Here is a 54,924-nt window from a genome sequence, read left to right on the forward strand (position 1 = left end):
TCAGCCTGCGGGTTCTGTCCGTGACTCCAACGACTTACGCCGACGCCCGGGTGTCGGAACTGAAGGAGACTGCCATGCAACTGAAAGACCCCCAGCTGCTGCGCCAACAGGCCTATATCGATGGCCAGTGGCTGGACGCCGACAGCGGTCAGACCATTGCCGTGAACAACCCGGCGACTGGCGAGATCATCGGCCATGTTCCGAAGATGGGCCGTGCTGAAACCCGCCGCGCCATCGAGGCCGCCGAGAAGGCGTTGCCGGCCTGGCGTGCGCTCACCGCCAAGGAGCGTGCGAACAAGCTGCGTCGCTGGTTCGAGCTGCTGATGGAAAATCAGGACGACCTGGGTCGCCTGATGACCCTGGAGCAGGGCAAGCCGCTGGCCGAAGCCAAGGGCGAGATCGCCTATGCCGCCTCCTTTATCGAGTGGTTCGCCGAGGAAGCCAAGCGCGTCTACGGTGACGTGATCCCCGGCCACCAGCCGGACAAGCGCCTGATCGTGATCAAGCAGCCGATCGGCGTCACCGCAGCCATTACTCCGTGGAACTTCCCCGCCGCGATGATCACCCGCAAGGCCGGCCCGGCGCTGGCTGCCGGTTGCACCATGGTGATCAAGCCGGCTTCGCAAACCCCGTTCTCTGCCCTGGCCCTGGTCGAGCTGGCCGAGCGTGCCGGCATCCCTAAAGGTGTGCTGAGCGTGGTCACCGGCAGCGCCGGCGAAGTGGGTGGCGAGCTGACCAGCAACCCGATCGTGCGCAAGCTGTCCTTCACCGGCTCGACCGAAATTGGCCGCCAACTGATGGCCGAATGCGCCCAGGACATCAAGAAGGTGTCGCTGGAGTTGGGCGGCAACGCGCCGTTCATCGTCTTCGATGACGCTGACCTGGATGCTGCCGTGGAAGGTGCACTGATCTCCAAGTACCGCAACAACGGCCAGACCTGCGTCTGCGCCAACCGCATCTACGTGCAGGACGGCGTCTACGATGCCTTTGCCGAGAAACTGATCGCGGCAGTGGGCAAGCTGAAGATTGGCAACGGTCTGGAAGACGGTACCACCACCGGTCCGCTGATCGACGAGAAGGCCGTGGCCAAGGTTCAGGAGCACATCGAGGACGCCGTGGGCAAAGGCGCCAAGCTGGCCCTGGGCGGCAAGCCGCACGCCCTGGGTGGCACCTTCTTCGAGCCGACCATCCTGCTCGACGTACCGAAAACCGCCGCCGTTGCTAAAGAAGAGACCTTCGGCCCGCTGGCGCCGCTGTTCCGCTTCAGGGACGAGGCCGAAGTGGTCGCCATGGCCAACGATACCGAGTTCGGCCTGGCGTCCTACTTCTATGCCCGCGACCTGGGCCGCGTGTTCCGCGTGGCCGAAGCGCTGGAGTACGGCATGGTGGGTATCAACACCGGCCTGATCTCCAACGAAGTCGCGCCGTTCGGCGGCGTGAAGGCGTCCGGCCTGGGTCGTGAAGGTTCCAAGTATGGGATCGAGGACTACCTCGAGATCAAGTACATGTGCCTCGGTGGAATCTGATTCGGAAATCCGCTGATTTCCAAGACGGGGCAAGGTGCGAAAGAGCGTGCGGCGCCCCGGTTGTAAGCCGTAACCCTATTGAGTCCCTCGCGGGCTCGGTTCAGTCGATCATCGCATGCTGAACCGACCACCCGCCGGGGGCGACCATGAGGACACCATGAGCAAGACCAACGAATCCCTGCTGCAACGCCGTGCCGCCGCTGTTCCGCGCGGTGTTGGCCAGATCCACCCGATTGTCGCCGAGCGCGCCGAGAACGCCACTGTGTGGGACGTCGAAGGCCGCGAGTACATCGACTTCGCCGGCGGCATCGCCGTACTGAACACCGGCCACCTGCATCCGAAGGTGATCGCCGCTGTTCAGGAGCAACTGACCAAGCTGACCCACACCTGCTTCCAGGTGCTGGCCTACGAGCCCTACATCGAGCTGTGCGAAGAGATCGCCAAGCGCGTCCCGGGCGACTTCGCCAAGAAAACCCTGCTGGTCACCTCCGGCTCCGAAGCCGTGGAGAACGCGGTGAAGATCGCCCGTGCCGCCACCGGCCGCGCCGGCGTGATCGCCTTCACCGGCGCCTACCACGGTCGTACCATGATGACCCTGTCGCTGACCGGCAAGGTCGTACCGTATTCCGCCGGTATGGGCCTGATGCCCGCTGGTGTGTACCGCGCCCAGGCGCCGTGCCCGCTGCATGGCGTGAGTGAGGACGAGTCCATCGCCAGCATCGAGCGCGTGTTCAAGAACGACGCACAGCCGCAGGACATTGCCGCGATCATCATCGAACCGGTGCAGGGCGAGGGTGGTTTCTACGTCAACTCCCCGGCCTTCATGCAGCGCCTGCGTGCCCTGTGCGACCAGCACGGCATCCTCTTGATCGCTGACGAAGTGCAGACCGGCGCTGGCCGCACCGGTACCTTCTTCGCCACCGAGCAACTGGGCGTGGTGCCGGATCTGACCACCTTCGCCAAGTCCGTTGGCGGCGGCTTCCCGATCTCCGGCGTGTGCGGCAAGGCCGAGATCATGGACAAGATCGCCCCCGGTGGCCTGGGCGGCACCTATGCCGGCAGCCCGATCGCCTGCGCCGCGGCCCTGGCCGTACTCAAGGTGTTCGACGAAGAGAACCTGCTGGCGCGCTCCAACGCCGTCGGCGAGAAGCTCAAAGCCGGCCTGAACAAGATCGCCGAGAAGCACAAGGTGATCGGTGACGTACGTGGCCTGGGTTCGATGGTCGCCATCGAGCTGTTCGAGGGCGGTGACCACAGCAAGCCGGCTGCCGAGCTGGTCGGCAAGATCGTCGCCCGTGCTCGCGACAAGGGCTTGATCCTGCTGTCGTGCGGCACCTACTACAACGTCATCCGTTTCCTGATGCCTGTCACCATCCCTGACGCGCAACTGGAAAAAGGCATCGCCATCGTCGCCGAGTGCTTCGACGAGCTGGCCTGAGTCGTTCCTGCTGTACCTGCGCCCGTGGCTCACCAGGCCGGGCGCACCTGAGACCCGCCGCGTGCGGGTCTTTTTTTGCCTGCCGGCTGGGGTAGGGCGGGTGAAACCCGCCAGTTCCTTCAAGGCGGGTTGCACCCGCCCTACACGACGCGCGCTCCACTGCCGCTGGGCATGGGGTGCGCAGAAAAAGGCCCGCGCAAGGCGGGCCAAAGGGTGACAAGCAACAGGAGTTCGGGAACTTACTTGGGCTCGAAGATCACATACACCTTGCGGCAGGCTTCGAGCACTTCCCAGGTGCCGGAAAAGCCAGCAGGAATCACGAAACGGTCGCCGGCGCGTACGGTCTTGGCGTTGCCGTCGGCGTCACGCAGCACGGACACGCCCTGAAGAATCTCGCAGTATTCGTGCTCGGTGTAGTGCACCGTCCACTGGCCCACGGCGCCTTCCCAGATGCCACTGCTGAACTGGCCGCAGGGGCTGCTGTAGTGGTTGCGCACGCTTTGCTCCGGATCGCCCTTGAGCACTTTTTCCGGCGCTGGGCGATAGTGTTCGGCGGCCGTGCCAGCCTGGGCGAAGTCGACGATCTGTTCGATGTTCATCTGGCTGTTCCATGGTTTCGGTGGCGGCAACCGCGCGACCAGCAGGGCCTTCGCGGGAAAGTCGTGGCAGCAGTCTATGTTTTAAAAAACGCACATGACAAGGGCTTTTGCCGGTCCGTGTCAAAAATATTGAAAAGCCGCAGTCCCCTGGTTTAGTGTGTCAGCCAGGATCTGGCCAGCGATCTGGCCTTGCAGAATTATTGACAGTGCGCGCCCTCGCGGGCGCCGCTTCCACCCATTGAGAGGATGCCGGAATGACTAGCCTGACTCGTGCCGACTGGGAACAGCGTGCCAAGACCCTGACCATCGAAACCCGTGCGTTCGTACACGGCGAGTACCGCTCCGCCGAGTCTGGCGCTACCTTCGAATGCATCAGCCCGGTCGACGGCCGCCTGCTTGGCATGGTGGCCAGTTGTGACCAGGCTGACGCTGACGTGGCGGTCAAGGATGCCCGCGCTACGTTTGAATCCGGTGTGTGGTCGCGTCTGGCCCCGGCCAAGCGCAAGAAGGTGATGATCCGCTTCGCCGAGCTGATCGAAGAGCACGGTCAGGAGTTGGCCCTGTTGGAAACCCTCGACATGGGCAAGCCGATCAGCGACTCGCTGAGCATCGACGTCGGCAGCGCCGCCAACGCCATCCGCTGGAGCGGCGAGGCCATCGACAAGGTCTATGACGAGGTCGCGGCCACGCCTCACGACCAGCTCGGCCTGGTCACCCGCGAGCCGGTGGGTGTGGTCGCCGCCATCGTACCGTGGAACTTCCCGCTGCTGATGTCCTGCTGGAAGCTCGGTCCGGCGTTGGCCACCGGTAACTCGGTCATTCTCAAACCGTCCGAGAAGTCGCCGCTGACCGGTATCCGCATCGCCCAGTTGGCCATCGAGGCCGGCATTCCGGCGGGCGTGTTCAACGTGCTGCCAGGCTTCGGCCACACCGTTGGCAAGGCCCTTGCTCTGCACATGGACGTCGACACCCTGGTGTTCACCGGTTCGACCAAGATCGCCAAGCAGCTGATGATCTACGCTGGCGAGTCGAACATGAAGCGCGTCTGGCTGGAAGCAGGCGGCAAGAGCCCGAACATCGTCTTCGCTGACGCGCCGGACCTGCAGGCCGCTGCCGAAGCGGCTGCCAGCGCCATTGCCTTCAACCAGGGCGAGGTCTGCACCGCCGGTTCGCGCCTGCTGGTGGAGAACTCGATCAAGGACAAGTTCGTGCCCATGGTGGTCGAGGCGATCAAGGCCTGGAAACCGGGCAACCCGCTGGACCCGGCAACCAATGTCGGTGCGCTGGTCGACACCACCCAGATGAACCAGGTGCTGAACTACATCCAGGCCGGCCATGACGACGGCGCCAAGCTGGTGGCCGGCGGCAAGCGGGTGATGGAGGAGACCGGCGGCACCTATGTCGAACCGACCATCTTCGACGGGGTGAACAACGCCATGCGCATCGCCAAGGAAGAGATCTTCGGCCCGGTGCTGTCGGTGATCGGTTTCGATGACGAGGCCGATGCCGTGGCCATCGCCAACGACACCATCTATGGCCTGGCAGCAGGTATCTGGACCAGCAACCTGTCCCGCGCCCATCGCGTTGGCCGCGCCGTGCGTGCCGGCAGCGTGTGGATCAACCAGTACGATGGCGGTGACATGACCGCGCCGTTCGGTGGTTTCAAGCAGTCCGGCAACGGTCGCGACAAGTCGCTGCATGCCTTCGACAAGTACACCGAGATCAAGGCCACCTGGATCAAGCTGTAGCGGTACCGGGACGATCTCCTGGTCGTCGGCCGGGTAATCGGCTCCCCTCTCCCATTTATGGGAGAGGGGCTGGGGGAGAGGGCCGAGAACGCAGCGAAACTGCCGGCTATCTCGCTCCCGAAACCTACGGCCGGGTTCCCGAGGAGCCCGGCCGTTGTCTTTGCAGTGGCTTGTCTGCCAAGGAATTCACCAATGCGTTGGGGCACCTACTTCGCCGTCTGTGCGGCAGTCATCAGCATCGGCCTGGCGCTGGGCGTGACCATGCCGCTGGTGTCGTTGCGCCTGGAAAGCTGGGGCTATGATTCTTTTGCCATTGGTGTGATGGCGGCCACTCCTGCGGTTGGTGTGTTGCTCGGAGCTTCGCTGGCCGGGCGCCTGGCGGCACGTTTCGGCACCACCGTGCTGATGCAGATGTGTCTGTTGCTCGGTGCGCTGTCGGTGGCTGGCCTGGCGCTGGTGCAGAATTATGCAGTGTGGGTGGGGCTGCGGCTGTTCCTCGGCGTGGCGCTGACCGTGGTGTTCGTGCTCGGTGAAAGCTGGATTAACCAGCTCGCCGTGGAAAAGTGGCGCGGCCGTCTGGTGGCGTTGTACGGCACGGGTTATGCCCTCAGTCAGCTCAGCGGGCCGTTGCTGCTGACAGCGCTCGGCACGGCGACCGACCGGGGTTTCTGGACGGGCGTGTGTCTGCTGATCGGCGGTTCGCTGATCCTGCTCGGGCGCACCGGTGCACCCCAGGTGGATGCGCATAGCGCTTCTGGGCGCGGCCTGCTGGTGTTCTGCCGCAAGTTGCCGGCCATTGCCTGGGCGGTAATGCTGTTCGCCGCCTTCGAGGCGATGATGCTGACCCTGCTGCCGATCTACAGCCTGCGCCAGGGCTTCACCCAGGAGGTGGCGCTGGTCATGGTCAGCGTGGTGGTGATCGGCGATGCCGCGCTGCAACTGCCCATCGGCTGGCTGGCCGACCGCATGTCGCGGCAGACCTTGTTCCGCTGTTGTGGCGTGGTGTTGCTGCTGTCCAGCCTGGCGATACCGTTGCTCCTGCACACGCCGCTGATCTGGCCGCTGTTCGTTGCCTTCGGTGCCAGCGCCGGTGGTCTGTTCACCCTGTCGCTGATCATGATCGGCGAGCGTTACCGCGATGATGAACTGGTGCGTGCCAACGCCCACGTCGCTCAGCTGTGGGGCCTGGGTTGCCTGGTCGGGCCGCTGGCCACGGGCGCCGTCAGCCAGTGGCTGAGCGGCCATGCGTTGCCGCTGATGATGGCTACCGGTGCCTTGGTATTCATCATCCTGGCCAGTCAGCGCGGTGCCTTCAGCGAGATGCAGGCAGTGGGCGCGGCACGCTCCTGATGCCGCTGGCCAGTTAGAGCACTTCCTTCAGCCGGTGCCAGAGCATGCCCAGGGCCAGCAGCGGTGAGCGCAGGTGCTTGCCGCCGGGGAAGGTCATGTGCGGCACCTGGGCGAACAGATCGAAGCCACGGCTTGCCTGACCGGCGATGGCCTCGCCGAGCAGCTTGCCGGCCAGGTGCGTGGCATTGACGCCGTGGCCGGCATAAGCCTGGGCGTGGAACACGTTGGGCTGATCCTTGAGTCGGCCGATCTGCGGCAGGCGGTTGGCGCCGATGCCGATCATTCCGCCCCATTGATAGTCGATGCGCACATCGGCCAGTTGCGGGAATACCTTGAGCATCTTCGGCTTCATGTAGCCAGCGATATCGGCCGGATCACGCCCGGAATAGTGGCAGGCACCACCGAACAGCAGGCGGCGGTCGGCGGAGAGTCGGTAATAGTCGACTGTCACGCGCTGGTCGCACAGCGCCATATTCTGTGGAATCAGTTGCCGCGCCTGCTCTTCGGAGAGTTGTTCGGTAGCGATGATATAGCTGCCGGCCGGTAGTACCTTGCCGCTCAGGGTCGGGTTGAGGCCGTTGATGTAGGCATTGCAGGCCAGCACCAGGTACTTGGCGCGCACTTGGCCCTGGGCGGTGTGCACGCGCACCTCGTTGCCGTAGTCGATGCGTGTCACCGGTGAGTCTTCGAACAGCTGCACGCCGAGCGATTGGGCGGCAGCGGCTTCGCCGAGCGCCAGGTTGAGCGGGTGCAGGTGGCCCGAGCCCATGTCGATCATGGCGCCGTGATAGTTGTCGGAGCCGACCACTTCGTGGATGCGCTCCTTCGGCACCATGCGCAGTTCGTGACGATAGCCGAGGCTTTCCAGCTCTGCCTTGTCGGCGGCGAAGTCGTCCATATGCGCCGGCTTGTTGGCCAGGTCGCAGTAGCCCCAGGTCAGGTCGCAATCGATCTGAAACTGCGCAACGCGATCACGCACGATCTCCACCGCCTCCAGGCCCATCAGCTTGAACTGGCGCACGCCATCTTGGCCGACCACCGATTCGAACTGTTCGACATCATGGCCAACGCCGCGAATCAGTTGCCCGCCGTTGCGCCCGCTGGCGCCCCAGCCGATCTTGCGCGCCTCCAGCAGCGCCACCGACAGGCCTTTCTGGGCCAGCTCGATGGCGGTATTCAGGCCGCTGAAACCGCCACCGACGATGCACACGTCCACCTGCAGCTCACCGCCGAGGGGCGGGTAGGCCTGCTGGCGATTGACGCTGGCGGCGTAATAGGAAGCGGCATGTTGCGGGCTGTGGACGGGCTGGTGAACGCGGGCGTTCATGTGCGAAATCCTGATTTTGGTGTGTGGAAAATTCAACGCAGCATAAGCGCGTGATCCGTCCGGCGCCAAGAGGCCTGTGGAAAAAACACGCGGGACAGCAGAACGACGTCGTGCGCTACGTTCGGGGATCGGCGTGTAGCTAATCCGTCCCTCTGCGGGCAGGCGCCAGCATGGCGCGGTAAACTGTCTTCTTCGTTGCCAGGCGCCCGCGCATGAGCTGTACAGACCGCAAGATCGACCACCTGCGCCGCCAGATCCCGCGCTTCGACTGCGTGCCCGGCTGTCACGATTGCTGCGGGCCGGTCACTGCGTCGTCCGAGGAACTGGCACGCCTACCGGTCAAGAGCGACGCCGAACATGATGCAGCACTGGCCGAATACAACTGCGTGCACCTGGGGCCGAACGGTTGCGAGGTGTACGACCAGCGGCCGCTGATCTGCCGCCTGTTCGGCACGACACCGCGTCTGCCTTGCCCGCATGGTCGCGGGCCGGAGCAGCCGATCGAGCCGGCGGTGGAGCGCCAGGTGCACCGGCTGATCGCCACCACTCGCCAGCGACTCGTCTAGGCTCACGGCTCCCACGCTTTGCGGGGGAGCCCCTGTAGCGGCGCTCCGCGCCACGATTTGTCGTGTGCAGCAGGCTGGCGCAAAACGTCTGGCAGGGTGTGGGAACGATCAACCATCCCGTAGGAGCGTGCTCTGCTCGCGAACCAGGCCATGTAAAAGCTTCGCGAGCAGAGCTCGCTCCTGCAGATTCACTCCGGCACCGGCAGCGCCAGGCTTTCCTTTACCTCTTCCATGACGATATAGCTCTTCGACTCGCGCACGTGCGGCAGCTTGAGCAGGATGTCACCGAGCAGCCTGCGGTAGCTGGCCATCTCGTTGATGCGCGCTTTCACCAGATAGTCGTAGTCGCCGGAGACCAGATGGCACTCCAGCACATGCGGCAGCTTGAGTACGGCACGGCGAAACTCCTCGAAGGTGTCGCCGGACTTGTAGTCCAGGCTGATCTCGACGAACACCAGCAGGTTGGCCTTGAGGTGCTGCGGATTGAGGCGGGCGTGGTAGCCCATGACGATGCCTTCGCGCTCCAGGCGGCGTACGCGCTCGGTGCAGGGCGTGGTCGACAGCCCCACGCGCTCGCCCAGTTCGGTGAAGCTGATGCGCCCATCCTCCTGCAGGATGCGCAGGATGTTGCGGTCGATCTTGTCCAGTTCACGACGACTTTGGTGCTGGGTTCTCATGGGGAATTCGCCTCTGCAAAACGGCTTATTGCCAAGAATTCTCGCCAAATATAGCTGTGTATATGGTGAAAAGCACTGCGTCGCTCTTCCTATACTGCGGCCATCGACAACAATGGCCTGTAACGCACGCGCCTTGGGCGCGGCGGGGAGAAAAACATGCGTGTTCTGGTTCTCGGCAGCGGTGTGATTGGTACCGCCAGTGCTTACTACCTCGCCCGTCAGGGCTTCGAGGTGGTGGTGGTCGACCGCCAGGATGGCCCGGCTTTGGAAACCAGCTATGCCAATGCTGGCCAGGTTTCCCCCGGTTACGCTTCGCCCTGGGCCGCCCCGGGCGTGCCGCTGAAAGCGATCAAGTGGCTGCTGCAGAAGCATGCGCCGCTGGCGATCAAGGCCACCGGTGACGTCGACCAGTACCTGTGGATGGCGCAGATGCTGCGCAACTGCACTGCCAGCCGCTATGCGATCAACAAGGAGCGCATGGTGCGTCTGTCCGAGTACAGCCGCGACTGCCTCGACGAGCTGCGTGCCGAGACCGGCATCGCCTACGAAGGTCGCCAGCTCGGCACCACCCAGCTGTTCCGCACCCAGGCCCAGGTCGATGCCGCTGCCAAGGACATCGCCGTGCTGGAAGCCTCTGGCGTACCGTTCGAGCTGCTCGACCGCGATGGCATCGCCCGCGTCGAACCTGCCCTGGCTGGCGTCAAGCACAAGCTGGCCGGTGCCTTGCGCCTGCCCAACGACCAGACCGGCGACTGCCAGATGTTCACCACCAAGCTGGCGGACATGGCCAAGGCGCTTGGCGTCGAGTTCCGTTTCGGCCAGAACATCCAGCGCTTGGACGCCGTGGGCGACCGTATCAACGGTGTGTGGATCGACGGCAAGCTGGAAACCGCCGACCGCTACGTGCTTGCCCTCGGCAGCTACAGCCCGCAACTGCTCAAGCCGCTGGGCATTCGTGCTCCGGTTTACCCGCTCAAGGGCTACTCGCTGACCGTGCCGATCACCAACCCGGACATGGCACCGACCTCGACCATTCTCGATGAAACCTACAAGGTCGCCATCACCCGCTTCGACGGTCGCATCCGCGTTGGTGGCATGGCCGAGATCGCCGGTTTCGACCTGTCGCTCAATCCGCGTCGTCGCGAAACCCTGGAAATGATAACTGCCGACCTCTATCCGCAAGGCGGCGATCTGCAGCGCGCCGACTTCTGGACCGGTCTGCGCCCGGCCACGCCCGACGGCACCCCGATCGTCGGCGCCACCGCCTACCGCAATCTGTTCCTCAACACTGGCCACGGCACCCTGGGCTGGACCATGGCCTGCGGTTCCGGTCGCCTGCTCGCCGACCTGATGGCCAACAAGCGTCCGCAGATCAGCAGTGAGGGGCTGGATATTTCCCGTTACGGCTCCAGTGCCCGTCAGCCCGACCTGCAGCACACCGCCCCCGCCCACTGATCGGCCGGGGTGTTCGCCCCAGATCCCATCTGCCCGGTACTGGCCTGTCGGCCAGTGCCTGCGCGCAACCGCAACCTCGCCAGCTATGGAGGCTCGCTTTACCGACCAGGAGACGGCTTCTTCTGATTAAGACGAGCGGAGCACAGGATTGCCTGCCGCTCTTGTACTTATAAATCTAAGAAAGAGATGTAATGCAATGAACAAACAATCCATACAGATAGCCCTTGCCTACATGTCCGTAGTGATCGGTGGTGGCTTCGCTTCCGGCAATGAAATCCTGCAGTTTTTCACCCGTTTCGGCCTGATCGGTGTGGCCGGTACGCTGGTCAGCGCCCTGTTGTTTGCGTTTTTGGGGATGCAAGTTGCCCGTATGAGTTCGCAAATGCAGGCTACTTCGCACAAAGAGGTGCTTTACAAGTTGTTTGGCAAGACCATTGGCTTTGGCCTTGACGTGGTTTTGTCGTTCTTCCTCTATGGTGTGGGCGTGGTGATGCTTGCCGCTGCCGGTTCGACGCTGTTCCAGCAGTTTGGTTTACCGCCACTGCTCGGTGGTAGCCTGCTGGCGGTGCTTGCCATTGCTACGTTGTGTCTGAATGTCCGGGGCATCATCAATCTGATCAGTGTGGTGATGCCGTTTTTGCTCGGCATGGTGCTGCTGATTACCATTTATTCGATTTTCAGCTACAACGCCCCGCTGGACGTACTCAACGCGGTGGCCCAGGAAAACTCCAACCGTGCCGCCGATAACTGGATTGTGAGTGCACTGCTCTACGCTTCGTTCAACATCGCCGTGGGCCTGCCAATGCTGGTGGTAATCGGCGGTCTGACCCGCGATCATCGCGCCGCAGGCCTGGGTGGGGTCGTCGGTGGCTTGGGCCTGGGATTCCTGATTCTGGTGCTCAACATCGGCCTGTTCGCCAATATCAACCAGTTGCAAAACGTTGAACTGCCGACGTTGGCCCTGGCGGCCAACATTCACCCGGCACTGGCGGTGGCGATGTCTCTGTCGTTGATCTGTATGATTTACAGCACCGGTGTGGGTATGTTCTTCGCCTTCAGCGCCCGCTTTTCCAAGCCGGAAACCACGCGCTTCAAGTGGGTCAGTGCGGTGTCTGTAGTCATCGGTCTGGCACTGAGCCAGTTCGGTTTCACCAAGCTGGTGGGTACCGTCTATCCCCTGCTCGGCTACGTAGGTTTTGCCCTGATCCTGGCCATCGGCTTCAGCTGGATGCGCCGTCGCTCGGCTGTCAAGGCACAGAAGGCCGAGCTCAAGACCTATCCCTGATTTCACTCGGCACTGGCGGCGAAGGCCGGTGTCCATATTTCCAAGGAGCTTTTCATGTCCATTCAGCGTCTGCACGTTGCAAAGCGTTACAGCGAAGTGGTGATCCACAACGGCACCATCTACCTCGCCGGTCAGCTGGCCGATGATTTCGATGGTGATATCCACGAGCAGACCCGCCAGACCCTGGCCAACATCGACAAGATGCTGGCCGAGGGAGGCAGCGACAAGAGCAAGATCCTCTCGCTGACCATCTTCCTCAAGGACATGGCCGACTACGATGGCCTCAACGCCGAGTACGACGCCTGGGTCGCCGATGGCCATGCGCCGGCGCGGGCTTGTGTCGAGGCGCGGATGTACCGCCCCGACGTGCTGGTCGAAATGTGTGTGGTGGCTGCCGTCTGAGGCTGCCGCGGCATTGGCTGTTGCTGGTGCCGAACCGATTTTGTGTTGGCTTTTCGCCCGGCTCCCTGCCGGGTTTTTTTTGAACAGTGCCGCTAGCGGCCACCGAGTGACTGATTACAACCGAAGGAACACCTTGCCATGCGTCCTGCTCGTGCCCTGATCGATCTGCAAGCGCTTCGTCACAACTACCAACTGGCCCGCGAACTGAGCGGTGCCCGCGCCCTGGCAGTGGTCAAGGCCGATGCCTATGGGCACGGAGCGGTGCGTTGCGCGCAGGCACTCGAAGCCGACGCCGATGGTTTTGCCGTGGCCTGCATCGAAGAAGCGCTGGTGTTACGCGAGGCCGGCATCAGGGCGCCGATCCTGCTGCTCGAAGGCTTCTTCGAGGCCGACGAACTGGCGCTGATCGACCAGCATGACCTGTGGTGCGTTGCCCATGCGCAGTGGCAGATCGAGGCTATCGAACAGGCCCAACTGAGCAAGCCGCTGACCGTCTGGCTCAAGCTGGACAGCGGCATGCACCGTGTCGGCCTGCATCCGGCCGAGTACCAGGCCGCCTATCGGCGTCTGCTGGCCAGCGGCAAGGTCAGCAAGATCGTGCTGATGAGCCACTTCGCTCGCGCCGACGAGCCCGAGTGCGAGCGCACGAGTGAGCAACTGGCGGTGTTCCAGCAGGCTCGCGAAGGCCTCAGCGCCGAGGTCAGCTTGCGCAACTCGCCGGCCGTGCTTGGCTGGCCGCAGGTGCCCAGTGACTGGGTGCGTCCCGGCATCATGCTCTACGGCGCCACGCCGTTCGAGCAGGCTCAGGAGCAGGCCGCGCGTTTGCGCCCGGTGATGACCCTGGAGTCGAAGGTCATCAGCGTGCGTGAGCTACCGGCCGGCGAGCCAGTAGGGTATGGCGCACGTTTCGTGGCCGAGCGGCCGACCCGCGTCGGTGTCGTCGCCATGGGCTATGCTGACGGTTATCCGCGTCACGCTCCGACCGGTACGCCAGTGGTTGTGGACGGTCAGCTGACCCGCCTGATCGGTCGGGTGTCGATGGACATGCTCACTGTCGACCTGACCGATCTGCCACAAGCCGGTCTCGGCAGTCGTGTCGAGTTGTGGGGCACGCAGGTACTGGCCAGCGACGTGGCCATGGCGGCGGGCAGCATCCCCTACCAGATCTTCTGCAACCTGCGACGGGTGCCGCTGCTCTATCTCGGCAACTGAGCCCGGATCGGAAGGCCGCTTGCGCTGTGCACTCCACGGCGCGCCAATTGCTGACTCGAACGGCTCTAGCTCGAGGCTTTTCGAAAGAGCATGTGGGCCGTGTAGGCGAAGGGTGAACGCAAGTGTTGTAAATTCCGAACGCTATGCCATGATACGGACACTTTTCCGTCTCATATCCCAAGGGGGATTCCAGCATTGGACGTCGGCGTTCGACTGCAATCGATTCGTAAGCTCAAAGGCCTGTCCCAGCGTGAACTCGCCAAGCGTGCGGGCGTCACCAACAGCACCATTTCCATGATCGAGAAGAACAGCGTGAGCCCCTCGATCAGCTCGCTGAAAAAGGTGCTCGGCGGCATTCCCATGTCGCTGGTGGAGTTCTTCTCCCTCGACATGGAGCAGGAGAACCAGGTTCAGGTGGTCTACCGGGCCTCCGAGCTGACCGATATCTGCAGTGGCGCCATCACCATGAAGCTGATCGGCAAGGCTCATCCGAGCCGCGCCATTTCCTTCCTCGACGAAACCTACCCGGCTGGCGCCGATACCGGTGACGAAATGTACGCCCATGAGGGCGAGGAAGCCGGCATGCTGGTCGAAGGCAAACTGGAGCTGGCCGTGGGCAACGAGGTGTTCATCCTCGAGCCGGGTGATAGCTACTACTTCGAGAGCAGCAAACCGCACCGCTTCCGCAACCCGTTCGATGTGCCGGCGCGCTTGATCAGTGCCACGACGCCAGCGAACTTCTGATCAATAACCCTGCGACAATATGGGTTGTTTCGGTGGGCCGCGCTTGCCGTTATACTGACGCCCGCTCGCGAAACCGTGGCCGCGGGCGTGACTAGCCACGAAGAGGGTGTACCGTGAATCTGATGAAGAAAATGCTGGCAGTACCGGCTGCCGTATTGGCCCTGTGGGCAGTGACTGCTCAGGCCACGACCGATGAAGCTATCGCCGAGCGCCTCAAGCCTGTAGGCGACGTGTGCATCATGGGCGAAGAGTGCAAGGGCGTCGAAACCGTCGCTGCATCCGCCGGTGGTGGTGCACGTACCGCTGATGACATCATCGCCAAGCACTGCAATGCCTGCCATGGCTCTGGCGTTCTGGGCGCACCGAAGATCGGTGACACCGCTGCCTGGAAAGATCGCGCCGATCACCAGGGCGGCCTCGACGGCATCCTTGCCGCTGCCATCTCCGGTATCAACGCCATGCCGCCGAAAGGCACCTGCGCTGATTGCTCGGATGACGAACTGCGCGAAGCGATCAAGAAGATGTCCGGTCTGTAAGACCCGCCGCTTCCCTGAAAAAACCGCCCTGTGGGCGGTTTTTTCGTTTAGAGCCTGTTTACGATCTCGCGAGCTAGAGCCATACAAGGAAAAAACAGGCGAGGACGCGGAGTTTACGAGCTGTAAATGAGCAGTCCGAGCCTGTTTTTGACGCAGTAGGGCCGACGCGCAGCAGATCGTAAGCAGGTTCTTAGGGCGGTGGCATGCAACCATGCCGGTGGCTCAGTAGTCCAAGCAGCATTCGTCATGGATGTCGCGAGGAGCGCCAGATGCCGCACACCTGTACCCTCGAACAAGCCGTCGACCACGTGTTGAGCGAAATCGACGGGCCGATTCATCTGGGCCTGCCCCTCGGTCTGGGTAAACCCAATCGCTGGGTAAACGCGCTCTATGAACGCGTGCGCAATCTGCCCGAGCGGCAACTGACCATCTACACCGCGCTGTGTCTGGCACGTCCGCGTGCCGGCCAGGACTTGCAGCGACGCTTTCTCGAACCCTTCGTTGACCGGGTCTACGGCGATTATCCCGAGCTGGACTTTCTCGCCGACCTGCACGCCGGCAACCTGCCGGCCAACGTGCGCGTCGAGCAATTCTTCTTTCAGCCGGGCAGCCTGCTCGAATGCGAGCCGGCGCAGCAGGACTACATCAGTAGCAACTACAGCCATGTCGCCCGTGACCTCAATGCCAAGGGCCTGAATCTGGTCGCCCAGATGGTCGCCGTTGACCCAGCGCACCCCGGGCATTTCAGCCTGAGCTGCAATCCGGACATCACCCTCGATCTGCTGCCGCTGCTGGACAAGCGCCGCGAGGCTGGCGAAACCGTGCTCAGCGTCGCCCAGATCCACAATGACCTGCCTTACATGGCCGGTGATGCTCAGGTGTCGCGCGATACCTTCGATATCCATATCGGCGAGGACGAGCGCACCACGCTGTTCTCCACGCCGAACATGCCCGTGACCTTGCAGGATCATTGCATCGGCCTGTTCGCCAGCACCCTGGTGCGTGACGGCGGCACCCTGCAGATCGGCATCGGCGCGATGGGTGATGCCCTGGCGTCGGCACTGATGGCCAGGCAGGCCGACAATGCTCGCTACCGCGCGCTGCTACGGGCGCTCCGTGCTGATGATTGGGCGGATGAGATTGCCGCCTGTGGCGGTCTCGAACCGCTCGTTCATGGGCTGTATGGCTGCAGTGAAATGTTCGTCAACGGCTTGCTGGCATTGGCCGAGGCCGGCCTGCTGCGGCGCCGGGTTTACCCGGATCTGCGCCTGCAGCGTCTGGCCTGTAGTGGTGCGCTGGATGAACAGGGTCGGCCACACAGCGTTCAGGCGCTGGTCGACGCAGGGCTGCCAGCGACGTTGCAGTCGAGCGATCTGGCCTGGCTGCGCGAAAGCGGCCTGCTGCGCGGAGATATACGACTGGAGGCGGGCGAGCTGCAGTTGCTTGACGGTAGCCGCGTCGCCGCGGATCTCAGTGATCCCCAGACGCAGGCTCGCCTGCAGTCCTGTCTCGGCAGCGCGCAGGGCGGCGTGGTGCTTCACGGCGGTTTCTTTCTCGGCCCGGAAAGCTTCTACCGACGTTTGCGCGAGCTTGATGGTGCTGAACGGCAGCGCTTTGCCATGACCGGCATTCGCTATATCAACGAGCTGTACGGCGAAGAGGAGCTCAAGCGTCTGCAGCGCCGTGATGCGCGCTTCATCAATACGGCGTTCACCATGACCCTGCTCGGCGCGGGGGTGGCCGATCAACTCGAAGACGGCCGCGTACTCAGCGGCGTAGGCGGCCAGTACAACTTCGTCGCCCAGGCCCATGCGCTGGAGGATGCGCGCTCGATCCTGCTGCTGCGCAGCTGGCGTGAGTCGGGCGGCGAGGTGAATTCGAACATCGTCTGGGAGTACAGCCACGCCACCATCCCGAGGCACCTGCGCGACATCGTGGTAACCGAGTACGGCATCGCCGATCTGCGCGGCAAGACCGACGCCCAGGTCATCGAGGCGCTGCTCAAGGTCAGCGATTCGCGCTTTCAGAGCGAACTGATCGAGCAGGCGCAGCAGGTCGGCAAGCTGCCGGCGGATTTCCGGGTCGATGAGCGCTTCTGCAACAACCTGCCCGAGCGGCTGGAGGCTCTGCGTGCAGAACATTCGCAGCTGTTCGCCGAATACCCGCTAGGCAGCGATTTCAGCGCGGTGGAGCAGGACCTGGTGCGCGCGCTGAGCTGGCTCAAGAGCAAGCTGCGTCTGACCGAAGTACTGGCGCTGGGCAAGGCCACGCTCGATGCGCCGGAGCCGGTCGCCTATGCCGAGCATCTGCGACGCATGAGGCTGGAGGTGCCGGATGGGGCGCGTGAAGCCCTCTACCAGCGCTTGCTGCTGGCGGGCTTGCATGCAACCAGCGGGTCTTAATCGAGGAAGCGCACCTGGCCGTTTTCCAGCGCGGCAACACGGGCCAGGGATTCGACGCGGTAGCCTTCGCTCTCCAGCAGGTTGCGGCCGTCCTGGAAGGACTTCTCGATAACGATGCCGATACCGGCAATCTGCGCGCCGGCCTGCTGGATCAGGTCGATCAGCGCCTTGGCGGCGTGGCCGTTGGCGAGGAAGTCGTCGATTACCAGCACCTTGTCGGCAGCCGTCAGGTGACGCGCGGAAATGGCGATGGTGCTTTCGGTCTGCTTGGTGAAGGAGAACACCTTGGAGATCAGCAGGTCGTCCTTGAGCGTCAGCGACTGAAACTTGCGCGCGAAGATCACCGGAATGCCCAGCTCCAGGCCGGCCATCACTGCCGGGGCAATACCGGAGGCCTCGATGGTGACGATCTTGGTGATGCCCTGGCCGGCGAAACGCTGGGCGAACTCGTGGCCGATCTCCTGCATTAGGCGCGGATCGATCTGGTGGTTGAGAAAGGCGTCCACCTTGAGTACATGCTCGGACAGCACGATGCCTTCACTGCGAATCTTCTGTTTCAACGACTCCACGGTCGATCCTCTGGTTAAGCAGAAAAGCTGCGGATTTTCGCTCAAAATGACCTGCAATGTGTAGTGAAACCGCAGCCTGCCCGACAGTCGTGGGCAATTGACCGGTTAGACAGGTTGTTAGCCAGTGTCTGGAGCCCGGATGCAATCCGCGGGCTGCTCCGCTCAGGCGCTCTTGGTCAGGCGGCGCAGGATGTCCTTGGGAATGCCGCGCGTATCCAGCGGCAGCTTGTCCGGCGCGGGCTCCAGGCCCAGTTCGTAGAGCCAGTTGAGCGTGTACTCGCGCAGTTGCTTGAGTTCGTAGGCCTGCCACTGCTGACGAATCGCCGGAAAGGATTCGATCTCGAAGTCGAACGCGCGCAGTGGCTTACGGCCGGTCAACGCGGCGCTGAGCAGTGGGTGGGCGTGCAGATCGTCGAGGGTGAACAGAAAGGACTCGCGCATGGCCACGCGCTGGGGGAATGTCGAGGTTGGGTATCTGGGTGTAGCGATCCGGATTCAGTTCTACGTGCTGACGCTGCTCGCTGTGCTGATCTTCCGGCGACAGGCTCAGAACGCTACCGCTTTCCAGGTCCAGCCAGTTCTCCTGCTGTTCGCGGCCGTTGATCAACTGAGTCAGCGTGTCGAGGTCGAGAGTGAATGTGCGCATGGTGCCAACCCCCTGTGTCTGAACGATATCTTCCATCTGACAGGCAAATATGACGAGGGTGCCAGCCCACCGAATAAACCGACCATACACCAGTCAGCCATGGCCTCAGCGCTTGAGCATCGCCCGCATATTGGCCAGGGCGTCGTTGCCGCGTGCGGCCTTGACCTCCACGGGCGCCTCTTCCAGCCCTTCCCACACCAGGTCTTCCGGCGGTAGCTCGTCGAGGAAGCGGCTCGGCGAGCAGTCGATCACTTCGCCGTACTGCTTGCGCTTGGCGGCGAAGGTCAGCGCCAGGTTGCGCTTGGCGCGGGTGATGCCGACGTAGGCCAGGCGCCGCTCTTCCTCGATGGTGTCGGCCTCGATGCTGGAGCGGTGCGGGAGAATCTCTTCCTCGAAGCCGATGATGTACACCGACGGAAACTCTAGACCCTTGGAGGCGTGCATGGTCATCATCTGCACGCCTTCGGCGCCTTCTTCCTCTTCCTGCTGGCGCTCGAGCATGTCGCGCAGCACCAGCTTGCCGATGGCGTCTTCGATGGTCATGTCGCCGTCTTCGTCGCGCTCCAGGGTGCTCTTCAGCGCGTCGACGAGGAACCAGACGTTGCCCATGCGCGCGTCGGCCACCTTGTCGCTGGAGGCGTTCTGCCGTAGCCAGTTTTCGTAGTCGATGTCCATGACCATGCTGCGAATCGCAGCGATAGGATCGTTCTGCGCGCACTCCTGGCGCACCCGATCCATCCAGCGGGTGAAGCGTTGCAGGCGCTCGGTGAAGCGCGCATCGAGATGCTCGCTGAGGCCCATCTCGCCAGCCGCGGCGTACATGCTGATCTTGCGTTCGCTGGCGTAGTTGCCGAGTTTTTCCAGAGTGGCGGAGCCGATCTCGCGGCGCGGCACGTTGATCACGCGCAGGAAGGCGTTGTCGTCGTCCGGGTTGACCAGCAGGCGGAAGTAACTCATCAGGTCCTTCACCTCCTGGCGGGCGAAGAAACTGGTGCCGCCTGAGAGGCGATAGGGAATCTGGTGGTGCTGCAGCTTCAGCTCCATCAGCTTGGCCTGGTAGTTGCCGCGATAGAGGATGGCGAATTCGCTGTAGGGACGCTGGGTACGCAGATGCTCGGTGAGAATTTCCAGTGCCACGCGCTCGCACTCGGCGTCTTCGTTGCGAGTGCGGATCACGCGAATCTCGTCGCCCATGCCCATCTCGCTCCACAACTGCTTCTCGAACACGTGCGGGTTGTTGGCGATCAGCACGTTGGCGCATTTGAGGATACGGCTGGTGGAGCGGTAGTTCTGCTCCAGCATCACCACTTTCAGCGACGGATAATCCTCTTTCAGCAGCATCAGGTTTTCCGGGCGCGCGCCGCGCCAGGCATAGATCGACTGGTCGTCGTCGCCGACCACGGTGAATTGGTTGCGCATGCCTACCAGCAGCTTCACCAGCAGGTACTGGCTGGCGTTGGTGTCCTGGTATTCGTCGACCAGCAGGTAGCGGATGCGGTTCTGCCACTTTTCCAGGATGTCGGCGTGCTCCTGAAAGAGTTTGACCGGCAGCAGGATCAGGTCGTTGAAATCCACCGCGTTGTACGCCTTGAGCGTGCGCTGGTAGTGCAGGTAGACGATGGCGGCGGTCTGTTCCTTGGGATTGCGCGCCTTGGCCAGGGCTTCATCGGGCAGGATCAGGTCGTTCTTCCAACTGTCGATGAGGTTTTTCACCTCGTCGGCACCGTCGTCGCCGGAATACTCCTTCTGCATGATGTCGCTGAGCAGCGCCTTGATGTCGCCGTCGTCGAAAATCGAGAAGCCGGGCTTGTAGCCCAGGCGTGCGTATTCCTTGCGGATGATGTTCATGCCCAGATTGTGGAAAGTGGACACGGTCAGGCCGCGCGCCTCGCTGCCCTTGAGCAGGGTACCGACGCGTTCCTTCATCTCGCGCGCGGCCTTGTTGGTGAAGGTCATGGCGACGATGTGCTGGGCGCGGATGCCACAGTTCTGTACCAGGTGGGCGATCTTGCGCGTGATCACGCTGGTCTTGCCGGAACCGGCACCGGCGAGCACCAGAAGTGGGCCGCCGACGTAGTTCACGGCCTCTTGTTGCCGGGGGTTCAGTCGGGACATGGGATCGATCACAGAAAAATGGCCGCGCATTTTAACAGGCCTGATGACTTCTGCCGCGACCGTCCGGAACTGTGGCCTGGCGCACGGAACGGAAGCGCAGCGCGCTGGGTTATCCGAACGGATGCAGTACTCTGGTTCCACTTGCCGGTTTTTTGGCTATACCTCAGGATGTGCGTTCACTTTCACCCGGATGTGATTGATTAGACGTCGGTTAAGACGCGGTCAGGCGACATGATTCGCCATCATTCTTGATCATTGGGGGAGGTCGCTTGTCCACGCTCGTCGCACCCATGCGCCTGGTTCTGCTGGCAGATTCGCCAGGCTGGGCCGAATTGTTGCGCGAGCAATTGGGCGCCCTCGAGAGCCCTTCACCGCTGATCACCGCGCCTTCCTGGGAGGCGGCCAGCAGCCTGTTCGACGACCACGCAAGCGGTCTGTTGCTGGCCACTCCGGATAGACTTCCGCACAGCAATCAATGCCCGTTACCGATAGTGCTGCTGCTCGAGGACGAGCCCGCTGAAGAGCCGACCGGGGTCAGTGACTGGCTGGTGCGCAGCAGACTCAGCCTCGATGTGTTACGCCGCTGCCTGCGCTACGCGCGCGAGCAGGGCAACCTGCGTCACACCCTGCAGCGCCTGGCCGAGCAGGACCCCTTGACCGGTATCGCCAATCGCCAGGGCTTCCAGACCCTGCTCGCCGCGCGGCTGGGCGAGTGCAACGGTCGTGGCCTGGTGCTGGGGCATCTCGACCTGGACAACTTCCGTCACGCCAACGATGCCCTCGGCTACCAGGCTGGGGATCGCCTGATCCTGCAGGTGGTGGCGCGGCTCAAGAGCCTGCTGCAGCCTTGCGATCAGATTGCGCGTCTGGGCAGCGACGAATTCGCGCTGTTGCTGGATGTGCGCCGCGACCCACGGCGCGTCGAACGCCTGGCCGAGCGCGTCACCGAGGTGCTAGGTGAGCCCTATTGGGTGGACGGCGAGAGTCTGCTGATCGGCTGCAGCCTGGGCTTGGCGCCTGCCCGTGCGGGGGAGGGCGCCGACCCGCTGCTGTGGCATGCGCACACGGCCATGCAGCATGCCAAGCGTCAGCAGGGTTGCGTGTTTCATGTCTACGACGAGCGCCTCAACCGCAGCGCTCGCCACCAGGCCGATCTGGAAGGCGAGTTGCGCCGGGCGCTGCGCCGAGATGAACTGGAGCTGCATTACCAGCCGCGCCTGTGCCTGAAAAGCGGGCACATCGTCGGCCTGGAGGCGCTGGTGCGCTGGCAGCACAGCGAGCGTGGGCTGCTCTCGCCCAATGAATTCGTGCCGTTGGCCGAAGAAACCGGGCTGATCGTACCGCTCGGTTACTGGGTCATCTCCCGTGCCCTGCGCGACATGCAGTGGCTGCGTGGGCGCGGCCTGCCGGCACTGCATATGGCGGTCAACCTGTCGTTCCGCCAGTTTCAGGACAGCCAGTTGCTGCCGACCCTCAGCCGTTTGATCGAGGAGCGCGGGGTCGATGCGCAGTGGCTAGAGTTCGAGCTGACCGAAACCGCAGTGATGCGCCGTAGCGATCAGGTGCAGCAGACCATGCTGGCGCTGGGACGGCTCGGCGTGCGTTTTTCGCTGGACGACTTCGGCACCGGGTTTTCCTCCTTCGTCCACCTCAACAGCCTGCCGATCACCCTGCTGAAGATCGACAGGAGCTTCGTCGGCGGCATGGGCGAGCGTGCCGAGAACCGCCAACTGGTGCGGGCGATGATCAACCTAGCGCATAACCTCAATCTCGAAGTGGTGGCCGAAGGGGTGGAGAACATCGAGCAGCTCGACATGCTGCGTCAGTTCGGCTGCGATCAGGTGCAGGGCTACCTGATCAGCAAGGCCGTGCCGCTGGCCGAGCTGGCGCGTTTTTTGGTGTTCGGCGTGCGTCAGCCGCTGCTGAGCGGTACTCCGCCTTCGGCGTGAGGCGCCGCAGTTCTGTAGCCCGAATGTAATCCGGGGCGTGCGCGTGTAGCCGGCTTACGGCAGGCATGCCTCGCTCGCCAGCGCACTCGGCCGCTGCAGGCGCGCCGTCTTCCATTGGAAGCCCAGCACCAGACCGCTCGCCGTGACTGCCAGGCCGGCAGCCAGGCCCCACCAGACGCCCTGTGCGCCCCAGCCGAGGGCGAAGGCGAACAGCCAGACCAGCGGTGCGCCCACGCACCAGTAACCCGTCAGACCGATCAGCAGGGTGGTGCGGCCGTCGTTCAGCCCGCGGATCGCGCCCATGGCGATGCTCTGCAAACCATCGAACAACTCGAACCAGGCGGCAATCGCCAACAGGCCGACCGCGAGGGTGACGATATCGGCGAAAGCCGGGTCGTGACGGTCGAGGAACAGGCCGATGATCCACTCTGGCAGCAGCCAGAACAGCAGGGCGAACAGCAGCATCAGCGTGGCGCCCACGGCCATGCCCAGGTGCCCCGCCAGCCGCGACAGGTGCAGGCGGTCGGCGCCGTAGTGCAGGCCGACGCGGAAGGTCACGGCATAGGACAACCCTTGCGGCACGATGAATGCCAGCGCCACCGTTTGCATGGCGATCTGATGCGCCGCCAGCTGTACGCTGCCCAGCGCGCCCATGCACAGCGTGGCGAAGGTGAACAGTCCCTGTTCGGCGGCGTAGGTGCCGCCGATAGGCAGGCCCAGACGCAGCAGGGCGCGCATTTCCGCTCGCTGTGGGCGACCCATGCCGCGCCGCAGCTGGTAGCGGTTATAGGTTGGCGAGAGCAGGATGTACAGCGCCAATGCCAGCGCCATGGCGCTGCTGACCAGCGCTGTGGTCATGCCGATGCCGCTCAGGCCCAGGCTGGGCAGGCCGAACCAACCCTTGATCAGCGCGTAGTTGATGACGAAATTGGCGGCGGTACCGACGATGCTGATGGCCATGACCGGGCCGGGATGGCCAATGGCACTGGTGAAGCCGCGCAGCGCCATGAAGCACAGGTAGCCGGGCAGTGCCAGCGACAGCGGGCGCAGGAATGCCATGGCCTGGCTGGCCGCGTCAGGGTCCTGGCCCAGATGCGGCAGCAGCGGGCCTAGGCCATTGAGGCATAGCGCACTGACGGCACCCAGCAGGATGGCCAGCCACAGACCGTTGCGGATCAGGCGCGTGATGCCTGACGGGTCGCTCGCGCCGTGGCGAATGGCAATCAGGCTGCCCACCGCGGCGATCACCCCGGTGCAGAAAATCGAGAAAATGAAATAGCAGGTGGCGCCCAGCGCGCCACCGGCCAGTTGCTGCGGGCCGAGCATGGCCATCACCAGCGTGTCGGTGAAAATCATCAGCGCATGGGCCAGTTGGGCGGAGATCAGCGGGCCGGCCAGGCGCAGCAGCGCAGCCAACTCGTGGCCAAGGGAATTCTTCATGATGAGTAAAACTTCGGCAGGGTAAGCATCCCCAGACTGTCGGGGGATGAGCAATGACAGCTATTCTTTGGTTTGTAGCGAATGCCCACAAAAGGAAAATAGCCATGCCAGGCATGATCAAAACTTATGGATTGATGCGGTGACGCGTCGTCTTCCACCGCTTTACGCCCTGCGCGCCTTCGAGGCCGCCGCACGCCATGCCTCCTTTACCCGTGCCGCTGAAGAACTGGCCATCACCCAGAGCGCGGTAAGCCGGCACATCCGCACGCTGGAGGAGTACTTCGCTTGTCGTCTGTTCGAGCGTCGTGGCCGCAGCCTGCACCTGACCGATCCCGCCCGTGCTCTGTTGCCGGGGCTGAGCGACGGCTTCGATGCACTGGAGCGCGCCAGCGCTGCGTTGCGCGCCGATGATGAGGTGCTGCGCCTGAAGGCGCCGTCGACCCTGACCATGCGCTGGTTACTCGCGCGGCTGTCGCACTTTCGTCTGGCCAACCCGGACAGCGAGGTGCAACTCACCAGCGCCTGGATGGATGTGGACAAGGTCGACTTCCGCCACGAACCATTCGACTGTGCGGTGCTGTTGTCCGATGGCCAGTTCCCGGATGAGTGGGAAAGCGTGTTGTTGTTCGAGGAGTGGCTGATTCCGGTGTGCGCTGTCGGTGATTCTGACGCAGGCCCCTGGTCTCTGGCGCGGCTGCAGGCGGCGGAGCAGTTGCACCCGACGCCGGATCGCCGCGACTGGCGGCGCTGGTTGCAGGCCACGGGTCTGGATGAGCAGGTGCCGCTGAAGACCGGCCAGCTGTTCGACATGCTTGAACTGGGCATCGTCGCCGCCGCACGCGGCTATGGCGTGTCCATCGGTGATCTGCTGATGGTGGCCGAGGACGTGGGCGCAGGCCGTCTCGGGTTGCCCTGGCCAACCGCAGTGTTCAGTGGCGACAGCTACTATCTGGTGTGGCCACGCGGGCACCGTGCACAGGCGCGTTTGCAGCGGCTGCGCGACTACCTGTTGGCCGAAGTGGCGGCCATGCAGCTTCCTCCAGTGGAGAGAGTGCTTTAGCTGCCGATACAGGTTTTTGAGAGCAAATGATTGCCATTCGGCAGAACGCTGATTGACCAACCATACTGCACAGGTATCCTGCCGCGCCCTGGCTCGAGGTCGTATGACCACTCGGGTCAGCCAACCCCTGTTCCGTTCGGCCTGCCACTACTGAGTCAGGCCTTGAGAGGCCTGAATGACCCCTCCTCGTTCCCGTATCGCTCTGCAACTGGCCGCTATCCTGGCACTGGTGCTGGTGCTGCTGATCAGCTTCAGTACCCTGTTCGCCTTGCGCTCGCTCAACGAAGCCAACCTGGCCACCCGAGAGAAGCACCTGGGTAGCGAAGCCGGCCTGCTGGCCGACCAGCTCGAGACCTTCCATGGCAGTCTGCGCGACAGCACGCAGCGCCTGGCCGGCCTCTTCGAGCAGCGCTTCAGCAGTGGTTTGCAGGTGCGCAGCGACGAGCGTGTCGCGGTTGGTAGCCTGCAGACCCCCGCCCTCTATCTGGGTGCGACCCGGCTGAGCGCTTTCGCTGAGTCACCCCGCTGCCGGTCTGTACTGCAGCGCTTCAGCCAGGTGGGCGCGGCTGATCGGCTGCTCGCTCGCCAGGTCGGCCAGAGTGCGCGCGACCTTGAGTACGCGATGGGCCGCGCGCAGGGACAGCCCGAGACGTTCGCAGGCGTTTTCCAGCCACTGGCGATCCGCGTCGCTCAATGCGCAGTGTTGGCGCAGACCGGGTAGGTCGAGAAAGGCGTTGGCCACGCCCTGGCGTTGCAATTGCCGCTCACGTGCCTGCGCCACCTTGGCTGCTGCCTGCGCAGTGCTTTCGCCATCCTGCGGTGGTGCATTCAGGGCTGTGGTTTCGCGGGCGACCGTCACGTGCAGGTCGATGCGATCAAGGAGCGGGCCCGACAACTTGGCGCGGTAGCGCTGGATCTGCTCCGGGGTACAGCGACAGCGATTGCTCGGGTCGCCGAGGTAGCCGCAAGGGCAGGGATTCATGGCGGCGACGAGCTGAAAGCGGGCGGGAAAACGTACCTTGTCGCGGGCTCGGGCAATGACGATGTGGCCGCTTTCCAGCGGTTCGCGCAGCACTTCCAGCACTTTCCTGTCGAATTCCGGTAGCTCATCGAGGAACAGGATGCCCATATGAGCCAAGGTTATTTCGCCCGGCTGCGGGCGACTGCCGCCACCCACCAATGCCGGGCCGGAGGCGCTGTGGTGCGGGGTGCGAAAGGGTCTCTGCGGCCAGTGCTGCAGAGGCGTATGGCTGGCCACCGAATGGATCGCGGCGACCTGCAGCGCCTCGTTTTCGTCCAGCGCAGGTAGCAGGCCTGGCAGGCGGCTGGCCAGCAGGGTTTTGCCTGTGCCGGGTGGGCCGCTGAGCAACAGGTTGTGTGAGCCGGCGGCCGCCACCAGCAATGCCCGTTTGGCGGCCAACTGGCCCTGCACTTCGGCCAGATCCGGATAGGGCAGGCTCTGCCTGAGCAGGCCCTGGGCTGCGTAAGGTTCGAGAGGGGCGCTGCCGTTCAGGTGTGCGGCGATCTGCAATAGGTGCTCGACGGCGATTACCTTCAGCCCTGATGCCAGGCTGGCCTCTTCGGCATTGGCCTGTGGCACCAAGAGGGTGCGTCCGGCTGCGCGTGCGGCCAGGGCAGCCGGCAATACGCCTTGCACGGGACGCACCGCGCCTGATAGCGCCAGCTCGCCCAGGCATTCGTATTCATCCAGCGATTGAGCTGGTACCTGGCCGCTGGCCGCGAGAATCCCCAAGGCGATGGCGAGGTCGAAGCGACCACCGTCTTTTGGCAGATCTGCAGGCGCAAGATTCAAGGTGATGCGTTTGCTGGGGAACTCGAAGGCTGCATTGAGGATGGCGCTGCGTACGCGATCCTTGCTCTCCTTGACTGCGGTTTCCGGCAGACCCACCAGGGTCAGAGAGGGCAGGCCGTTGGCCAGGTGCGCCTCGACAGTGACGGCCGGTGCTTCTACACCGACCTGGGCGCGGCTGTGGACGATGGCTAGGGACATGATCGCTCCTTGATCAAGTGGGGTACAGCCGCTCCTACAACATAACCTCAGTCTGCGGCGGTGAGCTTGGCTTCCAGTTCCGCGACCTTGGCTTCCAACGCTTCAAGGCGAGCGCGGGTGCGGGCGAGAACCACCATCTGGCTGTCGAACTCTTCCCGGCTGACCAGATCGAGCTTGCTGAAGCCGCTCTGCAGCAGGGCCTTGAACTGCGCCTCCAGTTCGGCGCGCGGCAGTGGGCTGTTGCCACTGAACAAGCGCGAGGCGTGGCTACTGAGTGTGTCGAGCAAAGCTTTGGGCGGGAGCATGGGCAGGTTCCAGATACAGACGGCGGCAGTGTAGCACGCAGTCGCAGGCGCGGCGGTCGAGCGCGGGTTGCACGATTTTGAGCATTGCGGAATGTGCCGATGCACTGGATTGGTGCGATGCATTCGGTGCGAATGACCGCTCATCCCTGCTCGAAGCGGGTAAAGGCCTGAAAGATGGCGCTTTTACGTGAGCTGGCAAGCTTTCTGCTTAGACCCCATCGACGCATGCACCGATGCAGTTCCGGTGCGGCAGGCGAAGCGGGGGAGTGTTTCGTCGGGAGCGGTTGGTGGGTATCGGCCACGCCAGGCTGGAGCGGTCGGTGCATTACAAAAGCCAGACACTGCGCTTAGACTTGAGCCGGGTTCGCAATTCCTGGGGCAAGTCCACCTTAAACGGGAGAAAGTTTCATGAAGCTAGTCACTGCCATCATCAAGCCGTTCAAGCTCGACGACGTGCGCGAGTCGCTGTCGGAGATCGGCGTGCAGGGCATTACCGTCACCGAGGTCAAGGGCTTCGGCCGTCAGAAAGGCCATACCGAGTTGTATCGCGGTGCCGAGTACGTGGTCGACTTCCTGCCCAAGGTGAAGATCGACGTGGCCATTGCTGACGATCAACTGGATCGTGTGATCGAGGCCATCACCAAGGCTGCCAACACCGGCAAGATCGGCGACGGCAAAATTTTCGTAGTCAACCTGGAACAGGCGATTCGTATCCGTACCGGCGAAACCGATACCGACGCGATTTAACAAGCCTCCGAACCCCACGCCCCAGGAGTAAACCCATGACTCTGCGAACTTTCGCAGGGCTAGGAGCCCTTTTGTCCTCGAATTCTGGCCTTGCGCTGTTTTCGAGGGCGAATGCCGGAGCTGGCGATACCCTCGCGGCTCTGCTGTGCCAGACCCTCTTCAGGTCTCGCGCTTGGCCTAGTGATGGGAATGCCTGGTCGCCTCACGGCGCAGGGGTTCCGGTGATCCAGAACGAGCGTGGCAACGACCTGTAAAGCATGCGGAACGCGTCCGGCGCCAACCTGGACGTTTCAACCGAACAGCGCACAACAAAAGCGCCGGCAAGAGGTGAAAAATGGATAACACAGCATTGACTGCATTGCAGTACGGCTTCGATACCTTCTACTTTCTGATCTGTGGTGCCCTGGTAATGTGGATGGCAGCTGGCTTTGCCATGCTCGAATCCGGCCTGGTGCGTGCCAAGAACACCACCGAGATCCTGACCAAGAACGTGGCGCTTTATGCCACCGCCAGCGTGATGTACCTGCTGGTCGGTTACTACATCATGTACTCCAGCCCGGAAGGCGGCATCTTCCCTAGCCTGGGTTTCCTGATCGGTGACGAGAACACTGCCGAGGCCGTTCTGGCTGGTGGCGAGGATGCACCCTACTACTCGGCCCGTTCGGACTTCTTCTTCCAGATCGTGTTTGCCGCGACCTGCATGTCGATCGTTTCCGGCGCTGTCGCTGAACGCATGAAGCTGTGGGCCTTCCTGGCCTTCGCCGTGGTCATGACTGGCTTCATCTACCCGATCCAGGGTTTCTGGAAGTGGGGCGGTGGTTTCCTGGATGCAGCCGGTTACCTCGACTACGCCGGCTCCGGTATCGTGCACATGGCCGGTGCTTCGGCCGCTCTGGCGGGTGTGATCCTGCTCGGCGCTCGTAAGGGTAAATACGGTCCGAACGGTCAGGTCAACGCGATTCCGGGTGCTAACCTGCCGCTGGCTACCCTCGGTACCTTCATCCTGTGGATGGGCTGGTTCGGCTTCAACGGCGGCTCGCAGCTGAAGATGAGCACCATCGAAGACGCCAACGCCGTCGCCCAGGTGTTCACCAACACCAACATGGCTGCTGCCGGTGGTCTGATCGTTGCGCTGATCATTGCCCGTATCCTGTTCGGCAAGGCTGACTTGACCATGGCCCTGAACGGTGCCCTGGCTGGTCTGGTCGCCATCACCGCGGAGCCGCTGACTCCGAGCGCTCTGCAGGCCACCCTGATCGGTGGTGTAGGTGGTGCTCTGGTGGTCTTCTCGATCCTGGGTCTGGACAAGGTGAAGATCGACGACCCGGTTGGTGCCATCTCCGTACACGGTGTGGTTGGCATCTGGGGCATCCTGGCTGTCTGCCTGACCAACGACGAAGCTTCGCTGGGTGCTCAGCTGCTGGGTATCGTCAGCATCTTCGCCTGGGTCTTCATCGCCAGCCTGATCGTGTGGAGCATCATCAAGGCGGTGATCGGTCTGCGCGTCAGCGAAGAAGAGGAATACGAGGGTGTGGACATCGCCGAATGCGGCATGGAAGCCTACCCGGAGTTCACCGGCAAGAAATAAGCTTCGCTGGGAATGACAGGGGCGCCTTCGGGCGCCCTTTGTTTTTTCTGACAGCACGCTAGAATGCGCGCGCTGGAGCCATCGAGAGTGAGAGCGGCATGTGGCAGCAACGCATCATCAGCCTGCGTCCGCGCGAGCGCGGTTTTCATCTGGTGACCGAAGAAGTACTGGCAGCATTGCCGGAACTGGCCCAGGTGCGTGTTGGTCTGTTGCATTTGTGGCTGCAGCACACCTCGGCATCGCTGACGGTCAACGAGAACGCCGATCCTGCGGTTCGCCGCGATTTCGAGCGTTTCTTCAACCGCCTGGTGCCGCAGGGTGAGTCGGGCTACGAGCACGATTACGAAGGGCCGGATGATCTGCCGGCGCACTTCAAGGGCAGTTTGCTGGGCTTTCAGCTACAGCTGCCGATACAGCAGGGGCGGCTGGCGCTTGGAACCTGGCAAGGGATCTACCTCGGTGAGCATCGCGATCATGGCGGTGCTCGGCGAGTGGTGGCGACCTTGCATGGCGAGGCTATTTGAATTTTTTCGGTCGAGCGGTGCGCATCGCGCGACTGGGCTATAACTAACCTGCTTTTCGCAAGTCATGAGGTTGAACATGAGCGACGAAGACCTGGAACAAGACGATCTGGACGGGGCTGACGAGGACGATGGCGAGGGCCTGGCTGCTGCCGATGACGGCGACAGTGGCGACGATGAAGGCGATGGTGCAGTCGTAGCCAGCGGCAAGAAGAGCAAGGCCAAAGCCGTTGAAGTCGATGAGATGCCCAGCATCGAAGCCAAGCAAAAGGAGCGAGATGCCCTGGCCAGGGCCATGGAAGAGTTTCTCTCCCGTGGGGGCAAGGTGCAGGAGGTGGAGCCCAACGTGGTCGCCGACCCACCGAAGAAGCCCGACAGCAAATACGGCAGTCGTCCCATCTGAGGACGGCGTGCTGCAAGAACCCGCCCCTCGTGGCGGGTTTTTTGTGCCTATCATCCCGGGTTTCCCTGTTGGGCCGCCGCTGCGCGACGTCACAGATGGTGCTGTGGCGAGTAGGGTGCGCCGTGCGCACCGATCTTGTCGTGTATCAGGCGGTGCGCATTGCGCCCCCCTGTGGGCACTAGCGTGTCCAGCTACCCAGCAGCGCGGGCAACTCTGCCAGGCTGCTGATTTGTGCGTCTGGTGTGGTCTCGCCTTCCCAGGCTCGGCCCTGCGGGTTGAACCAGATCGCGCGCATGCCGGCTGCCTGAGCGCCAGCAATGTCATCGCTGGGGTGATCACCAATATGCACGGCGCGTTCGGCCGCTACGTCACCTGCGCGGCTGAGCGCTTCGCGGAAGGGTTTTGGATCGGGCTTGCCGATGCCCAGTTCTTCGGCGCACAGGGCGAACTGGAAGTAATCCGACAGGCCCAGGCGACGCACGTCGGCATTGCCATTGGTGATCACCCCGAGCATGAAGCGCTCGGCCAAGGACTCCAGTGTCGGGTGTACCTCGGTGAACAGTTGCACCTGATGGCGGGCGCTGAGAAACACCTGAAATCCCGCTTCGGCCAGCCCCTGTGCCTCGCTCAGGGGGTAGCCGGCGTCTTCCAGGGCGTGGAGCAGAATGCGCCGGCGCAATTCGCTGAGGCGATGCTTGAGCATCGGCTCGGCTTCCAGCAGGCGGCTGCGCACGGCCCATAGATGTTCGACCGGCACCGCGCCCAGGCGTGGCGCATGCAGTGCCAGCCAATTGCGCAGAGCGGCTTCGGCATCCTGCATCACCGGGGTGACGTCCCACAGGGTGTCGTCGAGGTCGAAGGTGATCAGTTCAATGCTCATTCGGAACCGCCTTTGCGCTTGGCGCGTGGATGGGCCTGGTCATAGACACTGGCCAGGTGCTGGAAATCCAGGTGGGTGTAGATCTGCGTGGTGGCGATATCGGCGTGGCCGAGCAGCTCTTGCACGGCGCGCAGATCCTGCGAAGACTCCAGCATATGGCTGGCGAAGCTGTGCCGCAGCATGTGTGGATGCAGGTGTTGACCCAGCTCGCGTACGCCGGCCTGGCGGACCCGCAACTGCACTGCACGCGGCCCGAGGCGGCGGCCCTGTTGACTGATGAATACCGCGCCGTCGCCAGGGTTGGCCAGTTTGCGCAGCGGCAGCCACTGCTCCAGCGCCTGGCGTGCCAGGCTGCCGACTGGCAGTTCGCGTACCTTGTTGCCCTTGCCGCGCACGCGCACCAGACCGGCGGGCAGGTCGAGGCCGTCGAGATCGAGCCCAACCAGTTCGGACAGGCGCAGGCCGGAGGAATAGAACAGCTCGAGCATGGCCTGGTCGCGGCGGGCGATGAAGTCGTCCTCGACTGCGCCGTCGAGCAGTTGCGCGCTGCGGTCGGCGTCCAAGGTGCGGGGCAAGCGGCGTTCGCGTTTTGGCGGGCTGAGGCCGGTGGCAGGATCGTGACGACACAGGCCTTCACGCAGCAGGTACTGATAGAGGCCGCGGGTGGCCGAGAGCAGGCGCGCCAGGCTACGGCTTGCCAGACCCTGCTGATGCAGGCTGGCGACCAGGCGGCGCAGGTTGCGTGTGTCCAGTCCGGCCCAGTCGCTCAGGCCTTCGGCTTCGCAGAATGTCCGCACCTTGTTGAGGTCGCGCCGATAGCCGTCGAGGGTATGCGCCGACACCTGGCGCTCGCGGCGCAGGTGTTCGATGTACGCGTCGAGGTGAGCTTCAAGTGTCACGTGCCGGCTTCCGAACGGGCCAATGGTGGATGAGCTTCGTCATCCACCCTATACGACCTAGCGTACCGAACGCAGCGGTGTGGAGAAACCGGGTACGACGCGTGCCAGTACTTCGGCGATATAGCTGAGGAACAAGGTGCCGAGCGAGCTTTTGTAGTGCTGTGGGTCGGCGCTTCCGATGGCCAGCACGCCATGCAGGCCCTGGTGGGTGAGGCTGACCACGGCGGCCGAGCCAACCTGCGCTGCGTCTTCCTTGCCGAAGAGGAATTCCAGCTCATGCGGGCGCAGCACGCCGCAGATGGTCTTGCCGCCGCTGAGCAGGCCGCCGACCTGTTGATGCGCTTCGGCCGAGCTGACCGAGCGACCGACCGGCAGCTTGTTGTCGCTGAACAGGATCAGACCGACGAAGGGCACCTGAAACTCGTGGCGCAGGCTGTCTTCGACCACGCCGACCACTTCTTCCAGGCTGCCGGCATCGAGTAGGTCGAGTACCAGGCGACGGGTCTTGTCGAACAGGCGATCATTGTCGCGCGCCACGTCCATCAGTTGACCGAGACGATGGCGCATCTCGATGTTGCGCTCACGCAGCAGCTTGACCTGGCGTTCGACCAGCGACACGGCATTGCCGGGCTGGTGCGGAATGCGCAGTTCGGCGATCAGTTCTTCATGGTCGATGAAGAACTCCGGGTGCAGGCGCAGATAGGCTGCGACCGTTTCCGAGTCGAGCGGTTTGGGCGAATCCTGCTGGTCGGTCATAGGCGAACCTGTCCTTCGTATACGCGGGCAGCGGGCCCGGTCATCATAACCGGCTGACCTTCGCCTGCCCATTCGATGGACAGTTTGCCGCCCGGCAGTTCCAGTTGCACGGGCGAATCCATCCAGCCCTGGCGAATCGCCGCGACCGCAGCGGCGCAGGCGCCGGTACCGCAGGCCAGGGTTTCCCCGGCGCCGCGTTCCCATACGCGCAGGCGTGCATGCTTGCGGTCGAGCACCTGCAGGAAGCCGACATTGACCCGCTGCGGGAAGCGCGGATGGTGTTCCAGCTTCGGCCCGAGCGTGTGCACCGGTGCGCTGTCGACATTGTCGACGCGTAAAACCGCATGCGGGTTGCCCATCGACAGCGCGGCGAGCTCGACGCTCTGGCCCTCGACGTCGACGCAATAAGTCAGCGCGGCCTGTTCGGCCTGGAACGGTACCTGCTCCGGCTGCAAGCGCGGTGCGCCCATGTTGACGCAGACCTGGCCGTCGTTCTGCACGCGCAGCTCGATGATGCCGCTCTTGGTCTCGACGCGAATGACCTTCTTGGTGGTCAGGCGTTTGTCCAGCACGAATCGGGCGAAGCAGCGCGCGCCATTGCCGCATTGCTCCACTTCCGAGCCGTCAGAGTTGAAGATGCGATAGCGGAAGTCGACGTCCGGGTGGCTCGGCGGCTCGACGATCAGCAGTTGGTCGAAGCCGACACCGACGTGGCGGTCGCCCCATTGCTTGGCATGTTTGGGCTGCACGTGGGCATGCTGACTGATCAGGTCGAGGACCATGAAGTCATTGCCCAGGCCGTGCATCTTGGTAAAGCGCAATAGCATGACGTCGCCCTCAGGCCGGCAGCAGGCTTTCGCCGGCATAGAGCTCTTGGACGGTCTCGCGACGACGTACTTCGTAAGCCTGCTCGCCATCCACCAGCACCTCGGCGGCGCGGCCGCGGGTGTTGTAGTTGGAGCTCATAACGAAGCCATAGGCACCCGCCGAGCGCACGGCCAGCAGGTCACCTTCGGCCAGCGCCAACTGACGATCCTTGGCCAGGAAGTCGCCAGTCTCGCAGATCGGCCCGACCAGGTCGTAGTTGCGCGCTTCGCCGTCACGCGGCTGTACCGGCGACACGTCCATCCACGCCTGATACAGCGCCGGGCGGATCAGGTCGTTCATCGCCGCATCGACGATGGCGAAGTCCTTGTGCTCGGTGTGCTTGAGGTATTCCACCTGGGTCAGCAACACGCCGGCGTTGGCGACGATGAAGCGGCCCGGCTCGAACACCAGTGACAGGTCGCGACCGGCCAGGCGCTTGCGCACGGCAGCGATGTAGTCGCCGGCCAGCGGCGGTTGCTCGTCGCGGTACTGCACGCCGAGGCCACCGCCCAGATCCAGGTGCTTGATGCTGATGCCGCGCGCGGCCAGCTTGTCGACCAGCAGCAGCAGGCGATCCAGGGCGTCGAGGAAGGGCTCGAGGGTGGTCAGCTGCGAGCCGATATGGCAGTCGACGCCGATCACGTCCAGGTTCGGCAGCTCGGCCGCGCGGGCATAGACCGCCTCAGCCTGCTCGATGTCGATGCCGAACTTGTTTTCCTTGAGGCCGGTGGAAATGTACGGGTGGGTGCCGGCGTCCACGTCCGGGTTGACTCGCAGCGAGACGGGCGCCTTGACGCCTAGTTCGGCAGCGACCTTCTGCAGGCGCTCCAGTTCGACGCTGGATTCGACGTTGAAGCAGTGCACGCCAACTTCCAGCGCGCGGCGCATGTCGTCGCGGCTTTTGCCGACGCCGGAGAAAACGATGCGGCTCGGTTCGCCACCGGCGGCCAGTACGCGCTCCAGCTCACCGCTGGAGACGATGTCGAAGCCGGCGCCCAGGCGCGCCAGCACGTTCAATACGCCGATGTTGGAGTTGGCCTTGACCGCGAAGCAGACCAGGTGTGGCATGCCGGCCAGAGCATCGGCATAGGCACGGTACTGCCCCTCGATGTGGGCGCGCGAGTAGACGTAGGTGGGCGTGCCGAAGCGCTGGGCCAGCGCGGACAAGGCGACGCCTTCCGCGAACAGCTCACCGTCGCGGTAGTTGAAGGCTTCCATGGTGCAGCTCCTGTCAGAGTTCGAAACGGTCTCGGCTGTTGCCGGCGTTGTCGTCGCCCGGCAGGTACAGCGGGCCTTTCTGACCGCAGCCGGCCAGCAGGCAAACGGCGGCGAGGAGCGCGAGGGTCAGTCGCTTCATGGGGCAGTCCTTGAAAATAAGCGTGAATTGCGCCGGAGTATACCGACCCCCTGCCACCTTGCCTATGCGCCCGGCGCCCGCCTGGCGGGGCGCCGGCTCGATTCGCGCGCATACGCCGAAGGCGTCCGTGCCTGCTTGGGTTAGCATGTGGCGAGTAACGAGGAGCCCCGATGGATAATCCCGCGATTCTGGCCGGCTCGGTCTCGGTCGCCTACCTGCAAGGCCTGATCGAGCACCTGCAGCGTCAGGGGGTAGCGCCCGACGCCTTGCTCGCCCATGCCCAACTGAGCCCTGAAGTCCTCAGTCAGCGCGATCAGCGCATCGCTGCCAGTGCCTATCTGACATTGCTGGGCGAGGGCGTGCGCCTGATCGGCGATCAGTACCTGGGTCTGCATCTTGGGGAGTCGGTACGGCCGGGCTATTACGGCGTGCTCGGCTACCTGATCATGAGTTGCGCCACCCTGGCTGACGCGCTGCACCGTCAGGCGCGCTACGCTTCGCTGGTTGGCAATCTAGGCCTGGTAGTGCTCGAAGACGAGCCTGCCCGGCCTGGTTGTGAACCGTTGGTTGCCCATAGCTGGCAGCCCTTGCTGGCTCAGCAGCAGCGGCAACTGAGCGAGGAGACCCTGGCCGGCTGGGTCAGTTTCGGGCGTTGGATCAGTGGCCTGGACATCGCGCCGACCGAAGTGCGCTTCCAGCATCCGGCGCCAGCGGATACCTCGGAGCACACGCGCATCTTTCGCTGCCCGGTGCTGTTCGATCAGCCCGATAATGCCCTGATCTTTCCCAAGCGCTTGCTCGCGGCGCCGCTGAACCAGGCCGACGCGCAGGTGCGTGGCATGCTCGATGCCTATGCCGATCGGCTGTTGGCCGAACTCAACCAGGGCAACAGCGTGCTCGATCGCGCGCGCCTGGAGCTGGCCCGCCAGTTGCCGGAGCAGGGGCCGGACCTGGAAGCCATCGCTGTCGCCCTGGCGTTGAGCCCGCGAACCTTGCAGCGACGTTTGCGTGAGGGTGGGCTGTCGTTCAGCCAACTGGTCGACGAGACACGTCAGCAGCTGGTGCTGCATTACCTGCGTGACCCGGCTCTGGAGCTGGCGGAAATCGCCTTTCTGGTCGGTTTCGGTGAGTCCGGTTCTCTGGCACGTGCATTTCGTCGCTGGACGGGAACGAGTCCGGGCGAGTACCGTCGCCACCTTTGCGTCTAGGCCGCTACCCCGGCCGTGCGATTTCGCCTATTTTTTCTGCAGTTGCTGCATCTTGTGAGGACACCCCGATGAGCCTGAGCGAAGCCCGCTTTCACGACCTGGTCGATGCCACCCAGCAAGCGGTGGAGGACATTTTCGACGACAGTGGTCTGGACGTCGATCTGGAGAACAGCGCCGGTGTGCTGACGGTACGTTTCGACAATGGCAGCCAGCTGATCTTCAGCCGTCAGGAGCCGATTCGTCAGCTCTGGCTGGCGGCGCGCTCCGGTGGTTTCCATTTCGACTATGACGAGGCCGAGGGGCGCTGGATCTGTGACACCAGCGACGAGCAGTTGGGCGAGATGCTGGTGCGCATCACCCTTGAGCAATGCGGCACCGAGCTGGAGTTCGATGAGCTCTGAGTCCAACGTGGCTTCGCCGTGCCGACGTCAGTGTTGCCTTGATGAGTATGAACGGTGCCTCGGTTGCGGTCGTACCCTGCAGGAAATTCTCGACTGGGGCACGGCCGACAACGCGCGGCGACGCTTGATCTGCCAGGCCGCCGAGCAGCGCTTGCGCGAGCGCCGGCAGGGCCGTTGACCCGGCAGTCTTGTTTATTTATCCGGCTGTGTTAGGGTCGGCAGAACATTCAGCAAAACCCCGCCTTCGGGCGGGGTTTTGCTTTTTACGGTTTAGGCGAGGAGAGCGCCCGACATCATGAACAGCACACCAACCATCACCATTACCCGCCTCGATATGCAGCGTCTGGAGCGTCTGCTTGACAGCCTGGACGAGTTTGGCCCTGGCGCAGAAGCGCTACAGGCCGAGCTGGATCGTGCCGAAGTGGTGGGGCACGATGAGGTGCCGGCCGGTGTGGTAACCATGAACTCGCGCGTGCACTGCCGCGAGGAGAGCAGCGGCAAGGACTACCACCTGACCCTGGTCTACCCGGAGGATGCCGGTGGCGAAGGCAAGGTCAGCATCCTCGCGCCAGTCGGCAGTGCCCTGCTTGGCCTGTCCGTCGGCCAACACATCGACTGGCCGGCGCCGGGCGGCAAGCAGCTCAAGCTGACATTGCTGGAAGTCGAATATCAGCCGGAAGCAGCGGGCGAGTACGACCGCTGACCGGTTTTTATGCAGGTAGCCCGTACCCGGGCGAGTGCAACCCTCAGGGCTTCACTGCCGGCGGCGGATTACCGATAGCGCTGTGTCAGGCCTGCTGCAGTGCCGCATTCAGAGCATTCTCCAGCTCGCTCTTGTAGCGCAGGTAGTGCACGGTCTGCGCCCGCTGTCCGGCCAGTACGGCAGACAGGTCGAGGTCGGTGATGTAGCAGGGGTAGCGTTCGCCACCGGCACGCTGAACGATGATGTGCTGTGCCACGGCGCGGTACAGTTCGCGACCGTATTCCAGTTCGGAAAACTCGCGGTGGTTGCAGTACAGCGTGACATGACGTCGGCGACCGTCGCCTGGCTCGACGATGGCCTGCACGTCGTAGAACGGATGGCTGACCTGCGACTCGGGCGCCGATCTGCGCTCGAGGTGCTGAGCGCGTAGTGGCGCCGCCGGCAGCAGTTGGTAGTAGATAATTTCCAATGGCGGCTGATTGTCGGCGCCATCGAGCGGCAACATGGCATTGCGCCGATACAGCAGTGATTGCAGGAAACGGTGGATCGGCGTCAGCAGGCTCTGCTCATCGCGAAATGGCAGGCGCCGGCGCCAAAGTGCATTGCGTTCATCGAGCAGGGTCAGTTCCGCTTCGCCGCTGGTTTCGTGCAGGCGGTAGAACACCTGGATGCACTGTGGGCGACCCATGGGCAGGATCAGCGCGAGGTCGTCGCCATCGAGGGCATGGCGGTCCAGATGCAGAGGGCTGTAGAGCTCCTGCTCGGCGCCAAGGTGCTCCAGCAGTGCTGGCAGATCGCCCAGAGCGGCGTGGCTGACCTGGCCAGGTGTCAGCTGCAACACGTGATAATGCTGGCGTATCTGCACCAGATAGCGTGCCTGTTGGCCGTCGGCATAGGCTGCGAACAGGTCTCGCAGCAATTCGTCGACGCGTTCGGTAATCGGCTGCGCACGGTTACGGCAGTAGCAACGCACCTGGACCTGCGGCAGCGGGTGGCCGGGCGGCACGCTGTTGAGCAGGTCGCGCAGGCAGTCGAGCAGGGCATCGGCACCGTCGTAACGGCTGACCTGCAGTTCGTTCCAGCTGTTGAGCACCACCTGGTCGAGGGTCAGCACCAGGTTCTCGCGTACCCCGGAATAGCCCAGCGCGTCGGTGCGGTCGGTGGTCATGTGCACGTTCATCTGGCTGTGCTGCTTGAGCGGGTCGACGCCGACATTGACCAGCAACAGCACCTGGCTGGGAGCGCTGGTGCGCAGCAGGGCGGCTTCTTCAACCGCCTGCTGGGGCAATGGGAAGCTCTGCTGCAGGCTGCCGATCAGGTTGGACAGCTCGTATTCGGTGAGGTCGCTGGCGCCGGGGTGCAGCGACAGGCGCGTGCTGCTGTCGATCACGCCGTTGCGATGGCACCAGGCGAGCAGTTCGATCAGTTCACGCGAGCGCTTCAGTGGCGCGAAGTCGGCCCATTCCTGCGCGCCCAGGCTGCCGTTGAACAGCGCCCAGAGGCGTTCGTTCGGCGCTTCGGGGCTGGGGTACTGGACCAGGGTCAGGGTGTCTTCGGCCAGGTCTGGAGCGATGCCGGGGTTGATGAACTCCACCTTGCCGGCCTTGCGCTCGAATGCCGCATACAAGCGCCTGCCCAGCACATTCAGGTCGCGGTTGTTCAGCGAGCTGCCAGCCTGGGCGCTGCGGGCAAATTGCGAGAGAAAGCGGTAGCTGTACGTTAGCTCGTTGACCAGTACGCGGCGCTCGGCCGCTACCTGGCGCACCTTCCACTGGCTGCGACTGTCGAGCACGGATAGCTGGCGGCTCTGCCAGCCCCATTCCGCAGTCAGGCGCTCCAGCAGCAGGCGCTGCCAGCTCTTGGCGCGGCCGCGTGTTGGCGGGCGACTGATCTTCTTGTTGACCTTCAGGTACAGGCAGCGGCGAATCAGCTCCAGTCTTTCCTGATCGCCGCGCGCGCTCAGATATTCCTCCAGGCGACGGTAGACGACGATGTAGGGATCGAGCTCGTCGAGGTCCAGGCGGCCTTCGAACACTGCCCGCTTGAAGCGCAGTGCGAGGCATTCGACCTTGGGATGCTCGCTGGCGTAGACCTCGGTGAGCAACAGTTTGAGCACCGACTTGTAGGGCGACTCGATACCCTTGTACAGCTGCCACATGCCGGCGCCGATGAACTCTTCTGGCGGAATGTGCGCCAGGTTGCCGAGGTCGAGCACATCTTCGTCGCGCACGAAGCGCTTGCTCAGCAGGGTGCGGCAATAGTCGTGGTAGCGCGTTTCCTCGTAAACCGGCACCAGCCACCAGAGTGGCGTACGACCGCCGAGCCAGATGGCGGTGCGGTAGAACTCGTCGAGCAGCAGATAATGCTGGGTGGTGCCGCAGTCGTCGGAGGTCAGTTGCGCCTCACGTGCGCCCTGGGTGAAGCGCTGCGGGTCGACCAGAAAGACGTGCACCTCAGCGCCCAGGGTGGCGGCCCAGCTTTCCAGTTGATCGCACTTCTTGCGCAGGTCATGCAGTTCCTGCGCCGTGAGATTGGGCGAATGGCACAGCCACAGGTCCATATCGCTCTGTTCGGCCTGCGCCACGGTGCCCAGGCTGCCCATCAGAAACAGGCCATGCAGCGGCGCTGCGCCCTGGCCACGACGGGGCTTGTAGACGAAGGAGCGGGTCAGTCGCTGGACTTCAGCGAGGCTGGCATCATCCGGTTCGAAGCCGCTGAGGCCCGCCGGTGTACTGGCCGACACATAGCCAGGCAGCAGCGGGTGATTGACGTGCAGCAGCAGCGGCAACAGCTTGAGGACCAGTTGCTGGCGTGTGGACAGCGCTTCCATGGCCCGCTGCAGGCGGCCCTGATTGATCTGCAGAAAGCGCGCGCGCAGTTGCGTCAGCACCTTGCGGTCGATGCCGTCATCGATATCGGGGCGTATTTCCAGCGTGCGCGTCATGCTCGAACTCTACTGCAAATGCGGCAAGCCTATCAGCGGTGGGCTCGCCAGTGCAGTGCCTTTGACGCTATATCGCCCGCAGCGCCGCTCACTGAAGAGCGGCCGGCTAATGCCGAGTGGATAAGGTTACCAACGCAGTCTGTGGCAAGAGCCCCCGGGCGAGGTGCTCAAAGTGCGCGCCACTTTGACTCGCGGCGCGGCACCGGGTGACTGAGCGGCATTAGTCGGCGGGCGATTGGATTAAGCGGGAGTGGCCTGACGGGTCGAGAGAATGGTCAGCAGCGCTTGCGCGTGTTCGGCGGCATCGATGCCCAGGCTGGTCAGGTAGCCGCCGTCGGCTTGGCTCACCAGGCCTTTTTCGTGAAGGCGGGTGATGGCACCTTGCGCCTTGAATGAAGCGTTGTTGTGTACCTTGAGCCCTTCCAGATGGTTGTCCAAGTTGTACAGCGCGAGGATTTCCAACTCGTCGATCAGGTCAGCGTTGAATGACTTCATGGTGACTCCGTCTTGTTGTTATGGCGTTCCTGCAGTGTAGAACCATGCGCGGTGCTCTGCCCATCAATGAGTTGCCAGTTGGCGAGAATTCGCTGGTAGGTGCCGTCCTGCCTGATCTGCCGCATGCCTGCGTCGAAGTCGCGCAGCAATGCTGCGGCCTGTGGATGATGGCGGGAAAAGGTCAGGTAGAGCTGTGGGCGATGCACCCTGGTCAGCGCCTTGAACTGGCCAGCCAGCTTGGGGTTGTCACGCAGCAGTGCTTCGGTGGTGCCGCGAAAGGCGATAACGTAGTCCACGCGGTCGCGCTGCAGCATGAGAAAGCCATTCATATCGCGCCGCACCGCAATGCGCTGGATATCCGCATAGCTGTCGAAGTACTCGCCGTAGGTGTAGCCGATGGTGACTGCCACGCGCTTGCCACGGATGCTGTCGAGATCATCAATCAGCGCATCCCCTGCATGACCCCAGAGCAGGATGTCGTCGCTGAACAGCACCTCCTGCGGCAGCAGGAACTCCGCGCGGATGTGTGCGTCAGGTGTGGTGTTGAAGCAGCCTGCCAGACTGCCTGAACGCACCAGCTCCATGCAGCGCGAATAGGGGTAGGGCGCCAACTCGACGGACGTTTTGCTGGCGCTGAACGCTGCGCGGACGATGTCTGCCGACATGCCCTCGATCTTGTCATTACGCAGGGCTGTGTAGGGATACCAGTCATCCTCGGCACCAATGCGCGGCGTTTCGGCTCGCACGACGCTGGCTCCGCTCAAACAGAGGGCGCAGATCAGCAGGGCGATGAGTCTGGGCAGCGTACAGGCCATCGAAGGCGGTACCTTCTCGGTCGGGATTGATGGTGACAGTAGCAATCTGCCTGCCAGTCCGACCAGTGGCCTGAGTCAATCCATCTTCAGTTTTCTTCCGGCAGCTCCGGCAGGGCGCGCAACGCTTGCTCGTACCAGGCGCCATCGAAGGGGCGGTCCTCGCGCAGCATGGCATCGATTTCATGAGCCAGGACCAGTGCCATCAGCTCAAGAATCTCTTCGCGCTCGTAACCGACCAGCGTCAGCTTGTTGTATACCGCCTTGGCGGCTGCCGGTTCGCCGCTTTCCAGCTGATTCTCGATGGCCTGGATCAGGGTGGCCTCTGCGAAGCCTTCGTCTTCTTGGTCGTTGTTTTGGCTCATGTTCGATTCCTCATTGATTGTCGGCAGCGAAATCCAGCAAGGCCTGGTCGGTCAGGCGATAGCCGATCCATTCGCTTTGCGGGCGTGCACCGAAGGATTCATAGAAGTCGATGGCCGGAGTATTCCAGTCCAGCACTGACCACTCGAAGCGGCCGCAGTCGCGTGCGACTGCCAGTTGTGCCAGGTGGCGCAGCAGCGCTTTGCCAGCGCCCAGGCCCCGTGCTTCAGGGCTGACGTAGAGATCTTCCAGATAAAGACCGTGTTTGCCCAGCCAGGTGGAGTAGTTGAAGAAATACACCGCGTAACCGATGGGCTGGCCGTCGTTTTCGCAGATCAGGCCGTAGGCGGTGCTGCCCTCGGCGAACAGGCTATCGCGGATACCGGCGGCATCGGTCTTCACCTCGTGCTCGGCCTTTTCGTAGATGGCCAGGTCGGTGATGAAGCGCAGGATCAGCTCCGCGTCGTCAGGGGTGGCGGGGCGGATGTCTATAGGCATGGAAATGTCTCGTGGCAGCGTTTAGCTGTATGTGACGGTCAGCCACGTCAGGGGCAGGCCAACCAGGCAGATGAAGCCAAATGTGGCGACCCAGGCGCTACGTGCGCCCATCGGGTCGGCCACGCGCAGCGGCAGGCGCGGATAGCGCCCTAATGTCAGCAGTCGTAGTGCCAGCCAGCCGGTCGTGTAGAAGACGTAGCCGATGATGATTTCAAGCGCGATCTCGGCAAGTAGCGCCAAGCCGCGCGGCAGTAATTCAGGCATGGGAACTCCTTTTCCCTGTTTTCTCCAACGCGTCGTTTAGCGGCTAGCCAGCAGTTCGCGACCACGTACCACCGCAGCACGGACCTGATTCGGTGCGGTGCCGCCGATATGGTCGCGAGCGCCGACCGAGCCTTCCAGGGTCAGCACGGCGAATACATCGTCAGTGATCTGTTCGCTGAACTGGCGCAGTTCGTCCAGGCTCATCTCGGCCAGGTCCTTGCCGGTCTGCACGCCGTATTTCACCGCGTGCCCGACGATCTCGTGGCAGTCGCGGAAGGGCAGGCCCTTGCGTACCAGGTAATCGGCCAGGTCGGTGGCGGTGGAGAAACCGCGCAGTGCCGCTTCGCGCATGATTTCGCGCTTGGGCTTGATCGCAGGCACCATGTCGGCGAAGGCGCGCAGGCTGTCGCGCAGGGTGTCGGCGGCGTCGAACAGCGGTTCCTTGTCTTCCTGGTTGTCCTTGTTGTAGGCCAGCGGCTGGCCTTTCATCAGGGTCAGCAGGCCGGTCAGGGCACCGAATACGCGGCCGGTCTTGCCGCGCACCAGTTCGGGCACGTCTGGGTTCTTCTTCTGCGGCATGATCGAGGAGCCAGTGCAGAAACGATCCGGCAGGTCGATGAACTGGAACTGGGCGCTGGTCCACAGCACCAGCTCTTCGGAGAAGCGCGACAGGTGCATCATCGCCAGCGAGGCAGCGGCGCAGAATTCGATGGCGAAGTCGCGGTCGGAAACGCCGTCCAGCGAGTTGCCGCCAACAGCGTCGAAACCGAGCAGTTCGGCAGTGATCTCGCGGGCAATTGGGTAGGTGGTGCCGGCCAGTGCGGCTGAGCCCAGCGGCATGCGGTTGGTGCGTTTGCGGCAGTCGACCAGGCGCTCGTAGTCGCGCGCGAGCATCTCGAACCAGGCCAGCAGATGGTGGCCGAAGGTCACTGGCTGGGCGGTCTGCAGGTGGGTGAAGCCGGGCATGATGGTGTCCGCTTCGGCCTCGGCCAGACCCAGCAGGCCCTGCTGCAGGCGGGTGATCTCGGCCAGGATGACGTCGATCTCGTCGCGCAGCCACAGGCGGATGTCGGTGGCCACCTGGTCGTTACGCGAGCGGCCGGTGTGCAATTTTTTGCCGGTGACGCCGATGCGGTCGGTCAGGCGCGCCTCAATGTTCATGTGCACGTCTTCCAGATCGACGCGCCAGTCGAACTGGCCGGCTTCGATCTCGCCCTGGATCTGCTTGAGGCCGTCGATGATGGTGTCGCGCTCGGCATCGCTGAGTACGCCAACCTTGGCCAGCATAGTGGCGTGGGCGATGGAACCCATGATGTCGTGGCGGTACAGGCGTTTGTCGAATTCCACCGAGGCGGTGAAGCGGGCGACGAAGGCGTCGACAGGCTCGCTGAAGCGGCCGCCCCAGGATTGGTTGGTTTTTTCGCTGCTCATGATTTGGGCTCGGAATCGGGCGGGCCAGGTTGGCGGCCAGCATGGCGGACAAAGTGCGTCGATAATAACAGGGTCGGCAGGCGTTTCGACGTGTCGAGTTAGCCGTCAGGCAGGACGCAGTGGTGTCGGCTGCTTCACAAATCTGTCGCGAAGGTGGCATTTCGGTGCTTTATTTTGTCCGGCTGGAGCCGTCTGGCTTGCCGGCTAGCAGGGCGACACGGAAACTGCGTCGATGCATACAAAATCGCTTGCCAAGAACAAACGTATCGACGACTTCTTCGTCCCGGAACTGTGCCAGCCGGAAGCCCTGCTGAGCATGGTGCTGCTGGCTGAGCTGCTGGTACTGGTGCTGGTGCTCGCCGAACCGATGACGCCGGGTTTCGACTGGGTGCGCCTGGCCCTGACCTCATTGTTCGTGCAGTGGATTGTGCTGCTGTCGGCTGCAGTGCTATGTCGATTACGGCCCTTGCTGGCGCGCCTGCCCCCGGCGCTGGCTGGCGGCCTGTGCTGTGTGCTGGTGGTGCTGCTGACTCTGGGTTGTACGGCGGTGGCCGACTATTACGAGCTGGGCGGGCCGCTGCCACGCAGTGGTGAAGTGAATCTTTATCTGCGCCATGCGTTGATCAGCCTGATCATGTCCGCACTGCTGCTACGCTATTTTTATCTGCAGAGCCAATGGCGTCGGCAGGAGCAGGCCGAGTTGCGTGCCCGTATAGAGTCGTTGCAGGCGCGGATTCGCCCGCATTTTCTGTTCAATAGCCTCAACAGCATTGCCAGCCTGGTCACGCTCGATCCGTACAAGGCCGAGCAGGCGGTGCTGGATCTGTCGGATCTGTTTCGCGCCAGCCTGGCCAAGCCCGGCACGCTGGTGCCGTGGAAGGAGGAACTGGAACTGGCGAAACGATATCTATCGATCGAGCACTATCGGCTCGGCGAGCGACTACAGTTGCAGTGGGAGGTCGAAGGTGTGCCGGAGGATCTGCCGATTCCCCAGCTGACCCTGCAACCTCTGTTGGAGAATGCGCTGATCTATGGCATCGCGCCGCGTATCGAAGGCGGCCTGGTGCGGGTCGAGGCGGATTACCAGGATGGTGTGTTCAGCTTGTGTGTCAGCAATCCGTATGAAGAGCGGGGCGAGCAGCATCCATCACGGGGTACGCAGCAAGCGCTGAGCAATATCGATGCGCGCCTGGCGGCACTTTTTGGGCCGAAGGCGAGTCTCAGCGTGGAGCGCCGTGACGGCCGTCACTACAGCTGTCTACGCTATCCTTGTGCGAGACTCACGCAGGAAGCCAGAGCAATATGAATGTCCTGATCGTCGATGACGAACCCCTTGCCCGCGAGCGCCTCAGCCGTATGGTCGGTGAGCTCGAGGGTTACCGGGTCCTGGAGCCCGCCGCCAGCAATGGCGAGGAAGCCCTGACCCTGATTGATAGTCTGAAGCCGGATGTGGTCCTGCTGGATATCCGCATGCCCGGTCTAGACGGCCTGCAAGTCGCTGCCAAATTGTGCGAGCGCGAAGCGCCGCCAGCGGTGATTTTTTGCACGGCTCATGACGAGTTCGCTCTCGAGGCCTTCCAGGTCAGTGCAGTGGGCTACCTGGTCAAGCCTGTGCGCCCTGAGAGTCTGAGCGAAGCGCTGAAGAAGGCCGAGCGGCCCAATCGGGTGCAACTGGCCGCGCTGACTCGTCCCGCTGCGGAGACTGGCGGTGGTCCGCGTACTCATATCAGTGCGCGAACCCGCAAGGGCATCGAGCTGATCCCGCTGGATCACGTGGTCTACTTCATCGCCGACCACAAGTACGTCACTCTGCGTCATGAGGGTGGCGAGGTCTTGCTGGATGAGCCGCTGAAGGCGCTGGAAGACGAGTTCGGTGATCGCTTCGTGCGCATCCACCGCAATGCACTGGTGGCGCGTGAGCGTATCGAGCGTCTGCAGCGCACCCCGCTCGGACACTTCCAACTGTTCCTCAAGGGGCTCGACGGTGACTCGCTGGTGGTCAGCCGCCGCCATGTGGCCGGTGTACGCAAGATGATGCAGTCGCTGTAGCGGGTCGCCGGCTGCGGCCTATGGCCGCCTCCTTCCGCCGGCGCCGGGCGAGCCTGTTATGATTTGCGGCAATCGGTTTTCTGGAATTGCCTCATGTCCCGCGAAATTCGCATCGCCACCCGTAAGAGCGCCCTGGCCCTGTGGCAGGCCGAATATGTCAAAGCCCGTCTGGAGCAGGCCCATCCGGGCCTCAAGGTCAGCCTGGTGCCCATGGTCAGCCGCGGCGACAAGCTGCTCGACGCGCCGCTGGCGAAAATTGGTGGCAAGGGCCTGTTCGTCAAGGAACTGGAAACCGCACTGCTGGAGAACGAAGCCGACATCGCCGTGCACTCGATGAAGGACGTGCCGATGGACTTTCCCGAAGGGCTGGGCCTGTACTGCATCTGCGAGCGTGAAGACCCGCGCGACGCCTTCGTTTCCAATACCTACTCCAGCCTTGATGCACTGCCCGAGGGCAGCGTGGTCGGCACTTCCAGTCTGCGCCGTCAGGCGCAACTGCTGGCGCGTCGGCCGGACCTGAAAATCCAGTTCCTGCGTGGCAACGTCAATACCCGGCTGGCCAAGCTCGATGCCGGCGAATACGACGCCATCATTCTCGCCGCCGCCGGCCTGATTCGCCTGGGCTTCGAAGATCGCATCCGCAGTTCGATCAGCGCCGAGGACAGCCTGCCGGCCGGCGGCCAGGGCGCCGTGGGTATCGAGTGCCGCAGCGCCGACAGTGACGTGCATGCTTTGCTGGCACCGTTGCATCACCGTGAAACCGCGCTGCGCGTTACTGCCGAGCGTGCGCTGAACAAACATCTCAATGGCGGCTGCCAGGTTCCCATCGCCTGCTATGCCCTGCTCGAAGATGACCAGCTATGGCTACGCGGTCTGGTCGGCCAGCCTGACGGCGGCCTGTTGCTGCGCGCCGAAGAACGTGCTGCCAGTGGTGATGCTGAAGCACTGGGGGTGCGTGTCGCCGAGGCGCTGCTGGCGCAAGGGGCCGATGCCATTCTCCAGGCCGTTTACGGTGAGGCCGGTCACTCTTGACTGCATGGCGCTTGCTGCTGACCCGTCCAGCCGAGGATTGTGCAGCGCTGGCGCAGACCTTGGGTGCGCAGGGCGTGTACAGTCACTGCATGCCGCTGCTGGCCATCGAAGCGCTGGATGAGACGCCCGAGCAGCGCGAGGTCTTCGCCACATTACAACGCTACTCTGCGGTGATCGTGGTCAGTAAACCGGCGGCTCGCATGGGGTTGCGGCTCTTGGCTCAATATACGGCGCAGACGCCTGACCTGCCTTGGTTCAGCGTCGGCGCTGCCACCGCGGCTGTGCTCGCCGAACAGGGCTTGCGCGTGCACTTTCCTGATTCGGCCGATGACAGCGAAGCGCTGCTCGCTCTGCCTGCGCTACACCAGGCGATTGCCACGGCATCTACGCCGCGTGTTCTGATTCTGCGTGGCGAAGGTGGCCGAGAATTCCTTGCCGAAAGCTTGCGCGGCCAAGGCGTGACGGTCGACTATCTGCCACTGTATCGCCGTGTACTGCCGCAGTACGCGCCGGGTGAGCTCGGCCAGTGCGTGCGAGCGGAACGCCTGAACGGCCTGGTTGTCAGCAGTGGGCAGGGTTTCGAACATCTGCTGCAACTGGCTGGCGATGACTGGCCAGCGTTGGCTCGGCTACCCTTGTTCGTACCCAGCCCGCGCGTTGCCGAGCAGGCGCGCAATGCGGGCGCGGAAATCGTTGTGGACTGTCGCGGCGCCAGCGCCGCGGCCTTGCAGGCAGCGCTGGAGCAGTTTCCGGCTGCCGCCCTCTAAAAGGACGGATACGTGAGCGAAGCATCCACCCCGAACACGCCAGAAGATAAACCGGCCAGCGAAGCCGTGAAACCCACACCTGCACCGCCACCGGTGAAGGCACCACGCAGTGGCGGTGGCAGCGGCCTTGCCGCATTCGCCCTGCTGATTGGCCTGGCTGGCGCCGGTGCTGGCGGCTGGAGCCTGTGGCAACTGCATGCAATGCAGAGCAGGGACCTGCAGCAGGCCGAAGACCTGCAGCGCACCCGTGACGACAGTGCGAAGAAAGTGGATGAGCTGGCCCAACGCCTCGACTCGCGTCTGTCAGCCCTGCCCAGTGCGGCCGAGCTGGACGAGCGCCGTCGCCTGCTGGCCAATCTGCAGAGCGATCAGCAGCGTCTGAGCCAGCGCCTGGAAAGCGTGCTCGATGGTAGCCGCCAGGATTGGCGCCTGGACGAGGCCGAACACCTGCTGCGCTTGGCCACCTTGAGATTATCTGCGCTGCAGGACGTCGCCAGCGCTGAAGCGCTGGTACTGGCCGCCGATGAAATCCTCCGCGAGCAGGATGACCCTGCCGCCTTCGCCGCCCGCGAGCAACTCAGCCGTAGCCTGGAAGCGCTGCGCACCACGGCGCGCCCGGATCGCGTCGGCCTGTTCCTGCAACTGGGCGCCTTGCGTGAGCAGGCAGCAACCCTCAATCCCCTGGCGCCGACCTTCGAAGGGCAGGGCGATGTGCTTTCCGATCTGGCAGCCGAAGGCGATGGCAGTGCCTGGTGGGGCGAGTGGGTGAAGAAGCTTTCGGAGTACTTCCGTATCGAATTCGATGCCGATCGCAACGTGCGTCCGCTGCTGTCCGGGCAAAGCCTGTCGCAGGTGCGCCTGAGTCTGTCGCTGGCGCTGGAGCAGGCACAGTGGGCCGCGCTGCATGGCCAGGCCGGTGTCTACCAGCAGTCATTGAAGCAGGCCGAGGAAATCCTCGACGCCCACTTCAATCTGGACAATCCGGACAGTCGCGCCCTGCGCCAGCGCTTCAAGGAACTGGCCGATGCCAGCATCGAGGTCAAGGTGCCGGACCTGAGCGACTCGCTCGATGCACTGCAGGCGTACCTGCAACGTAAACAAGCGCAACGTCGGCAGGGGGCCGCCACGGCCGAGGAGGCGCAATGAGACGCCTGATCTGGCTTTTGCTACTGCTGGCCGTCGCAGTCGGGTTGTATCTGCTCAGCCTGGCTATCGAGGCCGACCGCGGCTATGTGTTGTTCGCGTATAAGGGTTTCCGTTACCAGTCCGGCCTGTGGGCATTCCTTGGTCTGCTGGTGGTCGTCGTGGTGTTGTACTACCTGATCAAGTGGACGTTGCGTCTGTTGCTCAGCTCGACGCGACTGGCCAACCCGTGGTCGCGTCTGCACCGCAATCGTCGCGTGCGCCTGGCGTCCGAACAGGGCATGCAGGACCTGGCCGAAGGCCGCTGGGCGCGCGCGCAGCGTCAGTTGACCCGCGCCGCCGAAGCCGACAGCCGACCGTTGATGTATTACCTGGGCGCAGCACGGGCTGCCAACAAGCTTGGCCAACACGAGCAGAGCGATGCCCTGCTTGAGCGCGCACTGAGCAAGCAGCCCCAAGCTGAGCTGGCGATTGCCCTGACCCACGCTGAGCTGCAACGCAATCGTGGCGACAGTGAGGCTGCGTTAGAGACCCTGCAGGCGATGCGCGAGCGCCATCCGGGCCATCATCTGGTGTTGCGCCAGCTACAGCGCCTGTATTTGCAGCGTCAGGACTGGTCGGCACTGCTTGGCCTGCTGCCTGAGCTGCGCAAGGAAAAGGCCCTGCCTGCCGCCGAACTCGACGAGCTGGAGCGCGAGACCTGGCGCGGTCGTCTGGCCGATGCCGGGCAGCTAGGTCAGGGTGACGGTGAAGCCGCACTGCAGCCGCTGACCCAGGCCTGGCAACAGCTTTCTTCACCGCTGCGTCAGGAACCTGAGCTGATTGCCACCTACGTCGAGCAATTGCGTCGGCTGGGCGCACAGGAAGAGGCCGAAGAGGTTTTGCGTGGTGCGCTCAAGCGTGGTTACGACAGCCGTCTGGCGCGCTTCTATGGCGTGCTGCGTGGCGCCGATCCGGCGCGTCAGCTGCAAACCGCCGAACTCTGGCTCAAGCAGCATCCGCAGGACCCAGCCTTGCTCTTGACCCTGGGCCGTCTGTGCCTGCAGAACCAGCTGTGGGGCAAGGCGCGCGATTACTTCGAGACCAGTCTGAAGATCGAGCGCCATCCGGAAACCTGTGCCGAACTGGCGCGTCTGCTGGCGCAGTTGGGCGAGCTGGAACGCAGCAATCAGCTACTGCTGGAGAGTCTTGGCTTGCTGCATCAAGGCTTGCCTTCTCTGCCTCAACCAAAGGGCGTCAGCGCTTGAATGACTGCGGCCGAATGCCGCGGTAGGTTTGGTATGCGGACGGAGGGGCGTTCCAGCATGATGAACAGCCGACTCTGATTCACGGGGCGCCTTGAAAGGCGCCCTCGCTTTCCTCTACCGTACGGCCCTCGATTTCCCTCCCGGAGCCATCATGCACTTGGCCAGTCCGCGTCCCCTGTTTTTCCTGGCATTCATCGGCTGCGTATTGCTGATGGCGGCTGCGCTGTACCTGGAACACGTCGTTGGGCTGGAGCCCTGCCCGATGTGCGTGCTGCAACGCATCTGCGTGGTGCTGTTCGGCGTGGTCTGCCTGGTCGCTGCGATCCATGGGCCAGGCAGCGTAGGGCGCCGCGTTTACGCGGTACTGGCACTGCTGTTCGCCGGCGCTGGCGCCGCCACCGCCGGCCGGCAGATCTGGTTGCAGAGCGTGCCGGCCGATCAGCTTGAAGCCTGTCTGCCCAGCCTCGAGTTCATGATGGAAGCCCTGCCGATGCAGGACATCGTGCGCCTGGTGTTCCAGGGCAGCGCTGACTGTGCCGAGGTGAAGTGGACGCTGTTCGGTATGAGCATCCCCGAGTGGAGCCTGCTGGGTTTCATCGGCATGCTCGGGTTCTGCCTGTTCCAGCTGCTGCGTCGCGATTGAGAATGCGAATTGTACGAAGCCACGCGGGTCGTGGCTTCGGGATTAAACGGTCGTATGAAACTTTCTCACGGCGATGCCTTGATGGTGGGTGTCCACGAGCATAATCTGGCTCGCACGCACCGCCGGAAAAATGCCAATTTGCGGTTGCCTTCCCAAGGTCAAGCACCGATTGACAGAAAAACGTCTCGGGAGCGGACGTATAACAGGCATTATCGATAAGGGAAGCGAGGTTCATCATGCTTGAGAGTTGCCGGAACGCACAGGAACGTTGGGGTGGGGTTCACCAGTTGATCGATCGCTGGTTGGGTGAGCGCCGCGAACTTGTGCTGGCTTACACCGCCCTTACCAAGGCGCCGCAGGCGCCAGCAATCAACTGTGAGTCTCTGCAGGGTTTCTGCGAGTTGCTGGTGGATTACGTGTCTGCTGGTCACTTCGAGGTCTACGAGCAGTTGACCAACGAGGCCAAGGCCTTCAACGACCAACGTGGTCTGGAACTGGCCAAGCAGATCTACCCGCGTATCGAAGCCATTACCGCGGTCGCGCTGGCGTTCAACGACCACTGCGACAATGGCGACTGTCGCGACAGTACATCGCTGGTGGCGGAGCTCAATCATCTGGGGCAGTTACTGCACGAGCGCTTCGAACTGGAAGACTGCCTGATCGAAGTACTGCACAACTCTCATCAGGAACAGGCCGTCGAAGCGCTCTGAGCCCGTGTTGGCAATGGTCCGGAGCACTCCGGGCCGTGAGGCTGACGCCAGTCAGTTAAGCGTCGACGCACAAGTTTGTTGCGGCGGCGTCCCGCCGCGCATCAGGGCCGCGCGCAATCGAAAGCTTCGCCCCGGGGCGGGGTTCCTACGTAAGGCTGCTTGTCGAAAGGCCATCAGTCGGCTACGTCGAGCAGGCGTAGATCGAACACCAGTGGCGCATAGGGTGGTATCAGGTCACCCGCCCCTTCTTCTCCGTACGCCTGATCCGCTGGAATTACCAGGCGCCAATGAGCGCCTTTCGGCATTTGCAGCAAAGCGCTGCGCCAGCCGGCGATCAGGCTGTCCAGGCGAAACCACTGCGGCGTGCTGCTCTCATCGAAGACGCTGCCGTCGGCCAGTTCGCCGCGGTAAATCACCTGCACTCGGCTGCGAGCGGTGGGCGTCGGGCCGCTGCCAGGGCTGAGCTCCGTCACCAGCACGCCATTGGCCAGCGTCCGCACGTTCGGGCGGCGCCCTTGCTCGGCGAGAAAGCGCTGCTCGGTTTCGATGGCTTTGGTGTGGCGCTGTGGCGAGGCTTCGATACGCGCTTCGTGTTCATCCAGCAGCTGCTCGATTCGACCTGCGTCGAGTCGCAAGGGCTTGCCCTCGTAGGCCTGGCGCAAGCCTTCGAGCAGCTCGCTCAGTGGCAGGTCAGGCACCTCTTCGTGCAGGCGCTCGCCAAGGCGTACGCCCAAGCTGTAGGCCAGATCCTGCTGGTGCTGGTCGGCCTGCACGCCCAGGCTGCAGCAGATAGCGAGGGCGGCGATTACGGCGCGGCTCATGACGGTGTCTCCCGATCAAGATACTTGGCAGGCTGTTGAGGTTTTGCTGCGCCGTAGCGTGCTCTGCAACAGCTAAAAGGTCTCGCCGATTATGCCAGCGCACTTCGGCATCTGCTCGGCTCGCCAAAAGGCCTATGGCGAGCCCTCGCGGCTGCGTCTAGTATGGGCGCGTTCACATCCGCCAGGAGGCGCGCCATGTCGGCCAAGAAGAAGTCCATCACTACCCCGTTGCACCTGCTGCATCAACTGTCTGCCAGCTTGCTCGAGCACCTGGAAAATGCCTGCTCGCAAGCGCTGATCGACGCAGAGAAACTGCTCGCCAAGCTGGAGAAGCAGCGCGGCAAGGCGCAGGAAAAACTGCACAAGGCTCGCAGCAAGCTGCAGGACGCAGCTGTTGCCGGCAAGGCCAAGGCGCAAGCCAAGGCCAAGGACGCAGTCGCCGAGTTGGAGGAGTTGCTCGACGCACTCAAGGCCAGCCAGAGCGAAACCCGCACCTATATCGCCCAGCTCAAGCGTGATGCTCAGGAAAGCCTGAAGCTGGCCCAGGGCGTAGGCAAAGTGAAGGAAGCTGCCGGCAAGGCGTTGGATGTGCGTGAGGCCAAGGCCGCTGCTCCGGCCGCCAAGCCGAGCGCGGCGAAAAAGCCTGCTGCAGCGAAAGCACCCGTGAAGAAGGCCCCGGCCAAACCGGTTGCTGCCAAACCGGCGAGTAAAGCCGTCGCCAAGCCAGTAGCGAAACCGGCAGCAGCCAGCAAGCCTGCGGCCAGCAAGGCCGTTGCGGCAAAACCCGCTGCACCGAAAGCTGCCGCCAAGCCCGCTGCCGCAAAAGCACCGGCCAAGCCCGCAGCAGCCAGTAAACCTGCTGCAAAGCCGGCTGCCAAGGCCACGCCTGCAAAACCCGCGAGCAAACCGGTCAGCAAGCCGGCTGCGGTGAAGAAACCAGTCGCTGCCAAGGCGCCGGCGAAGAAGGCTCCGGCCAAGCCAGCAGTTGCCAAGCCAGTCGCCGCGCCGGTTGCTCCGGCAGCCCCTGCTGCTCCTGCGACCACCAATGGAGCCACCGCCCCGGTTACTCCGAGCGCTTCCTAAGGATGATCAACGGCGCCGCGTAGCACCTGCAGCGCGGCGCTGTTCCCTCCGGCCAGGCTAGTCAACCAATCGTTTTCGCCTGCCTCGTTTGGCCAGTTCTCGGCCAGCGCCTGCAAACGATCGAGCAATACCCGCTCGGCCTGCAGTTCCAGTTTTTTGACCTGCTCACGCAAGACTGCCAGTTCCGCATCCTGGCTTGCGTTTGCGCGCCAGTCCTGGCGTACATGACGCAAAGGCGCGATCACCTTGCGTTGCCAGGGGGCAGCCGCTTGCTGCAGTGCTTGCAGGCGCTCATCCAGGCAGCGCACACCGCGCCGCTGTAACCAGGCACCGGTCAGCAGCAGGCAAACGTCACTACCTGTGTCCTGCAACTCCAGGCAGGCCTGTTCCACGCCTGCTCTGGCGTAGAGTTCGAGGGCGAAATTCCACAGATCCTGCACGCGGCCTCCGGGGCGATTTGGTAGACTCCGCCGCCATTATGATCCGACTCCAGAACCTCACTCTACAGCGTGGCCCGCAGCGTCTTCTTGAAGGCGCCGAGCTGACCCTGCACGCCGGCCACAAGGCCGGTCTGATCGGTGCCAATGGCGCCGGCAAATCCAGCCTGTTCGCCCTGTTGCGCGGTGAGCTGACACCTGATGCCGGCGATTGCCTGCTGCCCGGTGATTGGCGTATCGCCCATATGCGCCAGGAGGTCGACACCCTCGATCGGCTGGCGGTGGATTACGTGCTCGACGGCGATCACAACCTGCGCCGCGTGCAGGCCGAACTGGCCGCTGCCGAGCAGAGTCATGATGGCGCCGCCATCGCCCGCCTGCACAGTGAGCTGGACAGCGCCGATGGCTATACCGCCGATGCCCGCGCACGCAAATTGCTGGCCGGCCTGGGCTTTGAGAACGCGCAGATGGATCGCCGCGTCGGTGACTTCTC

The 54,924-nt window shown here is 63.3% G+C and carries 57 protein-coding genes and 1 pseudogene (1 of these 58 only partly in view); 33 read left to right on the forward strand and 25 right to left on the reverse strand.

All coding sequences use genetic code 11. The features are described 5' to 3' along the window. The first annotated feature begins 74 nt into the window (after positions 1-74). The gene (gabD, locus tag ACNFCJ_RS00805) at positions 75-1,526 is read left to right on the forward strand and encodes an NADP-dependent succinate-semialdehyde dehydrogenase (RefSeq protein ID WP_416769225.1); all 1,452 of its coding nucleotides are present in this window, start codon (positions 75-77) and stop codon (positions 1,524-1,526) included. A gap of 157 nt (positions 1,527-1,683) precedes the next feature. Next, positions 1,684-2,964 (forward strand): 4-aminobutyrate--2-oxoglutarate transaminase, encoded by a 1,281-nt coding sequence (gene gabT, locus ACNFCJ_RS00810; RefSeq protein ID WP_416769227.1) that lies wholly within the window; start codon positions 1,684-1,686, stop codon positions 2,962-2,964. A gap of 239 nt (positions 2,965-3,203) precedes the next feature. Here the strand turns inward: gabT and ACNFCJ_RS00815 are convergent, their stop codons facing one another. Continuing rightward, on the reverse strand, positions 3,204-3,563 hold the full coding sequence (locus ACNFCJ_RS00815; protein ID WP_074860342.1) for a cupin domain-containing protein: 360 nt from the start codon (positions 3,561-3,563) through the stop codon (positions 3,204-3,206). Between the two features lie 254 nt (positions 3,564-3,817). On the opposite strand from ACNFCJ_RS00815, the gene ACNFCJ_RS00820 reads away from it, so the two are divergent. Then, complete coding sequence (locus ACNFCJ_RS00820; RefSeq protein ID WP_416769229.1) at positions 3,818-5,311, forward strand: aldehyde dehydrogenase; 1,494 nt, start codon at positions 3,818-3,820, stop codon at positions 5,309-5,311. Between the two features lie 192 nt (positions 5,312-5,503). Then, positions 5,504-6,661, forward strand: a complete 1,158-nt coding sequence (locus ACNFCJ_RS00825; RefSeq protein ID WP_416769231.1) for an MFS transporter — start codon at positions 5,504-5,506, stop codon at positions 6,659-6,661. A gap of 13 nt (positions 6,662-6,674) precedes the next feature. Here ACNFCJ_RS00825 and ACNFCJ_RS00830 read toward each other — a convergent pair whose 3' ends face one another. Beyond that, positions 6,675-7,988: an NAD(P)/FAD-dependent oxidoreductase gene (locus ACNFCJ_RS00830; RefSeq protein WP_416769233.1), complete on the reverse strand. Its 1,314-nt coding sequence runs from the start codon at positions 7,986-7,988 to the stop codon at positions 6,675-6,677. Between the two features lie 212 nt (positions 7,989-8,200). On the opposite strand from ACNFCJ_RS00830, the gene ACNFCJ_RS00835 reads away from it, so the two are divergent. Continuing rightward, a complete protein-coding gene (locus ACNFCJ_RS00835; RefSeq protein WP_013713450.1) occupies positions 8,201-8,554 on the forward strand; it encodes a YkgJ family cysteine cluster protein in 354 nt (117 codons plus the stop codon). A gap of 188 nt (positions 8,555-8,742) precedes the next feature. Here the strand turns inward: ACNFCJ_RS00835 and ACNFCJ_RS00840 are convergent, their stop codons facing one another. Beyond that, entirely contained in the window at positions 8,743-9,231 is a 489-nt protein-coding gene (locus ACNFCJ_RS00840) for an Lrp/AsnC ligand binding domain-containing protein (protein WP_416769234.1), read from the reverse strand. Between the two features lie 156 nt (positions 9,232-9,387). Between ACNFCJ_RS00840 and dadA the strand changes: the two genes are divergently transcribed. The 7 genes from dadA (at position 9,388) to ACNFCJ_RS00875 (ending at position 17,267) form a co-directional block, all read left to right on the forward strand. Further along, the gene (gene dadA, locus ACNFCJ_RS00845; protein WP_416769235.1) at positions 9,388-10,686 is read left to right on the forward strand and encodes a D-amino acid dehydrogenase; all 1,299 of its coding nucleotides are present in this window, start codon (positions 9,388-9,390) and stop codon (positions 10,684-10,686) included. Positions 10,687-10,834: 148 nt separating this feature from the next. After that, positions 10,835-11,971: a hypothetical protein gene (locus ACNFCJ_RS00850; protein ID WP_416769236.1), complete on the forward strand. Its 1,137-nt coding sequence runs from the start codon at positions 10,835-10,837 to the stop codon at positions 11,969-11,971. A gap of 54 nt (positions 11,972-12,025) precedes the next feature. Further along, positions 12,026-12,373 (forward strand): RidA family protein, encoded by a 348-nt coding sequence (locus ACNFCJ_RS00855; RefSeq protein WP_416769238.1) that lies wholly within the window; start codon positions 12,026-12,028, stop codon positions 12,371-12,373. Between the two features lie 138 nt (positions 12,374-12,511). Continuing rightward, the gene (gene alr / locus ACNFCJ_RS00860; RefSeq protein WP_416769239.1) at positions 12,512-13,585 is read left to right on the forward strand and encodes an alanine racemase; all 1,074 of its coding nucleotides are present in this window, start codon (positions 12,512-12,514) and stop codon (positions 13,583-13,585) included. 195 nt (positions 13,586-13,780) lie between these two features. After that, a complete protein-coding gene (locus ACNFCJ_RS00865; RefSeq protein WP_416769240.1) occupies positions 13,781-14,329 on the forward strand; it encodes a cupin domain-containing protein in 549 nt (182 codons plus the stop codon). Positions 14,330-14,442: 113 nt separating this feature from the next. After that, entirely contained in the window at positions 14,443-14,865 is a 423-nt protein-coding gene (locus tag ACNFCJ_RS00870; protein WP_099524757.1) for a c-type cytochrome, read from the forward strand. Positions 14,866-15,134: 269 nt separating this feature from the next. After that, positions 15,135-17,267, forward strand: a complete 2,133-nt coding sequence (locus ACNFCJ_RS00875; protein ID WP_416769241.1) for an acetyl-CoA hydrolase/transferase C-terminal domain-containing protein — start codon at positions 15,135-15,137, stop codon at positions 17,265-17,267. On the opposite strand, the gene ACNFCJ_RS00880 is transcribed toward ACNFCJ_RS00875, so the two are convergent. The 4 genes from ACNFCJ_RS00880 to rep form a co-directional block, all read right to left on the reverse strand. Further along, positions 17,264-17,836: a xanthine phosphoribosyltransferase gene (locus ACNFCJ_RS00880; RefSeq protein ID WP_099524753.1), complete on the reverse strand. Its 573-nt coding sequence runs from the start codon at positions 17,834-17,836 to the stop codon at positions 17,264-17,266. The genes ACNFCJ_RS00875 and ACNFCJ_RS00880 overlap by 4 nt on opposite strands. Positions 17,837-17,998: 162 nt before the next feature. Continuing rightward, positions 17,999-18,277 (reverse strand): UPF0158 family protein, encoded by a 279-nt coding sequence (locus ACNFCJ_RS00885; protein ID WP_416769242.1) that lies wholly within the window; start codon positions 18,275-18,277, stop codon positions 17,999-18,001. Beyond that, positions 18,201-18,482: a hypothetical protein gene (locus tag ACNFCJ_RS00890; protein WP_416769593.1), complete on the reverse strand. Its 282-nt coding sequence runs from the start codon at positions 18,480-18,482 to the stop codon at positions 18,201-18,203. Before ACNFCJ_RS00890 ends, ACNFCJ_RS00885 begins: the two co-directional genes overlap by 77 nt. A 105-nt stretch (positions 18,483-18,587) precedes the next feature. After that, positions 18,588-20,597, reverse strand: a complete 2,010-nt coding sequence (gene rep, locus ACNFCJ_RS00895; protein WP_416769243.1) for a DNA helicase Rep — start codon at positions 20,595-20,597, stop codon at positions 18,588-18,590. Between the two features lie 290 nt (positions 20,598-20,887). On the opposite strand from rep, the gene ACNFCJ_RS00900 reads away from it, so the two are divergent. Next, complete coding sequence (locus ACNFCJ_RS00900; RefSeq protein ID WP_416769579.1) at positions 20,888-22,546, forward strand: putative bifunctional diguanylate cyclase/phosphodiesterase; 1,659 nt, start codon at positions 20,888-20,890, stop codon at positions 22,544-22,546. A 54-nt stretch (positions 22,547-22,600) separates the two neighbouring features. Here ACNFCJ_RS00900 and ACNFCJ_RS00905 read toward each other — a convergent pair whose 3' ends face one another. Then, the gene (locus ACNFCJ_RS00905) at positions 22,601-23,986 is read right to left on the reverse strand and encodes a NorM family multidrug efflux MATE transporter (protein ID WP_416769244.1); all 1,386 of its coding nucleotides are present in this window, start codon (positions 23,984-23,986) and stop codon (positions 22,601-22,603) included. 139 nt (positions 23,987-24,125) lie between these two features. Here ACNFCJ_RS00905 and ACNFCJ_RS00910 point away from each other — a divergent pair, with 139 nt between their 5' ends. Both ACNFCJ_RS00910 and ACNFCJ_RS00915 read left to right on the forward strand, forming a co-directional pair. After that, positions 24,126-25,046 (forward strand): LysR substrate-binding domain-containing protein, encoded by a 921-nt coding sequence (locus ACNFCJ_RS00910; RefSeq protein ID WP_416769245.1) that lies wholly within the window; start codon positions 24,126-24,128, stop codon positions 25,044-25,046. A 175-nt stretch (positions 25,047-25,221) separates the two neighbouring features. Continuing rightward, positions 25,222-25,551: pseudogene (locus ACNFCJ_RS00915) on the forward strand (Cache 3/Cache 2 fusion domain-containing protein); the annotation flags it as partial. 12 nt (positions 25,552-25,563) lie between these two features. Here the strand turns inward: ACNFCJ_RS00915 and ACNFCJ_RS00920 are convergent. Both ACNFCJ_RS00920 and ACNFCJ_RS00925 read right to left on the reverse strand, forming a co-directional pair. Beyond that, the gene (locus tag ACNFCJ_RS00920; RefSeq protein WP_416769246.1) at positions 25,564-27,057 is read right to left on the reverse strand and encodes a YifB family Mg chelatase-like AAA ATPase; all 1,494 of its coding nucleotides are present in this window, start codon (positions 27,055-27,057) and stop codon (positions 25,564-25,566) included. 47 nt (positions 27,058-27,104) lie between these two features. Continuing rightward, positions 27,105-27,362: an accessory factor UbiK family protein gene (locus ACNFCJ_RS00925; protein ID WP_416769247.1), complete on the reverse strand. Its 258-nt coding sequence runs from the start codon at positions 27,360-27,362 to the stop codon at positions 27,105-27,107. A gap of 408 nt (positions 27,363-27,770) precedes the next feature. Between ACNFCJ_RS00925 and glnK the strand changes: the two genes are divergently transcribed. The 4 genes from glnK (at position 27,771) to sutA (ending at position 30,621) form a co-directional block, all read left to right on the forward strand. Then, complete coding sequence (gene glnK / locus ACNFCJ_RS00930) at positions 27,771-28,109, forward strand: P-II family nitrogen regulator (protein WP_003096476.1); 339 nt, start codon at positions 27,771-27,773, stop codon at positions 28,107-28,109. Between the two features lie 334 nt (positions 28,110-28,443). Continuing rightward, on the forward strand, positions 28,444-29,697 hold the full coding sequence (locus ACNFCJ_RS00935; protein WP_106735050.1) for an ammonium transporter: 1,254 nt from the start codon (positions 28,444-28,446) through the stop codon (positions 29,695-29,697). 98 nt (positions 29,698-29,795) lie between these two features. Beyond that, the gene (locus ACNFCJ_RS00940; protein WP_416769249.1) at positions 29,796-30,221 is read left to right on the forward strand and encodes a secondary thiamine-phosphate synthase enzyme YjbQ; all 426 of its coding nucleotides are present in this window, start codon (positions 29,796-29,798) and stop codon (positions 30,219-30,221) included. Between the two features lie 76 nt (positions 30,222-30,297). Beyond that, positions 30,298-30,621, forward strand: a complete 324-nt coding sequence (gene sutA / locus ACNFCJ_RS00945) for a transcriptional regulator SutA (RefSeq protein ID WP_179575164.1) — start codon at positions 30,298-30,300, stop codon at positions 30,619-30,621. 178 nt (positions 30,622-30,799) lie between these two features. On the opposite strand, the gene ACNFCJ_RS00950 is transcribed toward sutA, so the two are convergent. Genes ACNFCJ_RS00950 through lptM form a run of 6 tightly spaced genes read right to left on the reverse strand, consistent with a single transcriptional unit; the run spans position 30,800 to position 35,380 of the window. Next, positions 30,800-31,501, reverse strand: a complete 702-nt coding sequence (locus tag ACNFCJ_RS00950) for an HAD family hydrolase (protein WP_416769251.1) — start codon at positions 31,499-31,501, stop codon at positions 30,800-30,802. Beyond that, positions 31,498-32,400 carry a tyrosine recombinase XerC gene (gene xerC / locus ACNFCJ_RS00955; RefSeq protein ID WP_416769253.1) on the reverse strand — a complete coding sequence of 301 codons (903 nt, stop codon included), beginning with the start codon at positions 32,398-32,400 and terminating at the stop codon, positions 31,498-31,500. Before xerC ends, ACNFCJ_RS00950 begins: the two co-directional genes overlap by 4 nt. 57 nt (positions 32,401-32,457) lie before the next feature. Then, positions 32,458-33,156, reverse strand: coding sequence for a DUF484 family protein (locus ACNFCJ_RS00960; protein WP_143507671.1), 699 nt, complete (start codon positions 33,154-33,156; stop codon positions 32,458-32,460). Next, complete coding sequence (dapF, locus tag ACNFCJ_RS00965) at positions 33,153-33,983, reverse strand: diaminopimelate epimerase (protein WP_179575168.1); 831 nt, start codon at positions 33,981-33,983, stop codon at positions 33,153-33,155. Before dapF ends, ACNFCJ_RS00960 begins: the two co-directional genes overlap by 4 nt. Before the next feature lie 10 nt (positions 33,984-33,993). Continuing rightward, a complete protein-coding gene (lysA, locus tag ACNFCJ_RS00970; RefSeq protein ID WP_416769255.1) occupies positions 33,994-35,241 on the reverse strand; it encodes a diaminopimelate decarboxylase in 1,248 nt (415 codons plus the stop codon). 13 nt (positions 35,242-35,254) lie between these two features. Beyond that, positions 35,255-35,380: an LPS translocon maturation chaperone LptM gene (gene lptM / locus ACNFCJ_RS00975; protein WP_017361215.1), complete on the reverse strand. Its 126-nt coding sequence runs from the start codon at positions 35,378-35,380 to the stop codon at positions 35,255-35,257. A gap of 170 nt (positions 35,381-35,550) precedes the next feature. Here lptM and ACNFCJ_RS00980 point away from each other — a divergent pair, with 170 nt between their 5' ends. The 4 genes from ACNFCJ_RS00980 to rnk all read left to right on the forward strand — a co-directional run bounded on the left by ACNFCJ_RS00980 (position 35,551) and on the right by rnk (position 37,692). Continuing rightward, positions 35,551-36,588, forward strand: coding sequence for an AraC family transcriptional regulator (locus ACNFCJ_RS00980; protein ID WP_416769257.1), 1,038 nt, complete (start codon positions 35,551-35,553; stop codon positions 36,586-36,588). Positions 36,589-36,656: 68 nt separating this feature from the next. Next, a complete protein-coding gene (gene cyaY / locus ACNFCJ_RS00985; RefSeq protein WP_003458550.1) occupies positions 36,657-36,989 on the forward strand; it encodes an iron donor protein CyaY in 333 nt (110 codons plus the stop codon). Next, complete coding sequence (locus ACNFCJ_RS00990) at positions 36,979-37,167, forward strand: DUF1289 domain-containing protein (protein ID WP_416769259.1); 189 nt, start codon at positions 36,979-36,981, stop codon at positions 37,165-37,167. The genes cyaY and ACNFCJ_RS00990 overlap by 11 nt, the downstream gene beginning before the upstream one ends. A gap of 117 nt (positions 37,168-37,284) precedes the next feature. Beyond that, positions 37,285-37,692, forward strand: a complete 408-nt coding sequence (rnk, locus tag ACNFCJ_RS00995) for a nucleoside diphosphate kinase regulator (protein WP_143507666.1) — start codon at positions 37,285-37,287, stop codon at positions 37,690-37,692. An 85-nt stretch (positions 37,693-37,777) separates the two neighbouring features. On the opposite strand, the gene ACNFCJ_RS01000 is transcribed toward rnk, so the two are convergent. From ACNFCJ_RS01000 to argH, 7 genes are all read right to left on the reverse strand, one after another. Next, positions 37,778-40,636 carry a class I adenylate cyclase gene (locus tag ACNFCJ_RS01000; protein ID WP_416769261.1) on the reverse strand — a complete coding sequence of 953 codons (2,859 nt, stop codon included), beginning with the start codon at positions 40,634-40,636 and terminating at the stop codon, positions 37,778-37,780. A gap of 240 nt (positions 40,637-40,876) precedes the next feature. Next, entirely contained in the window at positions 40,877-41,131 is a 255-nt protein-coding gene (locus ACNFCJ_RS01005) for a TIGR02647 family protein (protein WP_099524712.1), read from the reverse strand. Next, positions 41,128-41,877 carry a substrate-binding periplasmic protein gene (locus ACNFCJ_RS01010; RefSeq protein WP_416769263.1) on the reverse strand — a complete coding sequence of 250 codons (750 nt, stop codon included), beginning with the start codon at positions 41,875-41,877 and terminating at the stop codon, positions 41,128-41,130. Before ACNFCJ_RS01010 ends, ACNFCJ_RS01005 begins: the two co-directional genes overlap by 4 nt. 155 nt (positions 41,878-42,032) lie before the next feature. Next, complete coding sequence (locus tag ACNFCJ_RS01015; protein WP_179575179.1) at positions 42,033-42,308, reverse strand: hypothetical protein; 276 nt, start codon at positions 42,306-42,308, stop codon at positions 42,033-42,035. 10 nt (positions 42,309-42,318) lie between these two features. Beyond that, positions 42,319-42,804, reverse strand: coding sequence for a GNAT family N-acetyltransferase (locus tag ACNFCJ_RS01020; RefSeq protein WP_416769265.1), 486 nt, complete (start codon positions 42,802-42,804; stop codon positions 42,319-42,321). A gap of 21 nt (positions 42,805-42,825) precedes the next feature. Continuing rightward, positions 42,826-43,068 (reverse strand): hypothetical protein, encoded by a 243-nt coding sequence (locus ACNFCJ_RS01025; protein ID WP_416769267.1) that lies wholly within the window; start codon positions 43,066-43,068, stop codon positions 42,826-42,828. Positions 43,069-43,104: 36 nt separating this feature from the next. Then, positions 43,105-44,499 (reverse strand): argininosuccinate lyase, encoded by a 1,395-nt coding sequence (gene argH, locus ACNFCJ_RS01030; protein ID WP_416769269.1) that lies wholly within the window; start codon positions 44,497-44,499, stop codon positions 43,105-43,107. Positions 44,500-44,731: 232 nt separating this feature from the next. On the opposite strand from argH, the gene ACNFCJ_RS01035 reads away from it, so the two are divergent. The 8 genes from ACNFCJ_RS01035 to rsd all read left to right on the forward strand — a co-directional run bounded on the left by ACNFCJ_RS01035 (position 44,732) and on the right by rsd (position 52,090). After that, a complete protein-coding gene (locus ACNFCJ_RS01035; protein WP_256833905.1) occupies positions 44,732-45,805 on the forward strand; it encodes a sensor histidine kinase in 1,074 nt (357 codons plus the stop codon). Beyond that, positions 45,802-46,548: a LytR/AlgR family response regulator transcription factor gene (locus tag ACNFCJ_RS01040; RefSeq protein WP_099524679.1), complete on the forward strand. Its 747-nt coding sequence runs from the start codon at positions 45,802-45,804 to the stop codon at positions 46,546-46,548. Before ACNFCJ_RS01035 ends, ACNFCJ_RS01040 begins: the two co-directional genes overlap by 4 nt. 93 nt (positions 46,549-46,641) lie before the next feature. Continuing rightward, on the forward strand, positions 46,642-47,580 hold the full coding sequence (hemC, locus tag ACNFCJ_RS01045; RefSeq protein ID WP_179575184.1) for a hydroxymethylbilane synthase: 939 nt from the start codon (positions 46,642-46,644) through the stop codon (positions 47,578-47,580). Continuing rightward, complete coding sequence (locus ACNFCJ_RS01050) at positions 47,577-48,347, forward strand: uroporphyrinogen-III synthase (protein ID WP_416769272.1); 771 nt, start codon at positions 47,577-47,579, stop codon at positions 48,345-48,347. Before hemC ends, ACNFCJ_RS01050 begins: the two co-directional genes overlap by 4 nt. Before the next feature lie 12 nt (positions 48,348-48,359). Beyond that, the gene (locus ACNFCJ_RS01055; protein WP_416769274.1) at positions 48,360-49,493 is read left to right on the forward strand and encodes a uroporphyrinogen-III C-methyltransferase; all 1,134 of its coding nucleotides are present in this window, start codon (positions 48,360-48,362) and stop codon (positions 49,491-49,493) included. After that, complete coding sequence (locus ACNFCJ_RS01060) at positions 49,490-50,737, forward strand: heme biosynthesis HemY N-terminal domain-containing protein (RefSeq protein WP_416769276.1); 1,248 nt, start codon at positions 49,490-49,492, stop codon at positions 50,735-50,737. Before ACNFCJ_RS01055 ends, ACNFCJ_RS01060 begins: the two co-directional genes overlap by 4 nt. Before the next feature lie 151 nt (positions 50,738-50,888). After that, a complete protein-coding gene (locus ACNFCJ_RS01065) occupies positions 50,889-51,380 on the forward strand; it encodes a disulfide bond formation protein B (protein ID WP_416769277.1) in 492 nt (163 codons plus the stop codon). 236 nt (positions 51,381-51,616) lie between these two features. Beyond that, the gene (gene rsd, locus ACNFCJ_RS01070) at positions 51,617-52,090 is read left to right on the forward strand and encodes a sigma D regulator (protein WP_416769279.1); all 474 of its coding nucleotides are present in this window, start codon (positions 51,617-51,619) and stop codon (positions 52,088-52,090) included. A 173-nt stretch (positions 52,091-52,263) separates the two neighbouring features. Here rsd and ACNFCJ_RS01075 read toward each other — a convergent pair whose 3' ends face one another. Then, complete coding sequence (locus tag ACNFCJ_RS01075; RefSeq protein WP_416769281.1) at positions 52,264-52,911, reverse strand: FKBP-type peptidyl-prolyl cis-trans isomerase; 648 nt, start codon at positions 52,909-52,911, stop codon at positions 52,264-52,266. Positions 52,912-53,106: 195 nt separating this feature from the next. On the opposite strand from ACNFCJ_RS01075, the gene ACNFCJ_RS01080 reads away from it, so the two are divergent. Then, entirely contained in the window at positions 53,107-53,994 is an 888-nt protein-coding gene (locus ACNFCJ_RS01080) for an AlgP family protein (RefSeq protein WP_416769282.1), read from the forward strand. Here the strand turns inward: ACNFCJ_RS01080 and ACNFCJ_RS01085 are convergent. Then, positions 53,991-54,434, reverse strand: a complete 444-nt coding sequence (locus ACNFCJ_RS01085; RefSeq protein WP_125880818.1) for a TIGR02444 family protein — start codon at positions 54,432-54,434, stop codon at positions 53,991-53,993. The two genes, ACNFCJ_RS01080 and ACNFCJ_RS01085, sit on opposite strands and share 4 nt — an antisense overlap. A gap of 38 nt (positions 54,435-54,472) precedes the next feature. Here ACNFCJ_RS01085 and ACNFCJ_RS01090 point away from each other — a divergent pair, with 38 nt between their 5' ends. Further along, positions 54,473-54,924, forward strand: partial view of an ATP-binding cassette domain-containing protein gene (locus ACNFCJ_RS01090; protein WP_416769284.1) — the 5' portion only. The gene runs 1,462 nt beyond the window's last position; 452 of the gene's 1,914 nt are visible here — the first part of the coding sequence; it begins with the start codon at positions 54,473-54,475; its stop codon lies off the right edge, out of view.

The sequence above is a fragment of the Pseudomonas sp. NY15364 genome (assembly GCF_048068235.1).
Taxonomy (GTDB): domain Bacteria; phylum Pseudomonadota; class Gammaproteobacteria; order Pseudomonadales; family Pseudomonadaceae; genus Aquipseudomonas; species Aquipseudomonas mendocina_D.

Coding starts and splice junctions, on each gene's coding strand:
- gabD (WP_416769225.1), top strand. CDS start 75: ATGCAACTGAAAGACCCCCAGCTGCTGCGCCAACAGGCCTATATCGAT.
- gabT (WP_416769227.1), top strand. CDS start 1,684: ATGAGCAAGACCAACGAATCCCTGCTGCAACGCCGTGCCGCCGCTGTT.
- ACNFCJ_RS00815 (WP_074860342.1), bottom strand. CDS start 3,563: ATGAACATCGAACAGATCGTCGACTTCGCCCAGGCTGGCACGGCCGCC.
- ACNFCJ_RS00820 (WP_416769229.1), top strand. CDS start 3,818: ATGACTAGCCTGACTCGTGCCGACTGGGAACAGCGTGCCAAGACCCTG.
- ACNFCJ_RS00825 (WP_416769231.1), top strand. CDS start 5,504: ATGCGTTGGGGCACCTACTTCGCCGTCTGTGCGGCAGTCATCAGCATC.
- ACNFCJ_RS00830 (WP_416769233.1), bottom strand. CDS start 7,988: ATGAACGCCCGCGTTCACCAGCCCGTCCACAGCCCGCAACATGCCGCT.
- ACNFCJ_RS00835 (WP_013713450.1), top strand. CDS start 8,201: ATGAGCTGTACAGACCGCAAGATCGACCACCTGCGCCGCCAGATCCCG.
- ACNFCJ_RS00840 (WP_416769234.1), bottom strand. CDS start 9,231: ATGAGAACCCAGCACCAAAGTCGTCGTGAACTGGACAAGATCGACCGC.
- dadA (WP_416769235.1), top strand. CDS start 9,388: ATGCGTGTTCTGGTTCTCGGCAGCGGTGTGATTGGTACCGCCAGTGCT.
- ACNFCJ_RS00855 (WP_416769238.1), top strand. CDS start 12,026: ATGTCCATTCAGCGTCTGCACGTTGCAAAGCGTTACAGCGAAGTGGTG.
- alr (WP_416769239.1), top strand. CDS start 12,512: ATGCGTCCTGCTCGTGCCCTGATCGATCTGCAAGCGCTTCGTCACAAC.
- ACNFCJ_RS00875 (WP_416769241.1), top strand. CDS start 15,135: ATGCCGCACACCTGTACCCTCGAACAAGCCGTCGACCACGTGTTGAGC.
- ACNFCJ_RS00885 (WP_416769242.1), bottom strand. CDS start 18,277: ATGCGCGAGTCCTTTCTGTTCACCCTCGACGATCTGCACGCCCACCCA.
- ACNFCJ_RS00890 (WP_416769593.1), bottom strand. CDS start 18,482: ATGCGCACATTCACTCTCGACCTCGACACGCTGACTCAGTTGATCAAC.
- rep (WP_416769243.1), bottom strand. CDS start 20,597: ATGTCCCGACTGAACCCCCGGCAACAAGAGGCCGTGAACTACGTCGGC.
- ACNFCJ_RS00900 (WP_416769579.1), top strand. CDS start 20,888: ATGCGCCTGGTTCTGCTGGCAGATTCGCCAGGCTGGGCCGAATTGTTG.
- ACNFCJ_RS00905 (WP_416769244.1), bottom strand. CDS start 23,986: ATGAAGAATTCCCTTGGCCACGAGTTGGCTGCGCTGCTGCGCCTGGCC.
- ACNFCJ_RS00920 (WP_416769246.1), bottom strand. CDS start 27,057: ATGTCCCTAGCCATCGTCCACAGCCGCGCCCAGGTCGGTGTAGAAGCA.
- ACNFCJ_RS00925 (WP_416769247.1), bottom strand. CDS start 27,362: ATGCTCCCGCCCAAAGCTTTGCTCGACACACTCAGTAGCCACGCCTCG.
- glnK (WP_003096476.1), top strand. CDS start 27,771: ATGAAGCTAGTCACTGCCATCATCAAGCCGTTCAAGCTCGACGACGTG.
- ACNFCJ_RS00935 (WP_106735050.1), top strand. CDS start 28,444: ATGGATAACACAGCATTGACTGCATTGCAGTACGGCTTCGATACCTTC.
- ACNFCJ_RS00940 (WP_416769249.1), top strand. CDS start 29,796: ATGTGGCAGCAACGCATCATCAGCCTGCGTCCGCGCGAGCGCGGTTTT.
- sutA (WP_179575164.1), top strand. CDS start 30,298: ATGAGCGACGAAGACCTGGAACAAGACGATCTGGACGGGGCTGACGAG.
- ACNFCJ_RS00950 (WP_416769251.1), bottom strand. CDS start 31,501: ATGAGCATTGAACTGATCACCTTCGACCTCGACGACACCCTGTGGGAC.
- ACNFCJ_RS00960 (WP_143507671.1), bottom strand. CDS start 33,156: ATGACCGACCAGCAGGATTCGCCCAAACCGCTCGACTCGGAAACGGTC.
- dapF (WP_179575168.1), bottom strand. CDS start 33,983: ATGCTATTGCGCTTTACCAAGATGCACGGCCTGGGCAATGACTTCATG.
- lysA (WP_416769255.1), bottom strand. CDS start 35,241: ATGGAAGCCTTCAACTACCGCGACGGTGAGCTGTTCGCGGAAGGCGTC.
- lptM (WP_017361215.1), bottom strand. CDS start 35,380: ATGAAGCGACTGACCCTCGCGCTCCTCGCCGCCGTTTGCCTGCTGGCC.
- ACNFCJ_RS00980 (WP_416769257.1), top strand. CDS start 35,551: ATGGATAATCCCGCGATTCTGGCCGGCTCGGTCTCGGTCGCCTACCTG.
- cyaY (WP_003458550.1), top strand. CDS start 36,657: ATGAGCCTGAGCGAAGCCCGCTTTCACGACCTGGTCGATGCCACCCAG.
- ACNFCJ_RS00990 (WP_416769259.1), top strand. CDS start 36,979: ATGAGCTCTGAGTCCAACGTGGCTTCGCCGTGCCGACGTCAGTGTTGC.
- rnk (WP_143507666.1), top strand. CDS start 37,285: ATGAACAGCACACCAACCATCACCATTACCCGCCTCGATATGCAGCGT.
- ACNFCJ_RS01000 (WP_416769261.1), bottom strand. CDS start 40,636: ATGACGCGCACGCTGGAAATACGCCCCGATATCGATGACGGCATCGAC.
- ACNFCJ_RS01005 (WP_099524712.1), bottom strand. CDS start 41,131: ATGAAGTCATTCAACGCTGACCTGATCGACGAGTTGGAAATCCTCGCG.
- ACNFCJ_RS01015 (WP_179575179.1), bottom strand. CDS start 42,308: ATGAGCCAAAACAACGACCAAGAAGACGAAGGCTTCGCAGAGGCCACC.
- ACNFCJ_RS01020 (WP_416769265.1), bottom strand. CDS start 42,804: ATGCCTATAGACATCCGCCCCGCCACCCCTGACGACGCGGAGCTGATC.
- ACNFCJ_RS01025 (WP_416769267.1), bottom strand. CDS start 43,068: ATGCCTGAATTACTGCCGCGCGGCTTGGCGCTACTTGCCGAGATCGCG.
- argH (WP_416769269.1), bottom strand. CDS start 44,499: ATGAGCAGCGAAAAAACCAACCAATCCTGGGGCGGCCGCTTCAGCGAG.
- ACNFCJ_RS01035 (WP_256833905.1), top strand. CDS start 44,732: ATGCATACAAAATCGCTTGCCAAGAACAAACGTATCGACGACTTCTTC.
- ACNFCJ_RS01040 (WP_099524679.1), top strand. CDS start 45,802: ATGAATGTCCTGATCGTCGATGACGAACCCCTTGCCCGCGAGCGCCTC.
- hemC (WP_179575184.1), top strand. CDS start 46,642: ATGTCCCGCGAAATTCGCATCGCCACCCGTAAGAGCGCCCTGGCCCTG.
- ACNFCJ_RS01060 (WP_416769276.1), top strand. CDS start 49,490: ATGAGACGCCTGATCTGGCTTTTGCTACTGCTGGCCGTCGCAGTCGGG.
- ACNFCJ_RS01065 (WP_416769277.1), top strand. CDS start 50,889: ATGCACTTGGCCAGTCCGCGTCCCCTGTTTTTCCTGGCATTCATCGGC.
- rsd (WP_416769279.1), top strand. CDS start 51,617: ATGCTTGAGAGTTGCCGGAACGCACAGGAACGTTGGGGTGGGGTTCAC.
- ACNFCJ_RS01075 (WP_416769281.1), bottom strand. CDS start 52,911: ATGAGCCGCGCCGTAATCGCCGCCCTCGCTATCTGCTGCAGCCTGGGC.
- ACNFCJ_RS01080 (WP_416769282.1), top strand. CDS start 53,107: ATGTCGGCCAAGAAGAAGTCCATCACTACCCCGTTGCACCTGCTGCAT.